Annotated in this window: 51 protein-coding genes, 1 tRNA gene and 3 pseudogenes (1 of these 55 only partly in view); 23 read left to right on the forward strand and 32 right to left on the reverse strand. The window is 56.8% G+C overall.

Annotated features, from left to right (window positions below):
- The 5 genes from tssC to RYB09_RS16485 form a co-directional block, all read right to left on the reverse strand.
- Nucleotides 1-1,217: the 5' portion of a type VI secretion system contractile sheath large subunit gene (tssC, locus tag RYB09_RS16465; RefSeq protein WP_122259186.1), read on the reverse strand. It extends 286 nt beyond the left edge of the window; 1,217 of the gene's 1,503 nt are visible here — the first part of the coding sequence; the start codon lies at nucleotides 1,215-1,217; its stop codon lies off the left edge, out of view.
- Nucleotides 1,218-1,231: 14 nt separating this feature from the next.
- A complete protein-coding gene (tssB, locus tag RYB09_RS16470) occupies nucleotides 1,232-1,765 on the reverse strand; it encodes a type VI secretion system contractile sheath small subunit (RefSeq protein WP_005734097.1) in 534 nt (177 codons plus the stop codon).
- A 68-nt stretch (nucleotides 1,766-1,833) separates the two neighbouring features.
- Entirely contained in the window at nucleotides 1,834-2,583 is a 750-nt protein-coding gene (locus RYB09_RS16475) for a hypothetical protein (protein WP_002551426.1), read from the reverse strand.
- Nucleotides 2,584-3,006: 423 nt separating this feature from the next.
- Entirely contained in the window at nucleotides 3,007-3,246 is a 240-nt protein-coding gene (locus RYB09_RS16480) for a hypothetical protein (protein ID WP_147468582.1), read from the reverse strand.
- 500 nt (nucleotides 3,247-3,746) lie between these two features.
- Complete coding sequence (locus tag RYB09_RS16485) at nucleotides 3,747-4,568, reverse strand: hypothetical protein (protein ID WP_122281609.1); 822 nt, start codon at nucleotides 4,566-4,568, stop codon at nucleotides 3,747-3,749.
- 175 nt (nucleotides 4,569-4,743) lie between these two features.
- Between RYB09_RS16485 and RYB09_RS16490 the strand changes: the two genes are divergently transcribed.
- A complete protein-coding gene (locus tag RYB09_RS16490; protein ID WP_316889372.1) occupies nucleotides 4,744-6,672 on the forward strand; it encodes a RecQ family ATP-dependent DNA helicase in 1,929 nt (642 codons plus the stop codon).
- Between the two features lie 66 nt (nucleotides 6,673-6,738).
- Here RYB09_RS16490 and RYB09_RS16495 read toward each other — a convergent pair whose 3' ends face one another.
- The 5 genes from RYB09_RS16495 to yrfG form a co-directional block, all read right to left on the reverse strand.
- Entirely contained in the window at nucleotides 6,739-7,200 is a 462-nt protein-coding gene (locus RYB09_RS16495) for a glycine zipper domain-containing protein (RefSeq protein WP_002551428.1), read from the reverse strand.
- A gap of 209 nt (nucleotides 7,201-7,409) precedes the next feature.
- Entirely contained in the window at nucleotides 7,410-9,746 is a 2,337-nt protein-coding gene (locus tag RYB09_RS16500) for an FdhF/YdeP family oxidoreductase (protein ID WP_005734100.1), read from the reverse strand.
- Nucleotides 9,743-10,579: a formate dehydrogenase accessory sulfurtransferase FdhD gene (gene fdhD, locus RYB09_RS16505; protein WP_316889374.1), complete on the reverse strand. Its 837-nt coding sequence runs from the start codon at nucleotides 10,577-10,579 to the stop codon at nucleotides 9,743-9,745. Before fdhD ends, RYB09_RS16500 begins: the two co-directional genes overlap by 4 nt.
- 103 nt (nucleotides 10,580-10,682) lie before the next feature.
- The gene (locus tag RYB09_RS16510) at nucleotides 10,683-11,564 is read right to left on the reverse strand and encodes a LysR family transcriptional regulator (RefSeq protein ID WP_002551430.1); all 882 of its coding nucleotides are present in this window, start codon (nucleotides 11,562-11,564) and stop codon (nucleotides 10,683-10,685) included.
- Between the two features lie 41 nt (nucleotides 11,565-11,605).
- Nucleotides 11,606-12,283: a GMP/IMP nucleotidase gene (yrfG, locus tag RYB09_RS16515; RefSeq protein WP_316889377.1), complete on the reverse strand. Its 678-nt coding sequence runs from the start codon at nucleotides 12,281-12,283 to the stop codon at nucleotides 11,606-11,608.
- Nucleotides 12,284-12,379: 96 nt separating this feature from the next.
- Here yrfG and nudE point away from each other — a divergent pair, with 96 nt between their 5' ends.
- Both nudE and cysQ read left to right on the forward strand, forming a co-directional pair.
- Nucleotides 12,380-12,946 (forward strand): ADP compounds hydrolase NudE, encoded by a 567-nt coding sequence (gene nudE / locus RYB09_RS16520; RefSeq protein WP_005734101.1) that lies wholly within the window; start codon nucleotides 12,380-12,382, stop codon nucleotides 12,944-12,946.
- Nucleotides 12,943-13,785 (forward strand): 3'(2'),5'-bisphosphate nucleotidase CysQ, encoded by an 843-nt coding sequence (gene cysQ / locus RYB09_RS16525; protein ID WP_057404879.1) that lies wholly within the window; start codon nucleotides 12,943-12,945, stop codon nucleotides 13,783-13,785. The genes nudE and cysQ overlap by 4 nt, the downstream gene beginning before the upstream one ends.
- Nucleotides 13,786-14,526: 741 nt before the next feature.
- Here the strand turns inward: cysQ and RYB09_RS16530 are convergent.
- From RYB09_RS16530 to rfbB, 5 genes are all read right to left on the reverse strand, one after another.
- On the reverse strand, nucleotides 14,527-15,000 hold the full coding sequence (locus RYB09_RS16530) for a YiiD C-terminal domain-containing protein (RefSeq protein WP_316889379.1): 474 nt from the start codon (nucleotides 14,998-15,000) through the stop codon (nucleotides 14,527-14,529).
- Nucleotides 14,987-16,372, reverse strand: a complete 1,386-nt coding sequence (locus RYB09_RS16535) for a sigma-54 dependent transcriptional regulator (RefSeq protein ID WP_316889381.1) — start codon at nucleotides 16,370-16,372, stop codon at nucleotides 14,987-14,989. Before RYB09_RS16535 ends, RYB09_RS16530 begins: the two co-directional genes overlap by 14 nt.
- Entirely contained in the window at nucleotides 16,369-18,186 is a 1,818-nt protein-coding gene (locus tag RYB09_RS16540; protein ID WP_044299850.1) for an ATP-binding protein, read from the reverse strand. The genes RYB09_RS16535 and RYB09_RS16540 overlap by 4 nt, the downstream gene beginning before the upstream one ends.
- Before the next feature lie 164 nt (nucleotides 18,187-18,350).
- Complete coding sequence (gene rfbC / locus RYB09_RS16545) at nucleotides 18,351-18,896, reverse strand: dTDP-4-dehydrorhamnose 3,5-epimerase (protein ID WP_316889383.1); 546 nt, start codon at nucleotides 18,894-18,896, stop codon at nucleotides 18,351-18,353.
- A gap of 80 nt (nucleotides 18,897-18,976) precedes the next feature.
- A complete protein-coding gene (gene rfbB / locus RYB09_RS16550; RefSeq protein WP_316889385.1) occupies nucleotides 18,977-20,059 on the reverse strand; it encodes a dTDP-glucose 4,6-dehydratase in 1,083 nt (360 codons plus the stop codon).
- A gap of 241 nt (nucleotides 20,060-20,300) precedes the next feature.
- On the opposite strand from rfbB, the gene RYB09_RS16555 reads away from it, so the two are divergent.
- From RYB09_RS16555 to RYB09_RS16575, 5 genes are all read left to right on the forward strand, one after another.
- Nucleotides 20,301-23,213 (forward strand): aminotransferase, encoded by a 2,913-nt coding sequence (locus RYB09_RS16555; protein WP_316889386.1) that lies wholly within the window; start codon nucleotides 20,301-20,303, stop codon nucleotides 23,211-23,213.
- A gap of 536 nt (nucleotides 23,214-23,749) precedes the next feature.
- Nucleotides 23,750-24,628 carry an N-carbamoylputrescine amidase gene (gene aguB, locus RYB09_RS16560; protein ID WP_004654103.1) on the forward strand — a complete coding sequence of 293 codons (879 nt, stop codon included), beginning with the start codon at nucleotides 23,750-23,752 and terminating at the stop codon, nucleotides 24,626-24,628.
- 5 nt (nucleotides 24,629-24,633) lie between these two features.
- Complete coding sequence (gene aguA / locus RYB09_RS16565) at nucleotides 24,634-25,740, forward strand: agmatine deiminase (RefSeq protein WP_058400035.1); 1,107 nt, start codon at nucleotides 24,634-24,636, stop codon at nucleotides 25,738-25,740.
- Between the two features lie 222 nt (nucleotides 25,741-25,962).
- Complete coding sequence (locus tag RYB09_RS16570) at nucleotides 25,963-26,196, forward strand: hypothetical protein (RefSeq protein WP_080394820.1); 234 nt, start codon at nucleotides 25,963-25,965, stop codon at nucleotides 26,194-26,196.
- A gap of 215 nt (nucleotides 26,197-26,411) precedes the next feature.
- Nucleotides 26,412-27,686, forward strand: a complete 1,275-nt coding sequence (locus RYB09_RS16575; protein ID WP_316889390.1) for an OprD family porin — start codon at nucleotides 26,412-26,414, stop codon at nucleotides 27,684-27,686.
- A 37-nt stretch (nucleotides 27,687-27,723) separates the two neighbouring features.
- Here the strand turns inward: RYB09_RS16575 and RYB09_RS16580 are convergent, their stop codons facing one another.
- A complete protein-coding gene (locus tag RYB09_RS16580) occupies nucleotides 27,724-28,218 on the reverse strand; it encodes a hypothetical protein (RefSeq protein WP_058400036.1) in 495 nt (164 codons plus the stop codon).
- 159 nt (nucleotides 28,219-28,377) lie between these two features.
- On the opposite strand from RYB09_RS16580, the gene RYB09_RS16585 reads away from it, so the two are divergent.
- From RYB09_RS16585 to RYB09_RS16615, 7 genes and pseudogenes are all read left to right on the forward strand, one after another.
- On the forward strand, nucleotides 28,378-28,926 hold the full coding sequence (locus tag RYB09_RS16585; protein ID WP_058407919.1) for a GNAT family N-acetyltransferase: 549 nt from the start codon (nucleotides 28,378-28,380) through the stop codon (nucleotides 28,924-28,926).
- A 157-nt stretch (nucleotides 28,927-29,083) separates the two neighbouring features.
- The gene (locus tag RYB09_RS16590) at nucleotides 29,084-29,713 is read left to right on the forward strand and encodes a DUF4062 domain-containing protein (protein ID WP_316889394.1); all 630 of its coding nucleotides are present in this window, start codon (nucleotides 29,084-29,086) and stop codon (nucleotides 29,711-29,713) included.
- Nucleotides 29,706-31,145, forward strand: coding sequence for an RNA-binding domain-containing protein (locus RYB09_RS16595; RefSeq protein WP_316889396.1), 1,440 nt, complete (start codon nucleotides 29,706-29,708; stop codon nucleotides 31,143-31,145). The genes RYB09_RS16590 and RYB09_RS16595 overlap by 8 nt, the downstream gene beginning before the upstream one ends.
- A 98-nt stretch (nucleotides 31,146-31,243) precedes the next feature.
- On the forward strand, nucleotides 31,244-31,717 hold the full coding sequence (locus RYB09_RS16600) for a GNAT family N-acetyltransferase (RefSeq protein WP_058400040.1): 474 nt from the start codon (nucleotides 31,244-31,246) through the stop codon (nucleotides 31,715-31,717).
- Between the two features lie 163 nt (nucleotides 31,718-31,880).
- On the forward strand, nucleotides 31,881-32,120 hold the full coding sequence (locus tag RYB09_RS16605; protein WP_058400041.1) for a type II toxin-antitoxin system RelB/DinJ family antitoxin: 240 nt from the start codon (nucleotides 31,881-31,883) through the stop codon (nucleotides 32,118-32,120).
- Nucleotides 32,110-32,400 carry a type II toxin-antitoxin system RelE family toxin gene (locus RYB09_RS16610; RefSeq protein WP_010434526.1) on the forward strand — a complete coding sequence of 97 codons (291 nt, stop codon included), beginning with the start codon at nucleotides 32,110-32,112 and terminating at the stop codon, nucleotides 32,398-32,400. Before RYB09_RS16605 ends, RYB09_RS16610 begins: the two co-directional genes overlap by 11 nt.
- Before the next feature lie 74 nt (nucleotides 32,401-32,474).
- Nucleotides 32,475-32,606 (forward strand): annotated as a pseudogene (locus RYB09_RS16615) (GNAT family N-acetyltransferase); the annotation flags it as partial.
- A 10-nt stretch (nucleotides 32,607-32,616) separates the two neighbouring features.
- Here RYB09_RS16615 and RYB09_RS16620 read toward each other — a convergent pair.
- The 3 genes and pseudogenes from RYB09_RS16620 to RYB09_RS16630 all read right to left on the reverse strand — a co-directional run bounded on the left by RYB09_RS16620 (nucleotide 32,617) and on the right by RYB09_RS16630 (nucleotide 35,032).
- Nucleotides 32,617-33,354: pseudogene (locus RYB09_RS16620) on the reverse strand (hypothetical protein).
- A gap of 305 nt (nucleotides 33,355-33,659) precedes the next feature.
- On the reverse strand, nucleotides 33,660-34,082 hold the full coding sequence (locus RYB09_RS16625; protein WP_219170608.1) for a DUF1493 family protein: 423 nt from the start codon (nucleotides 34,080-34,082) through the stop codon (nucleotides 33,660-33,662).
- Nucleotides 34,083-34,528: 446 nt separating this feature from the next.
- A complete protein-coding gene (locus tag RYB09_RS16630) occupies nucleotides 34,529-35,032 on the reverse strand; it encodes an Hcp family type VI secretion system effector (RefSeq protein ID WP_058400045.1) in 504 nt (167 codons plus the stop codon).
- Nucleotides 35,033-35,495: 463 nt separating this feature from the next.
- Here RYB09_RS16630 and RYB09_RS16635 point away from each other — a divergent pair, with 463 nt between their 5' ends.
- Together RYB09_RS16635 and RYB09_RS16640 are read left to right on the forward strand one after the other, a co-directional pair.
- A complete protein-coding gene (locus RYB09_RS16635) occupies nucleotides 35,496-35,837 on the forward strand; it encodes a DUF5713 family protein (protein WP_058400046.1) in 342 nt (113 codons plus the stop codon).
- Nucleotides 35,838-35,938: 101 nt separating this feature from the next.
- A complete protein-coding gene (locus RYB09_RS16640) occupies nucleotides 35,939-36,553 on the forward strand; it encodes a histidine phosphatase family protein (protein ID WP_316889401.1) in 615 nt (204 codons plus the stop codon).
- 232 nt (nucleotides 36,554-36,785) lie between these two features.
- Here the strand turns inward: RYB09_RS16640 and RYB09_RS16645 are convergent, their stop codons facing one another.
- A complete protein-coding gene (locus RYB09_RS16645; RefSeq protein ID WP_316889403.1) occupies nucleotides 36,786-37,352 on the reverse strand; it encodes a nucleotidyltransferase family protein in 567 nt (188 codons plus the stop codon).
- A gap of 220 nt (nucleotides 37,353-37,572) precedes the next feature.
- On the opposite strand from RYB09_RS16645, the gene RYB09_RS16650 reads away from it, so the two are divergent.
- Together RYB09_RS16650 and RYB09_RS16655 are read left to right on the forward strand one after the other, a co-directional pair.
- A complete protein-coding gene (locus RYB09_RS16650; protein ID WP_316889405.1) occupies nucleotides 37,573-37,842 on the forward strand; it encodes a hypothetical protein in 270 nt (89 codons plus the stop codon).
- 454 nt (nucleotides 37,843-38,296) lie between these two features.
- A complete protein-coding gene (locus tag RYB09_RS16655) occupies nucleotides 38,297-39,217 on the forward strand; it encodes a hypothetical protein (RefSeq protein ID WP_058400049.1) in 921 nt (306 codons plus the stop codon).
- A 48-nt stretch (nucleotides 39,218-39,265) separates the two neighbouring features.
- Here the strand turns inward: RYB09_RS16655 and RYB09_RS16660 are convergent, their stop codons facing one another.
- From RYB09_RS16660 to RYB09_RS16680, 5 genes and pseudogenes are all read right to left on the reverse strand, one after another.
- A complete protein-coding gene (locus RYB09_RS16660; RefSeq protein ID WP_316889408.1) occupies nucleotides 39,266-40,444 on the reverse strand; it encodes a DUF3800 domain-containing protein in 1,179 nt (392 codons plus the stop codon).
- A 29-nt stretch (nucleotides 40,445-40,473) separates the two neighbouring features.
- Nucleotides 40,474-41,607 (reverse strand): DUF3800 domain-containing protein, encoded by a 1,134-nt coding sequence (locus tag RYB09_RS16665; protein ID WP_058400050.1) that lies wholly within the window; start codon nucleotides 41,605-41,607, stop codon nucleotides 40,474-40,476.
- A gap of 662 nt (nucleotides 41,608-42,269) precedes the next feature.
- Nucleotides 42,270-42,706, reverse strand: a pseudogene (locus tag RYB09_RS16670) (integrase); the annotation flags it as partial.
- 942 nt (nucleotides 42,707-43,648) lie between these two features.
- Nucleotides 43,649-44,968, reverse strand: a complete 1,320-nt coding sequence (locus RYB09_RS16675; RefSeq protein ID WP_316889411.1) for a tyrosine-type recombinase/integrase — start codon at nucleotides 44,966-44,968, stop codon at nucleotides 43,649-43,651.
- A gap of 163 nt (nucleotides 44,969-45,131) precedes the next feature.
- Nucleotides 45,132-45,207, reverse strand: a tRNA-Thr gene (locus RYB09_RS16680).
- Nucleotides 45,208-45,311: 104 nt separating this feature from the next.
- Between RYB09_RS16680 and RYB09_RS16685 the strand changes: the two genes are divergently transcribed.
- The 3 genes from RYB09_RS16685 (at nucleotide 45,312) to RYB09_RS16695 (ending at nucleotide 47,723) form a co-directional block, all read left to right on the forward strand.
- Entirely contained in the window at nucleotides 45,312-45,554 is a 243-nt protein-coding gene (locus RYB09_RS16685) for a hypothetical protein (protein WP_233424565.1), read from the forward strand.
- Between the two features lie 411 nt (nucleotides 45,555-45,965).
- Nucleotides 45,966-46,979, forward strand: coding sequence for a DnaJ domain-containing protein (locus RYB09_RS16690; RefSeq protein ID WP_058400053.1), 1,014 nt, complete (start codon nucleotides 45,966-45,968; stop codon nucleotides 46,977-46,979).
- 420 nt (nucleotides 46,980-47,399) lie between these two features.
- Nucleotides 47,400-47,723 (forward strand): DUF6124 family protein, encoded by a 324-nt coding sequence (locus RYB09_RS16695; RefSeq protein WP_058400054.1) that lies wholly within the window; start codon nucleotides 47,400-47,402, stop codon nucleotides 47,721-47,723.
- Between the two features lie 295 nt (nucleotides 47,724-48,018).
- Here RYB09_RS16695 and RYB09_RS16700 read toward each other — a convergent pair whose 3' ends face one another.
- The 5 genes from RYB09_RS16700 to RYB09_RS16720 all read right to left on the reverse strand — a co-directional run bounded on the left by RYB09_RS16700 (nucleotide 48,019) and on the right by RYB09_RS16720 (nucleotide 52,291).
- The gene (locus tag RYB09_RS16700) at nucleotides 48,019-49,290 is read right to left on the reverse strand and encodes a methyltransferase (protein WP_058400055.1); all 1,272 of its coding nucleotides are present in this window, start codon (nucleotides 49,288-49,290) and stop codon (nucleotides 48,019-48,021) included.
- A 1-nt stretch (nucleotide 49,291) separates the two neighbouring features.
- Entirely contained in the window at nucleotides 49,292-49,981 is a 690-nt protein-coding gene (locus RYB09_RS16705) for an ABC transporter permease (protein ID WP_005730196.1), read from the reverse strand.
- Nucleotides 49,978-50,673, reverse strand: coding sequence for an ABC transporter permease (locus tag RYB09_RS16710; protein ID WP_003318319.1), 696 nt, complete (start codon nucleotides 50,671-50,673; stop codon nucleotides 49,978-49,980). Before RYB09_RS16710 ends, RYB09_RS16705 begins: the two co-directional genes overlap by 4 nt.
- 66 nt (nucleotides 50,674-50,739) lie before the next feature.
- Complete coding sequence (locus tag RYB09_RS16715; protein ID WP_230017090.1) at nucleotides 50,740-51,504, reverse strand: ABC transporter substrate-binding protein; 765 nt, start codon at nucleotides 51,502-51,504, stop codon at nucleotides 50,740-50,742.
- 13 nt (nucleotides 51,505-51,517) lie between these two features.
- Entirely contained in the window at nucleotides 51,518-52,291 is a 774-nt protein-coding gene (locus RYB09_RS16720; protein WP_016981246.1) for an ABC transporter ATP-binding protein, read from the reverse strand.
- Between the two features lie 524 nt (nucleotides 52,292-52,815).
- Here RYB09_RS16720 and gabP point away from each other — a divergent pair.
- On the forward strand, nucleotides 52,816-54,207 hold the full coding sequence (gabP, locus tag RYB09_RS16725; RefSeq protein WP_316889416.1) for a GABA permease: 1,392 nt from the start codon (nucleotides 52,816-52,818) through the stop codon (nucleotides 54,205-54,207).
- A 57-nt stretch (nucleotides 54,208-54,264) separates the two neighbouring features.
- On the opposite strand, the gene RYB09_RS16730 is transcribed toward gabP, so the two are convergent.
- Together RYB09_RS16730 and RYB09_RS16735 are read right to left on the reverse strand one after the other, a co-directional pair.
- Nucleotides 54,265-54,750 (reverse strand): hypothetical protein, encoded by a 486-nt coding sequence (locus tag RYB09_RS16730; RefSeq protein ID WP_005745037.1) that lies wholly within the window; start codon nucleotides 54,748-54,750, stop codon nucleotides 54,265-54,267.
- Between the two features lie 141 nt (nucleotides 54,751-54,891).
- On the reverse strand, nucleotides 54,892-56,238 hold the full coding sequence (locus RYB09_RS16735) for a methyl-accepting chemotaxis protein (RefSeq protein WP_054995674.1): 1,347 nt from the start codon (nucleotides 56,236-56,238) through the stop codon (nucleotides 54,892-54,894).
- Between the last annotated feature and the right edge of the window lie 224 nt (nucleotides 56,239-56,462).

The raw sequence follows: 56,462 nt of genomic DNA on the forward strand, positions 1-56,462 counted from the left end.
TAGTGAGCGATACGCGAGGTCGCGAAGATGTATTGCAGTTGCGCCGAAAGACGAGCGTTGGCGTTGGCAATGTCGGTGTTGTACTGCTTCTGCTTCTGGGTCGACTGAGTGCCGAAGAATGCGGCGTAGTCGGTGCCTTTGCAGTGCACCAGAGGAATGAACCCCAGGTCCGACAGCTCTTTTTCGCGACGGTCGGTGATGGCAATTTCAGTCGGGCATTTCAGCGCGATTTCGCCGTCATCAGTCTTGAAGGTGTGGGTCGGCAGGCCTTCGACCAGACCGCCGCCTTCCACGCCGCGGATCGCCACACACCAGCCGTAGCGGGAGAACGCATCGGTCACCCTGGTGCCCAGTGCGTAGGCAGCGTTCATCCACAAGTATTTGTTGTGGTCACGGCCGTCGACGCTTTCGACAAAGTTGAATTCTTCGACTGGCGTGGTATCCGGGCCATATGGCAGGCGACCCAGCACGTGCGGCAGAGTCAGGCCGACATAGCGGGAGTCTTCAGAGGCGCGGAACGACTTCCACTTGGCGTATTCGACCGTATCGAAGATCTTCGCCAGGTCGCGAGGGCCGGCCATGTCGGTGAACGAGTCCCAACCGAACAGCTCAGGCGATGCAGCCGAGATGAATGGTGCGTGGGCGGCGGCTGCCACGTGGGAGATCTCTTCCAGCAGGTACATGTCTTCCGGATTGCGGTTGAACTCGTAGTCACCCAGCAACATGCCGAACGGCGCACCACCGAAGGTGCCGTACTCTTCTTCGTAGATCTTCTTGAACAGTGCGCTCTGGTCGAATTCGGACGAGGCCTTGAGGTCTCGCACAAGGTCTTTTTTCGACGCGTTGAGCAGGTGAATTTTTAGCGTGGTGCTCGTCTCGGTCTGGTCAACCTGATACTTCAGACCGCGCCAGGACGCTTCCAGTTGCTGAAACTCACTGGCGTGCATGATTTCGTTCATTTGCTCTGAGAGCATCGAATCGATCTCGGCGATGCGCGCGTCGAGCACGGCAATCAGGTCCTTGCTTGGCGTCATTTCGCCTTCAAGTACCTGTGCCACCAGTTCGCCGATCAGATCGCGGGTACGGGTGCGCTCGGTTTCGGAGCGTGCAACGCGGCTTTCGGAAATGATGCTGTCGAGCAGGGAAGATTGCGGGGCGAAGTTTTCAACTTCAACCAGAGCGCTGTCCTGCTGAGTCACGGGTTGCTTATCGGTCATCGTCAGGCTCCTCCTTACTCTTTGCTGTCGGTGGCAGGAACGGCGGCTTCACGGCCGAACTCCTTGCCCAGGGTTTTCAGCTTTTCAGTGTTCTGCAACACGTCCATCAGCAGTTCTTCAAGCTTGTCGTTGCCACCCATCTTGTTACGCAGGTCAGCCAGCTTGTTGCGCACTTCCAGCAGCTTGCGCAGCGGTTCGACCTGACGCACGACGTTTTGCGGCTCGAAGTCTTCCAGCGCATTGAAGTTCAGCTCCACACCGAGTTGGGTGCCGTCTTTTGCCAGGGTGTTGTCGACGCGATACGCCAGGCGCGGCTTGATGCCTTTCAGGACGCCGTTGAAGTTGTCGCGGTCGATGAAGATGAACTTGCGATCCTTGAGTTTGGGCAGCGGCTCCAGCGGGTTGCCGGAGAAATCGCCCATAACGCCTACAACGAATGGCAGCTCTTTCTTTTCCTGAGCATCACCAATTTCCACGTCGTAAGTGATATGAACCCGAGGCGCGCGAACGCGGTCAAGTTTGTGCTGGGTACTTTCCTTCTTCGCCATCGTCATCTCCTGTGCGAGCAACTCGCTGCAAGTCGTTTGCGTACCGGGCCTGGACAGGCCGGGCGCGATTAGAGTCCTTCAATCGTCAGCAAAAGGCGCTGACGGATTTCATCGTTCATTTCCAGAATGTTTTCGTGCCCGACCAACTCTTCGAAGCTTGTATTGCCTGCGATCTGCGTGCTGTTGCGAATGACCGACTCATCCGGCAGCTCGGAGCGCACCGGTGAGCTGATCACGCAGAACGGCAGATCGCCGAAGTCTTTCAAGCGCTCGAAACTGACCGGGAAGCGCAACCCTTCGAAAAGGCGGCTCATGCCCGGTGACTTGCTCAGGCAATAGAACAGGACCAGATAATGCACAACGTAGCGATACAGCTCGGCGCTACTGCGATTCGGGTCCTTGATTACCTTGCGAAACTGCGCCAGATCGAACGAGTTGAAGCCCACCACCCAGCGCACCGGGCTGGTGATGCGTATGGTCTGCCCGCTTTGTGACAGCACCATGTCGTATTCGAGCGGGAACAGCTCGGGCGTCGTACTGATCAGGTTGAGCGGCACTTCCAGTTCATTGACCAGCTTGAACGGCTCTGCCGATGCAATGCGGTCATAGAGCTCCTTGAGCTCCTTGAAATGGTGCTGAGTTTCTCGACCGCTGCTGCGTTGCGCGCCCTGCAGGTATTCACCGAAGAATGTCTGCGGGCGTATCAGCAACGCGAGGGTCGACAGATAGTCGGACGCCTGCACCTTGAGCGCGTCGGAAATAGCGCGCGTCTGCTTGCGCAGCTTGATCAATGCTTCTATATCGAACGTCTGAGTCATCGGTACATCGTCCTTGAACCCTTCACGACCGCTTCCCGGATCAGACCGGGGACGGGGAAGAGTTGCGAATTTCTCGACTGCACACCTGCTCATGAAGTGGTTTTGCCATGTGCGTAAAGCAAAACGCACCGCCACTATGAGGAAGGATTTGGTGCTGGCATATAGATGTCGTCTAGCCAGCAGTGTGGTCTATGGCACTATTTTCAGTAGGAAAGTTCCTACAGACGGTGGATATTTTCTCGGTTTTGTTACAGTAAGCAATGATTGCTATGAGCCACTACTGGTTAATATTGCAGCAGTAATGTAGCCGTAAGCCTTGATTTATAAGGGCTTTGGAGCGTTATCTGGATCCGATTTCGAACGCAATTAAGCTTAAAAAGGTAAACTTATTTGCCCGCTGTTTGCGCCGTCGAGACGATAAAATCACGATGCCGTCTTGTGAGCTGATATTTCTAGGATGAGGGATGATGGCACCGCCAGTGGTGCAGGTGGCAGCAGGAGAGTGAGTGAGCGCACGCCGATTGTTGCCGAGCGCAAGGAGGAAGGTGCTTGCTGATAAACGTCCCCGGATTTTCTTGCAGCAAATAAAAAACCCGCCGAAGCGGGTTTTTCCAAGACCATCCCGACTTCCTGTCGGACGCCTCCCAGGCGATGGTCGATCATCCTTGATCCTGGTGAACTCCCTGTTCACCACTTGATGGATCCAATCTTATGCGCCGCGTGCAGGTTCGGAAATAGCCAAGTTCCCCCGCCGCGTGTAAGCCTTTCGCTATACCTCACGTGTTCATGCTCGAACAGCGGGGTGAGGGGCAGGGATGCTGGCGTCAGGAAAGATTTTGCATCTGCAGGTTTGCCGACAGCAAAAATCGCAGGCAATAAAAAACCCGCCGAAGCGGGTTTGTACCAAGACCATTCCAACTCCCTGTCGGCTGCCTTCCCGGCGATGGTCGATCGTCCCTGATCCTGGCGAACTCCTTGTTCGCCAGTTGTTGGATCCAATCTTACGGCGCTGATAGCAGGTGAAAAATAGCCAACCTTCCCTATTGCGTGTAAGTCTTTGGCTATACATGTGTAAGGTTTTGTATGTGGATGGCCGTGAACGTACGCATCAAAAAACCGGTTTTAGCGGCGAAACAGTTGCTCCAGAGGGGTTCAAGGTGTTGCTAAGGCGAGAAAGTCGCCGCCACTTCACAATAACGCTGCTCGGCATTTTTACTGTCCTCGTCGCGATTTCGGGCAGCACGTTTGGTCCACTCCCGGCATTCCTCCTTGAAGTTGACCTGCGCAGCCTTGCGACACTCGCGCCGTTCGAATGAGCGAATGGCGAAGTTTTCGCAGACGCTGTCGCCGTCGATGGTGTTGCCGTAAACCCGCCACTGCGCCCGATAGCGGTTTCTGCCGTCCCATTCACGGATGGAGGCCGTTGCGACGCTGTAGGGCCGAGCCGGGCGAGCGGGGTTGCGTGCAGCGTTGGCCTTGAAGTCGGCCATGTAGTCTGCGGACACCATGCCTTTCGCCGGTTCTGCCTGAGCGGGACGAGGGACCTGGCCAAAGCGACAGTTCAACACGCTCTCATCAATGACATTGCCGCTTTTCATGCAGTTATCCAGCGGCTGCACGGCGGCGGGCTGTTCCCGGGTTACGGCGACAGGTAAAAGGTCGGGTGCCTTGGTCGACGGCGCCGGCGCGGGGCTTGCCACCATTGTCGGTTCGCTGTCGATCATGGTGGTCTCTGGTTCAGGTGCAGGTCGCTCGACAGGTGGTGCCAGTGCCACCTTTGGGCTTCGTGCATGAGACACAAGCAACCCGGCCAGGCAACCCGCAACGATAAGGCCTGCCAGCCATAGCCAGTAGGACCGCGACTTGTCCGGTCGAGCGCTGAGTTTACGGCTTGGATGTGCGCCCAGAACGACATCGACCTGGCCCGGCACAAGGCGCTGAATGCGGATGATCCCGTCGTCTTCGGGTTGCTGTGTGGAATCCATTCCTGCTCCAGATCAAGCGGTATGAAGGTGAGCGCCGCGCCTGCTGACGCAGCAGGCATGAAATCTCAACGTTATCGGCCACGCGCCGTGTTTCTGTAACGCTTTGGTGGTGTATGCATTTGGCCTGTCGCGCTAAGGTTGGGACCGTTTTGTTTGACTGATGGATGAACCGCGAATGCACCAGCGTCTTGAGCAGGTTTTTGGTTACACGCAGTTCCGGCCAGGCCAGGAGGCAGCGATCAGCGCCGTGCTGGCCGGACGCTCGGCTGCGGCAATTTTCCCGACGGGCTCAGGCAAGTCGCTATGTTACCAATTGCCTGCGCTACTGCTGCCCAATCTGACGCTGGTGGTTTCGCCGTTGCTGGCGCTGATCCAGGATCAGCTTGCCTTTTTGCACCGCCACGGCATTGCCGCAGCAAGCATTGATTCGGCGCAAAGCCGCGATGATGTCGCCGACGTCATGGCTCGCGCGCGTTCCGGAGAGCTGAAGATCCTGATGATCTCGGTCGAGCGCCTCAAGAACGAACGTTTCCGCAACTTCATCGCCCAGGTGCCGATTTCCTTGCTGGTGGTCGACGAGGCGCACTGTATTTCGGAGTGGGGGCATAACTTTCGGCCTGATTATCTGAAGCTGCCGGACTACCAGCGCGAATTCAACATCCCTCAGGCACTGCTGCTGACGGCGACAGCGACACCGCAGGTCATTACTGACATGCAGGACAAATTCGCCATTACCCCGGAGGATGTCATCACCACCGGCTTCTACCGCGCCAACCTGCACCTGTGGGTCAAGCCGGTCAGCGGGCGTGACAAAAGGCGGCTGCTGGTCGAGTGGCTCAATGAGCGGCGCGGCCAACCGACAATCGTTTACGTGACGCTGCAAAAGACCGCCGAGCATGTCGCGGTGCACCTTGAGCAGAATGGTCTGCCTGCCAGTGCTTACCATGCCGGGCTGCCCAACGATCAGCGCGAGTCGATTCAGAAGCGTTTCATGGGCGGCAGCCTGAACTGCATCGTGGCGACCATTGCGTTCGGAATGGGCATCGACAAAAGCGACATCCGTAATGTGGTGCATTTCGACCTGCCCAAATCCATCGAGAACTACAGCCAGGAAATCGGCCGGGCAGGGCGCGATGGTGGTGCCTCGGATTGTCTGGTGCTGGCCAACCGCGACAGCCTCAATGTGCTGGAAAATTTTGTGTATGGCGACACGCCGGAGCGCGAGGGGATTGCTCGTGTGCTGGAGGATCTGCTTGGGGCGCGTCATGACGGGCAGTGGGAGTTTCTGCTCGGGCCGCTGGCTGATCTCAGCAATATCCGTCAATTGCCGTTGAAGACCCTGCTGGTGCAGCTGGAACTGCGCGGAATCATCGCACCGCGTTACGCTTACTTCGCCGAGTACCGCTTCAAGTTTCTGCTTCAGCCGCACGACCTGATGGCGCGTTTCGAGGGTGAGCGGCGCGAATTCGTTCAGGCGCTGATCGATACGTCCAGCCGGGCGCGGACCTGGGCCACGGTCAACTTCGACGCGATGTACCAGCAATACGGTGCCGAGCGTGGCCGGGTGGTCAAGGCGCTGGATTATTTTCAGGAAAAGGGCTGGATCGAGCTCGAAAGCAAGCAGATGACTGAGGTCTACAGCGTGTTGCGCAGCGACTTTGATCCGCAGGCCCTGAGCGTCGAGCTGCACGATTATTTCGCCCACCACGAGGCCACTGAAGTTGCGCGCATTCATTCAATGCTTGAGGTGTTCTCCAGTGATCAGTGCCTGACTCATCGATTGGCGCGGTACTTCGGTGATCACAATGCACCCGAGCAATGCGGCCATTGCTCGGTCTGCCACGGCCAGATCGCCCATCTTCCACAGCCACCTGCGCTGGAACCTCTGGATAACCGGGACTTTCAGCAGGTGTGCGGTGATTTTATCCACAAGCACCAGGACTTCACTGGTCAGCCGCCCAGCGCCGAATGCCTGACGCGCTTTTTGTGCGGCATCAGCGTGCCCTTGTTCACCAGGCTCAAGGCTCGCGCCACCAGCGGTTTTGCCTTGCTGGAGGATTATCCGTATGCGCAGGTGAGGGCATGGGTGCAGGCGATGCTCTAAAACAAAACCGGCCGCTCAAGAGCGGCCGGTTTTGATTCATCATTAAATCAGTAAATAGCGGCTGTATCAGTCGCGATGACGACGATGGCCGTGGTGCTTCGGACGACGGTCATGATCGCGATAGTAGCGGCGATCATCACGGCCACCGCGATAACGACGATCATCGCTGCGGCTTTCGTTGCCCATGTAGTTGCCGAGTGCGGCACCACCGCCGCCGCCTACCGCCGAGCCGATCAGGCTGCCGGTGCTGCCGCCAACGCTGCGGCCTACAACGTTACCGCCTGCTGCGCCCAGACCGCCGCCAATGGCTGCTTCTGTACGGTTGCGACGGTCTGCACCGACCGCACCGCCGGCTGCGCCACCCAGGCCAGCGCCAATCGCTGAACCGGTGCTGCCGCCGAGCTGTTGACCGACGACCGAGCCGAGTACCCCACCCAATGCTCCGCCTGCGCCTGATTCGAGGTTGCCTGCAGAGGCTGCACCGCTGATCAAGGCAAGAGACAACAACAGTATCGAGGAATACTTCATGTATGGAATCTCATAGGGATGACGGCGCGATCTTGGTGTCAAGTGAAGAATGTAGCAATGCAATTCCGACGAGTAACACGATTGCCACACAAACTGCTAAGTTATTGTTTTGGCTAAGGAACTTAAGTCGGAAAAGAGAGTCTGAGGTTACTTGTGAAAGGCCCGTTTCCAGCGAAACGGGCCTTTTTTGTGGGCGTCTTTTATGAACGTCAGATGATGCGGGCCGACTCTGCCGATCGCTCGAGACGAATGGCCACGAACTTCGACGTCGGCGTGCTGCTGCCATCGCCAACGCTTTCCAGCGGTACCAGCGGGTTGACCTCTGGATAGTAGGCCGCAGCCTGACCGGCCGGAATGTCGAACGCCAACAAGGTGAAGCCTTTGACGCGGCGCTCGCGGTTGTCGCTCCAGATTGAGATCACGTCAGCTTTCTGACCCGGCTGAAAGCCCAGACGAATGATGTCGGCTTCGTTGACGAACAGCACATCACGCTGGCCTTTGACACCGCGATAACGGTCGTCCAGGCCATAGATAGTGGTGTTGTACTGATCGTGCGAGCGCATCGATTGCATGATCAGGTCCGGAATCTGCCCGGTCGAGCTGATGTCTTCATGGATCAGGCTCAGCGGCAACGCGTTGGATTTGAAGTTGGCGCGCGTCGAGGCTGTGTTCCAGCGGCGGGCACCGGCGGCGTTGCCCAGGTAGAAGCCACCCGGATGTTTTACGCGCTCGTTGAAGTCCTTGAAGCCGGGGATGGTGTCGGCGATCAGGTCGCGAATGCGGTCGTAGTCTTCGACCAGCCACAACCAGTCCACAGGTGCCTTGCCCAGTGTTGCGTTGGCGATACCGGCGATGATCGCAGGCTCGGAACGCATCTGCTTCGACGACGGCTTCAACTGTCCGTTGGACGCGTGGACCATGCTGAACGAATCTTCCACGGTCACGGCTTGTGGGCCGTTGGCCTGGATGTCGATGTCGGTACGGCCGAAGCACGGCAGGATCAGCGCGTCCTTGCCGTGGAACAGGTGGCTGCGGTTCAGCTTGGTGCTGATCTGTACGGTCAGGTCGCAGTTGCTGAGGGCTTCTGCAGTGCGATGGCTGTCCGGTGTTGCCTGGGCGAAGTTGCCGCCCAGCGCGATGAACACCTTGGCGCGACCTTCGGCCATGGCGTGAATGGCTTCGACCACGTTGTGGCCATTTTCGCGGGGCACTTTGAACTGGAAGCGTTTTTCCAGAGCATCGAGCAGGAACACCGGTGGGCGCTCGTTGATGCCCATGGTGCGGTCACCCTGCACGTTACTGTGACCGCGCACCGGGCACAGGCCTGCGCCTGGACGGCCAATGTTGCCGCGCAGCAGCATCAGGTTGGCGATTTCCTGAATGGTCGCAACCGAATGGCGGTGCTGTGTGATACCCATTGCCCAGCACATGATGACGTTCTTGCCCTTGGCGTACATGCGTGCTGACTGTTCGATGTCAGTAAGCGGCAGGCCGGACTGCTCGACAATCTCGTCCCAGGACGTGTCATCGATGGCGGCCAGGTATTCAAGCACGCCTTCGGTGTGTTCGTTGAGGAACGCGTGATCAAAGACCGACGGCTCATTCGCCAGCTGTGCATCACGCTCCCATTGCAGCAGGAACTTGGCCATGCCGCGCAACAGCGCCATGTCGCCGCCCAGGGCAGGGCGGAAGTAGGCGGTGTTGGTCGGACGGTCACCGTTGGTGAGCATTTCGACCGGGTGCTGAGGGTGCTGGAAACGCTCCAGACCACGCTCTTTCAACGGGTTGACGCACACCACCTGCGCGCCGCGTTGTACCGCTTCACGCAGGGGTTCCAGCATGCGCGGGTGGTTGGTGCCGGGGTTCTGGCCGAGGACGAAGATGGCGTCGGCGTGTTCGAAGTCTTCGAACGTCACGGTGCCCTTGCCCACGCCGACGCTTTGCGACAGCGCTACACCACTGGCTTCGTGGCACATGTTCGAGCAGTCCGGGAAGTTGTTGGTGCCATAGGCGCGCACGAACAACTGATACAGGTACGCCGCTTCGTTGCTGGCGCGACCCGAGGTATAGAACTCGGCCATGTTCGGGCTGGGCAGGTTCTTCAGGTGCTTGGCGATCAGCGCGAATGCGTTGTCCCAGCTGATTGGCTTGTAACGGTCGGTTTCGGCATCGTAGGCCAGAGGCTCGGTCAGGCGGCCCTGATACTCAAGCCAGTAGTCGCTCTGCTCCAGCAATGCACTGACGCTGTAGCGGGCGAAGAAGGCCGGATCGACACGGCGTTTGGTGGCTTCCCAGTTGACCGCCTTGGCGCCGTTCTCGCAGAACTTGACCATGCCGCTTTCCGGCGAATCGCCCCACGCGCAGCCAGGGCAGTCGAAGCCGCCATTCTGGTTGGTCTTGAGCATCATGCGCAGGTTCTTCAGCGCGTTGTCACTGCCCAGCCAGTGTTGCGTCACGCTGATCAGTGCGCCCCAGCCGCCTGCCGCACCTTTGTATGGCTTGTAGCGGGGGATAGGTGTCTTGTCGGCTTGATGATGAGTGCTCACGCTTGAATCTCCATCGCAGGGCTATAGACCCGCGGCGCACTGTGCTGCGGCAGGTGAATTAAATTGAGGTTGTGGCGGCGGGCCCATTGCAGGGCCAGGCCGGTGGGCGACGACAGGCTGACCAGGGTCTGGATGCCGGCGCGCAATACTTTCTGAATCAGTTCCAGGCTGCAGCGGCTGGTCACGATGGCGACGCCGCCTGCCAAGGAGATGTCCTGACGGATCAATGCGCCGATCAGCTTGTCCAGCGCGTTGTGGCGGCCGATGTCTTCACGTCCCAGCAACAGCTGGCCGTTACTGTCCATGAACACCGCAGCATGCACAGCGCCACAATGGCGGCCAAGCGGCTGGAACTCACCGATGCGCTGACGCAGGCCTTCCAGCCACTCAATCGGCGGCAAGGGTGCGCCGGGCAACACGTTCAGCTCTGGCAGTGCCTGCTCTACCGCTTCAACGCCACAGAGCCCACAACCGCTGGTGCCGGCCAGTTGCCGACGCTGTTGCTTGAGTTCCCAGAAGGCACGGCTGGCGATTTCGACTTCGGCCTGCATCGCCGAGCCGCAACCGCTGATTTTGAAGTCGTAGATTTCGTCGTGCGAGGCAATGATGCCGCTGCCCAGGCTGAAGCCGACGATAAAGTCTTCCAGATCGGTGGGGCTGACCAGCATGACTGCCTGGCTGATGCCGTTGTAGGCAATCGCCAGTGCCACTTCTTCGGCAAGTTCGTTACGTGCAGAGTCCGTGCCCTCGAGGTTCGAGTAGCTGTAAGACTGGCTTGCTTCGGGGGCTGGCGTAGCAAAGGACGCCGAGCTGACCTTGCGCGTAACGGGCATGGGCTGAAATACCGGCAGAATGACATCTGCAAGACTAGGCCCGTTCTGGTAAATCGTCTAATCGCTAGTGCTGATGTGCCGATAGATGACGTCGATCAACGCTCTAGCGCGGCATTTCTGCTACCAGTGCAAAGCAGGCTTCAGCCAGTGCCGAGCGCGGTGCACTGCGGCGCATGATCAACCCCAGCCGGGCCAGCGTACGGGCGTCGGCGATCGGGTGCAGGCGCAAATGCTCGGTGAGCGTTTCCAGGCCGCCATCCAGCGGCATGATCGCGCAGCAAAAACCGCCATGGACGGCCTGCAGCAACTGATGAACGGCATCGGTCTGGATCAACGGATTGGGCTGAAGGCCACGGCTGTGGAAGTTGTGATCGATCGATTGGCGAAAATGCATGCCGCTGGTCAGAGTGCCCAGCGGCAATTCGACCAGATCGGCCCAGCTCAACGGTTCGTCACCAAAGGTAAAGTGCCGACGGTCATACAGCAGCCCCATGCGCGTGTCGTCCAGGGTCAGCGAGTCGAAGCGTTCGGTGTCCAGCCGTTCCAGGTAAGAAACGCCCAGATCGATACGATTGCTCGCCAGTTGTTCCAGCACCTGCTCGGAACTCAGTGACGACAGCTCGAAGCGCAGGTTGGGGTGCATCTGGTGCAGCCGGTGCAGCAATGGCAGCGGATCGAAGCTCGACAGCGGCACTACACCCAAGCGCAGTGTGCCGACCAAGTGCCCCCTGCAGGCAGCCGCTTCAGCCTGCAGGCCGTCGTAGGCTGCCAGTACCGTGCGTGCCCAGGCCAACACGCGTTCGCCTGGCGCAGTGAAGCCTTCAAAACGCTGGCCCCGATTGACCAGGGGCAAACCGAGCTCTTCTTCCAGATTGCGCAGACGCATCGACAAGGTGGGCTGGGTGATATTGCAACGCGCAGCCGCATGGCCGAAGTGCCTCGTTTCATCGAGGGCGATCAGAAACTTAAGTTGCTTGATGTCCATATTCACTCCGCTGGGCCGTCCAGACAGCCGATTCTACGCGTTCAGGCTGAAGGATGGAGCACGCCCTTGATCAGCTCCCGATAATCGTCCACCGCAGCGAACTCTTCAGTGTCTTTCGGGCCTTTCTGGCTGTTGGGCTGGCTGACAGCCAGCAAATGGGCTACACCAAAGTGGCGGGCGCTGCGCAGGATCGGCAAGGTGTCGTCGATAAACAGACTGCGTGCCGGGTCGAAGGCTGTTTCGGCCTTCAAGGCGTCCCAGAAATGCTGGCTTTCCTTGGGAAAGCCGTAATCGTGAGAGCTGATCAGGCGTTCGAAATAAGGCGCCAGCTCGATTCGCTCCATCTTCAGCGACAACGAATCGCGGTGCGCGTTGGTGATCATGATCACCCGTTTGCCCGCTTGCTTGATGGCGGCGAGAAAGGTCTCGGCGTCCGGGCGCAGTGCAATCATGTGCGCAATTTCGCGTTTTAGGTCGCGAACCGACAGTTTAAGCTCGGCGCTCCAGAAATCCAGGCAGTACCAATTGAGCGTGCCCGCGTTGTTTTCGAACAGCGGCTTTAACTCCAGCCAGGCCATGGCGAAACTGACGCCGTGTAGCTCGGCATAACGCTGCGGCAGGTGTTGCATCCAGAAGTGTTCGTCGTAATGCAGGTCGAGCAACGTGCCGTCCATATCCAGCAGGACGGTATCGATTTCGCTCCAGGGCATGGAAAGCATTCAGGCCTCGTCAGGGGTTGAGAGCGGGTAAGCATATCCGACACAGACATCGGGAAAAGCTCGGTATAGTACCTCGTTCATGTAAAGGAGCCTGTCATGCGTCAGAAACCTACCGTACTTGCCCGTGCAATTGTCGCCAGTAGTCGTCTGTTCCGCGTTGAAGAGCTGCAACTGCGCTTTGCCAATGGCGTCGAGCGGACCTATGAGCGTCTGGCCAGCCGGGGGACGGGGCCCGGCGCGGTGATGATCGTGGCCATGCTCGATGCCGACCACGCGGTGTTGATCGAAGAATATTGCGGTGGTACCGATGCCTACGAGCTGTCCCTGCCCAAGGGCCTGATCGAGCCCGGCGAAGACGTGCTGGCAGCCGCCAACCGCGAACTCAAGGAAGAAGCCGGTTTCGGTGCCCGGCAACTGGAATTGTTGACTGAACTGTCGCTGTCCCCCGGTTACATGAGCCAGAAAATTCAGGTGGTCCTCGCCACTGACCTGTATGAAGAGCGGCTGGAAGGCGACGAGCCCGAGCCAATCCGGGTCGACCGGATCAACCTGCGCGAGCTGTCGAGTCTTGCGCAGAATGCCCAGTTCAGTGAAGGCAGGGCGCTTGCTGCGCTGTACCTGACCCGTGACCTGCTAACCCAGCGTGGATTGTTCCAGCCATGACCGACTCGTTACAAAACCTGCCACATCCGCTGCTCGCCCCGGTGATTGAACTGGTCCGCCTGGCGGGCGAGGTGATCCTGCCGTTCTGGCGAGCCAATGTCACCGTCACCACCAAGACCGACGACTCGCCAGTGACCGCCGCCGACCTGGCAGCCCACCAGGTTTTGGTCGAGGGCTTGCAGGCGCTTGATCCGAGCATTCATGTGCTCTCTGAAGAAGACGCCGACATTCCGTTCAGCGAGCGAGCGAAATGGGAGCGCTGGTGGCTGGTCGATCCGCTGGATGGTACCAAGGAGTTTATCTCCGGCAGTGAGGAGTTCACCGTCAACGTCGCGCTGATTGAGCACGGTCGTGTGGTGTTTGGTGTGGTGTCGATGCCCACCAACAACCGTTGTTACTTCGGCGGTGCAGGGCTGGGTGCCTGGCGCAGCGATGACATCGACCACCTCCAGCCGATTGCCGTGCGCACTCAGCCGGGCGAAGGGCAGACCTTTACCGTAGTCGCCAGCCGCCGCCATTCCAGTCCGGAGCAGGAGCATTTGCTGGCTGGCCTGTCGAGCGGGCTTGGGCATTTGCAGCTGACCAATATCGGCAGCTCATTGAAATTCTGCCTGCTGGCCGAAGGTGCTGCCGATTGCTACCCGCGACTGGCCCCGACTTCGCAATGGGACACCGCTGCGGCGCAAGGCGTGCTTGAAGGCGCTGGTGGCGAAGTTCTGCAACTGGACGGCAAACCGTTCAGCTACCCGGCACGCGAATCGCTGCTCAACCCGTTCTTCCTGGCATTGCCTGCCAACGCCGAATGGCGTGACAAACTGCTGGTGCTTGCGCAGTCCTGAGGCCGGCTTCAAGGCCTCTGCCCGGCGAGCGTGGGAGCGAGCCGGGCGACGCTTCGCGTGCTCGCGAAGGTGATTGTTCAAACGATGAATTTTCGCAGATTGCACTGGCCTCTTCGCGAGCAAGCTCGCTCCCACAGGTCTGCGTACAGTGCATCCAATGCGTGCAGCTTCACTGGCGCAACACGAACTGCCCGACAAAGCGCACGGCCTTTTCTTCGCTTGAAACAGGTATGCAGGGGCGAGCGTGCTCTTGTGGGAGCGAGCCGGGCGACGCTTAGCTTGCTCGCGAAGGCGATGGTTCAGACGATGAATTTTTGCGGATTGCACCGGCCTCTTCGCGAGCAAGCTCGCTCCCACAGGTCTGCGTACAGTGCATCCAATGCGTGTAGCCTCACCGGTGCAACACAAACTGCTCGACAAAGCGCACGGCGTGTTCTTCGCTTGATACAGGTATGCAGGGGCGAGCGCGCTCTTGTGGGAGCGAGCTTGCTCGCGAAGGTGATGGTTCAGACGATGAATTTTCGCAGATTGCACTGGCCTCTTCGCGAGCAAGCTCGCTCCCACAGGTCTGCGTACAGTGCATCCAATGCGTGCAGCCTCACTGGCGCAACACGAACTGCTCGACAAAGCGCACGGCCTGTTCTTCGCTTGATACAAGTATGCAGGGGCGAGCGCGCTCCCACAGGTCTGCATATGGGGGTGAGACAGTTTCACCAGTGCATCAACTGCGCGCAGCCTCACTCACCGGTGCAACACAAACTGCCCGACAAAACGAACAGCCTGTTCTTCGCTGTCCTGCGCGGTAATGCTGGTGTGCAGGGTCATGCGGGCGCGGCCTCGGCGTTGGTAGGTGGTGATGAACTTGTCCCACAGCACCAGCTCTGGCGCATCACAGCGGGCGATGGCGTCACTGCGTACCGGCAGTGGATAACTGATCTGCCCGTCCTGAATCACAATATGCCCATCGCTGATCCCGGCCTCGCGTAGCCGCAGGTGCAGCCAGCCCCAGCCCGCCAGCACTGCGCCGCAATACAGACTGCCGCCGAACAGCGTGTTCTTGTGATTGACGTTAGGTGCCAGTGGCAGGTGCAGGCGCAGAGTCTGCTTGTGCCAGTCAATCACGCGCATGCCCATTTCGCGGGTCAGCGGAATGTCGTGGTGCAGCACCTGCTCAAGCTCGCGGGCTGCGTCATGCTCAGGCTCAATCGTTGTCATCGGAAGCTCCGCTGCTGTCGCCAAACGTCAGGCCGTGTTTACGCAGTTTGTCGTGCAGGGTTTTGCGCGGCACACCCAGCGCTTCCGCCAGGCTGCGAACCGAACTGTGCGGACGAGCCAGCTCGGCGGCGATCAAGGCCCGTTCGAAGCTTTCCACCTGATCACTCAAGCCGCCGCCCGGCGGTGGTGCCTGCTCTGCATCACTGCCTTCCAGCTCCAGCTCAAGACCCAGCGCAAAGCGTTCGGCGGCGTTTTGCAGTTCCCGGACGTTGCCCGGCCAGTTATGACGCAACAACAGCGCCCGCTGGCCGGGCTTGAGCTCGTGCTTGGGAATGCCGTGGCGCATGCTCGCAGCATCAGCGTAGTGTTCGAACAGCATCAGCGCGTCTTCGCCACGTTCGCGCAACGGCGGGATACGCAGCGAGGCCACGTTCAGCCGGTAATACAAGTCCGCCCGGAAGCGGCCCTGATCAGCCGCCTGCCGCAGGTCCTCCTTGGTCGCCGCAATGATGCGGATGTCCAGCGGGATCTGCTGATTGCTGCCCATCCGCTCGACAACGCGCTCCTGCAACAGGCGCAGCAGTTTGACCTGTACGTCCAGGCTCATGCTTTCGATTTCATCGAGGAACAGTGTGCCGCCGTTGGCAAACTCGAACTTGCCGATACGTCGCTTCTGCGCGCCGGTAAAGGCACCGGGCTCATGGCCGAACAGCTCGCTTTCCACCACCGATTCAGCCAGCGCCCCGGCGTTGATCGCCACGAACGGGCCGCTGCGGCGGTTGGACAGGTCGTGCAGTGCGCGCGCCACCACTTCTTTACCCGCGCCGGTTTCGCCGAGGATCAACACGTCAGCGCGAGTCCCCGCCAACGCCCCGATCTGCTCGCGCAGGCGCAGGATCGACGGTGACTGACCGATCAGCCGTGTGCTCAATTGCTGGCGATCGCTCAGGGCCAGGCGCAGGCTGCGGTTATCCAGTACCAGACGGCGCAGCGCCAGAGCCCGACGCACGCTGTCGAGCATGGCATCGCTGGCGAAGGGCTTTTCCAGAAAATCATAGGCTCCGGCGCGCATGGCTTTGACCGCCAGCGGCACATCGCCGTGACCGGTGATCAGCAGCACAGGAAGGTCGGGGTCCTGTGCGTGAAGCTGGTCGAGCAGCTCCAGGCCATCCATGCCCTGCATACGGATATCGCTGACCACCACGCCAGGCCAGTCGCGGCCGATGCGTTCGGCCAGCCCGGTTGCCTCGGACAGCGACAGAACGTTCAGTCCAGCCAGGTCCAGCGTCTGGCGAAGTGCCTGACGCAGGTGCGAGTCGTCGTCGATCAGCACCACCTGAATCTGGCTGTCGATGGCTGTGTCCGAACTCATGCGGAAAGGTCCTCTGGCGGTTGAAGATTGGCCCCGGAAGCGCCGGCACGCAGGCGCAGGGTAAGCACTGCGCCGCCGCTCGGATGGTTGGCGAACAGCAATTCGCCGCCCAGCGCGCGCATCAGCGTATCGCAGATGGCCAGACCCAGGCCAAGACCCTGGGTGCGGGTCTTGGTCGTGAAGAATGGCTCGCGTGCCCGCGCCAGTGCTTCCTGAGAAAATCCGGGGCCGTTGTCACGAATGTACAGATTGACGCCCTCGGCAGTTTGCTCGGCACTTATCCACAGCCTGCGCGGCGGGCCTTTTTCGGTGAGTGCGTCCAGCGCGTTGGCGATCAGATTGCCGAGCACCTGACGCAGACGGGTTTCACCGGCCTGTACCCACAGCGTTGCGTCCGGCAGGTCTCGGATTAGCTCGACTTCCATGGCGCGCCGCCGCTTGGCCAGCAACGCCAGCGCATCGTCCAGCGCCGGTTGCAGCGCTACGCTTTCAGGGGCGTGCCGGTCACGGCGGGCGAAGGCGCGCAAGTGAGCAATGATCGAGGCCATGCGCCCGGTCAGTTCGCTGATCAGCTTGAGGTTGCCGCGTGCGTCCTCGGTGCGTTGATGATCGAGCAGCACTTCGGCGTTTTCGGCGTAACTGCGGATGGCGGCCAACGGCTGATTCAGCTCATGGCTGATACTCGCCGACATGGTGCCCAGCGCCGTCAGTTTGCTGGTCTGCACCAGTTCGTCCTGAGCCTGCACCAGTTCCTGCTGCGCCTGTTCGCGTTCCAGCACTTCCTGACGCAGACGGCTGTTGAGCCCCTCCAGATCGCTGGTCCGCTCGATAACCCGCATCTCCAGCTCGCGGCGCGCCTTGGCCTCGAAAGCGATGCGGTCCAGATAATGACGACGACGCTGCATCATCAGGCCCAGCAACAACATCAGCACCAGCAGCGCTGCGCCTCCAATCGCCACCACTGTGCGTACCTGACGGTCAACAAGGGCGCGAGGCGCGAGAATGTTGACGTTCCAGCCGGTTTCTTCGATGGCCTGGGTCTGGGTCAGCCAGGCATGTTCATCAATCCTCAGCGGCCGTGGATCGCGGGTCGGGTAGGACTGAATCGCGACGATGGCCTTTTTCTCGTCATCGGTCAGGTCGCGGGTCGCCCGAAAGCGCCACTCAGGGTTGGAGGTCAGGATTACCACGCCGTTCTGATCGGTCAGCAGCAGTTGCTCGGGCGTCTTGCCCCACAGGGTTTCGGTGTGGTCCAGGTCGACCTTGATCACCAGCACGCCGATCACCCGATCACCATCGCGCACCGGGCCTGCGAAGAAGTAACCACGCTTGGCCGACGTGGTGCCAAGGCCGAAGAAGCGCCCGGTTCTGCCCGCCAGAGCATCGATGAAATAGGGCCTGAAGGAAAAGTTTCGGCCGATGAAGCTGTCTTTCTGTTCCGAGTTCGAGGCGGCCAGGGTCAAGCCGTTGGCGTCCATCAGGTACATGACGTCGGCACCGGTCTGGCGCGTTATCTCGCTGAGCAGACGATTGGCGTTTTTCAGCGTGGTGACATCGCTCGGTGCGGCCAGTGCGCCGCGCAAGGCGGGCAGGTCGCCAAGAATCTGCGGCAGGGTTTCGTAACGGTGCAGAGTGCCGAGCAGGTTGGCGACGTACAGGTCCAGGGTCTGGCGGTTCTGGTTGGCCAGCACGTTGCGGTAATAACGTTCGGCCAGATGCTCCAGCGGCCACAGCAGCGGCGCCAGGCACAGTGCCAGAAGGGCAAGGCTGCGCCAGCGAGGGCGAGGCGGCAGAGCAGCAGAAGTCATGGTCATGGATTGGCCGTCGCCGAAGGGTTGGCGATGCCTGCCGACGACAAGGCCGGTACAGGCAACAGAAACACCCGGTCGATCCTGACGTGGGCATCAGGCGCGTATTATGCCCGCCGCCGACTCGTCAGGCACCCGGACATTGCGCCGGGTGGCCTGTGATCATGTGTTCAGGGAAACAGATCGGCTTCTTTCAGGCGTTTGCCTTGCTGGTCCTTGGCCGACAGATTGGGCTGGCCGTCGAACTGCCAGTCGATGGCCAGGTCCGGGTCGTTCCAGGCGATGCAACGCTCGGCCGACGGCGTGTAGTAGTCGGTGGTCTTGTAGAGAAACTCGGCATGTTCGCTGAGTACTACGAAGCCATGCGCAAAACCTTCCGGCACCCACAGCTGCCGGGCGTTTTCAGCGGACAGCTCGACGCCGACCCACTGACCGAAGTTCGGCGAACTGCGGCGAATGTCCACTGCCACATCCAGCACCTTGCCGACGGTGACGCGCACCAGTTTGCCCTGGGCGTTTTCGATCTGGTAATGCAGGCCGCGCAGCACGCCTTTCTGCGAACGCGAGTGGTTGTCCTGCACGAACTCACGGGTCAGGCCAGTAGCAGCCTGAAAAGCCTTGGCGTTGAAGCTTTCATAAAAGAAGCCTCGTTCATCACCGAATACCTTGGGTTCCAGAATCAGGACTTCCGGCAATTTTGTCGCTACTACGTTCACGTGGCTTCCCCTGCAATCTTCAATAAATGGTGGTAGCTCGACAGTCTGCACTCACGCGCGTCTGCCGAAAAGTAGGGTGATCAGGCAATCAGGTCCTTTGGGTCGGTGAAACCCAGTCGTTCGCCCTGATAACTGCCGTCCTGAACCCTGCGGCACCAGTCCAGGTTGTCCAGATACCACTGCACCGTCTTGCGCAGCCCGGACTCGAAGGTCTCTTCGGGCGTCCAGCCCAGATTGTTGTCGATTTTTCTGGCATCGATGGCATAGCGCTGGTCGTGGCCCGGACGGTCAACCACGTAGGTGATCAGGTCGCTGTATTGCGCGACGCCCGTCGGATACTGCGGGGCCAGCTCATCGAGCAGCGCACAGATACCGCGGACGACGTCGATGTTTTTCTGCTCGTTATGGCCGCCGATGTTGTAGGTCTCGCCGACTTTGCCTTCGGTCACGACTTTGAGCAGTGCCCGTGCGTGATCCTCGACGTACAGCCAGTCGCGCACCTGCAGGCCATTGCCGTATACCGGCAGCGGCTTGCCCGCCAGGGCGTTGAGAATCACCAGCGGGATGAGCTTTTCGGGAAAGTGGAACGGCCCATAGTTGTTGGAACAGTTGGTCACCACCACAGGCAGACCATAGGTGCGATGCCAGGCACGCACCAGGTGATCGGACGCCGCCTTGCTCGCCGAGTAGGGCGAGCTGGGCGCATACGGCGTGGTTTCGGTAAACAGATCATCGACGCCGTGCAGGTCGCCATACACCTCATCGGTAGAGATATGGTGAAAACGGAACGCCTGACGTTCAGCTTCCGGCAGTTTCAGCCAGTAAGCGCGCGTGGCTTCCAGCAGGCTATAGGTGCCGACGATGTTGGTCTGGATGAACTCGGCCGGGCCATCGATGGAGCGGTCGACATGGGACTCGGCCGCCAGGTGCATGATCGCCTGTGGTGCAAACCGTTCCAGCACCGCGCTGACGCTGGCCTGATCGCAGATATCGGCCTGAACGAACTCATAGCGCGTGTCGGTCGCAATCGACTGCAACGATTCAAGGTTGCCCGCGTAGGTCAATTTGTCGAAGTTCAGCACTTCGTGTTCGGTGTTGTTTATCAGGTGGCGGATCAGTGCAGAGCCGATGAAACCTGCGCCCCCGGTAACGAGTATTCGCATGAACTGACCTTCTTGTGTGTTTTGACGTAATAGCAGCATAGCGCTTGAGCGCATATGGCGAGATAAGGTCATTAAACCCGAGCAGGCGGTTGAATAAAACTCTGGCGGGCTTCCAACACTGAAGTACTTGTGCTGATGGGGTGGTGCAGAGCAATCCCCCGGCAATGCCCTTATAGTTGCGCCACTGCCCATGACGCCTTGCTCGACGAGCCCGGGCCTTCCAACAAGATCGAGGTTCTCCATGCCGCTTGCCACGCTCATCCGCCGGTCCAGTCTGCCTTGCCCCGAGGTGAGCGTGGATCAGGCGCTGCAATTGCTCGCGCAGCATTACGGCTTGAGCGGCACGCTGAAAACGCTGGGCAGCCAGCAGGATCGCAACTTTCTGCTTGAAACCGGCACGCGGCGTTATGTGCTGAAAATCTGCCACGGGGCCTATTCGACCACTGAACTGAACGCCCAGCACGCGGCGCTGCAACACCTGAGCAGCCACAGCGCCGTTGGCGTGCCCGGCGTGGTAGGCGCCAATAACGGCGGGCAATTGTTATCCATCAGGATCGACGGGCAGGCGGTGCACGTGCGCTTGCTTGAATTCATTGATGGGCAGTCACTGGGGCACGCCGGGCATCTGGGCCATGAGGTGGTGGTCGGGTTGGGCGAACTGTGTGCCCGTGTAGACCTGGCACTGGCAGGCTTCGAGCATCCTGGCCTGGAGCGCATTCTGCAATGGGATCCGCGCCACGCTCATGCGCTGATCAAGCACCTGCTGCCGGTGATCAAGGACGCCGACGCTCGCGCCTGTGTCATCGAGGCTGGTGAACAGGCTCATCGTCGTTTGTTGCCATTGATAGCAGCGCTGCCGATACAGGCGGTGCATCTGGACATCACCGAGCACAACGTGGTCTGGCTGCGTGATGCACAGCGTCAATGGCAATTGCAGGGGTTGATCGACTTCGGCGATCTGGTCAGCACCTGGCGAGTGGCCGACCTGTCGGTGACCTGCGCGGCGCTGCTGCACCATGCCGACGGCGACCCGCTGTACATCCTGCCAGCCATTCGCGCCTACCACGCCCTCAATCCGCTGAAGATCGAAGAATTGCAGGCGCTCTGGCCGCTGATCGTCGCTCGATCCGCAGTGCTGGTACTCAGCAGCGAACAGCAGGTCAGCATCGAGCCGGACAACGCGTACATCCAGGCCAACCTTGTCGGGGAATGGAACATCTTCGACGTCGCCACTTCGGTGCCGATAGCGCTGATGGAAGCGGCGATTCTGCAGGCCGTGGGTGTGGAATTTCCGCCTGCCGGTCAGCCCGCTTACCAGCCAATGCTGCCCGCTCTACAAGGGCTCAAGCCGACAGTGGTGGATCTGGGTGTGCTCAGTGAGCACTTTGTGGCAGGCAACTGGGAGCAAAGTGGCATTGATGAATACCTGCTCTCCCAGGCTGCGGGTGACGATGGCCTGTCTGCCAGCCGCTTTGGGGAGTACCGGTTGTCGCGCACCTTGCCTGACAGCGCGAAGGAGCCCGAAACTTTCGCCCTGCACGTTGAATTGCATGTGCCCGCCGAAACGGCGCTGCATGCACCGTTCAACGGCACTCTGCGGCTGACCGCGGATGCGGCATTGCTGCTGGTCGGCGAGGGCATAAGTTTGAAGCTGTGGGGCGTGCTGCCGGATGCTTCACTGGCTGATCAAGTGTCAGCAGGCGCGCTGATCGGGCAGGGCGGTGGTTCGCTGTTGCTGCAACTGTGCACCAAGGCAGACCTCAGCCCGCCGCTGTTCACCACGCCTGCCTGGGCGGCAGCCTGGCGCACCGTGTGCCCGTCGCCGTCGACCTTGCTCGGTTTTGATTGTGACGCGCCAGCGCCCGCAGACGCGGCGCAATTGCTGGCGCGGCGTGATGCCAGCTTCGCCCGCTCGCAAAAACACTACTACCAGGCTCCGCCGCAGATCGAGCGTGGCTGGCGCAATCACCTGATCGACATGCAGGGCCGTTCCTATCTGGACATGCTCAATAACGTCGCGGTCCTCGGCCACGGCCACCCGCGCATGGCCCACGAGGCGGCTCGTCAATGGTCGCTGCTCAACACCAACTCGCGCTTTCATTACGCGGCAATTGCCGAGTTCTCCGAGCGTTTGCTCAAGCTGGCGCCCGAGGGCATGGACCGCGTGTTTCTGGTCAACAGCGGCACCGAGGCCAACGATCTGGCAATCAGGCTGGCCTGGGCCTACAGCGGCGGACGCGACATGCTGAGTGTGCTGGAGGCGTATCACGGCTGGTCGGTGGCGACCGACGCCATTTCCACCTCGATTGCCGACAACCCGCAGGCACTCAGCACCCGCCCGGACTGGGTGCATCCGGTCACCGCACCCAACACCTATCGCGGGCCGTTTCGTGGCGCCGACAGTGCGCCGGAGTATGTGCGCAGCGTCGATCAGGTACTCGCCACGCTGGCAGAGCAGCAACGGCAGGTGGCGGGCTTTATCTGCGAGCCGGTGTACGGCAATGCGGGCGGGATTTCCTTGCCTGCCGGTTATCTGCAACAGGTGTATCGGAAGATTCGCGCTGCGGGTGGTGTATGCATTGCCGATGAGGTGCAGGTGGGTTACGGCCGTCTGGGGCATTACTTCTGGGGCTTCGAAGAGCAGGGCGTGGTGCCGGACATCATCAGCATGGCCAAGGGTATGGGCAACGGCCATCCGTTGGGCGCGGTCATCACCCGTCGTGAGATCGCCGAGGCGCTGGAGGCCGAGGGCTATTTCTTCTCCTCATCCGGTGGCAGCCCGGTCAGTTGCCGTATCGGCATGGCGGTGCTGGACGTCATGGAGGAAGAAAAACTCTGGGACAACGCCCGGCTCGTGGGCGATCACTTCAAGGCGCGCCTGCAGGCACTGGCCGATAAACATCCGCTGGTAGGCGCGGTGCATGGCATGGGGTTTTATCTGGGCATGGAGCTGGTCCGCGACCGTCAGACCTTGGAACCCGCCACAGAAGAAACCGCGCAGCTTTGCGAACGCCTGCGTGAACTGGGCATCTTCATGCAGCCGACCGGCGACCACTTGAACATCCTCAAAATCAAACCCCCGATGTGCACCACCCGGCAAAGCGTGGATTTTTTCGTCGACAACGTATCGAAAGTGCTCCTCGAGCTGGAATAGAGGACGCAGAGCGTCCAGAACCGCATACCCACGCGGAGCATGGGCACGATAGGTGGTGCCCGGGCACCCACCGTTCCGCATGCACCGGCGAGGGAATGGGCACGATAGGTGGCGCTTGGACACCCATCGTTCCGCACGCCCCAGCGAGGGAATGGGTACGATAGGTGGCGCCCGGGGGCCCACCGTTCCGCATGCACCAGCGAGGGAATGGGTACGATAGGTGGCGCTCGGGCACCATCTTTCCGCACGCACCAGCGGGGGAATGGGCACGATAGGTGGCGCCCGGGGGCCCATCGTTCCGCACGCTCCAGCGTGGGAATGCCGTTCGTGACGCTCCGCGTCACACCCAGCTTGGGGAATGGGCAATGTCATGAATTTTAAGCCGATTAATATCGGTAAAACTAACAATATATCGTGAGAGGCACATAGTTTTAGCTTTTAATGCCGATTTATATCCGCTATAAAGGCATTCATAATCGTCATCGCTCGTCTGCTATGGTGATAAGTCCTTTGCATCCGCCCCTGGAGATATTTTCATGAGCCGTATCGTTTCTGTCGCTGCTACCCAGATGGCCTGTTCCTGGGATCTGGAAGCCAACATCGAGACCGCTGAAAAGCTGGTGCGTGAAGCTGCCGCCAAGGGTGCACAGATCATCCTGATTCAGGAACTGTTCGAAACCCCGTACTTCTGCCAGAAGCCGAACCCGGACTATCTGCAGTTGGCGACTACTATCGAATCCAACGTCGCAATCAAGCATTTCCAGAAGCTCGCCAAAGAGCTGCAGGTTGTTCTGCCGATCAGCTTCTTCGAGCTGGCCGGCCGTGCACGTTTCAACACCATTGCGATCATCGACGCAGACGGCACCAACCTGGGCATCTACCGCAAGAGCCACATCCCGGACGGCCCCGGCTACCACGAAAAGTACTACTTCAACCCGGGCGACACCGGCTTCAAGGTCTGGCAGACCCGCTACGCGAAAATCGGCGTCGGCATCTGCTGGGACCAGTGGTTCCCGGAGTGCGCACGCAGCATGGCGTTGCAGGGCGCAGAAATTCTGTTCTACCCGACCGCCATCGGCAGCGAACCACACGATAAAACCATCAGCTCCCGCGACCACTGGCAGCGCGTGCAGCAAGGCCATGCCGGCGCGAACCTGATGCCGCTGATCGCCAGCAACCGCATCGGTAACGAAGAGCAGGATGGCTACGACATCACCTTCTACGGCTCGTCGTTCATCGCCAACCAGTTCGGTGAAAAAGTCGCCGAGCTCAACGAAACCGAAGAAGGCGTGCTGGTCCACAGCTTCGACCTGGACGAGCTGGAGCACATCCGTAGCGCGTGGGGTACGTTCCGTGATCGCCGTCCGAACCTGTACGGCGCGGTGAAGACCCTCGACGGTTCGCTGGAGTCCTGATCGCCATGACCACGCTCAATAGCACGCCACGCGCCGACGGTTTCCACATGCCTGCCGAATGGGCACCGCAAACCCAGGTCTGGATGGTCTGGCCCGAGCGCCCGGACAACTGGCGCCTGGGCGGCAAGCCCGCCCAGGCCGCCCACGTTGCCATCGCCAAGGCCATCGCCCGCTTTGAGCCGGTTACCGTGGGTGTGTCTGCCGCGCAGTACGACAACGCCCGCGCACGGTTGGACATGCCGAACATCCGGGTCGTGGAAATGAGCAGCAACGACGCCTGGGTGCGCGACAGCGGCCCGACGTTCGTCATTAACGAGCGTGGCGAAGTACGCGGTGTGAACTGGGAATTCAATGCCTGGGGTGGCTTCGACGGCGGGTTGTATGCGCCGTGGAACCTGGACTCTCAACTGGGCAGCAAGGTACTGGAAATCGAGCGCTGCCCGCGTTACGTCACCGAAGGCTTCGTGCTGGAAGGCGGCTCGATTCACGTTGACGGCGAAGGCACACTGATTACCACCGAAGAGTGCCTGCTCAATCGCAACCGCAACCCGCACCTGACCCGCGAACAGATCGAAGCAATCCTCGGTGATTATCTGGCTGTGGATAAAGTCGTCTGGCTGCCGGATGGTCTGTTCAACGACGAAACCGACGGGCATGTGGATAACTTCTGTTGCTACATTCGTCCGGGCGAGGTGTTACTGGCCTGGACCGATGATCCCGAAGACCCCAACTATTCACGTTGCCATGCGGCGCTGGGTATTTTGGAAAACACACTGGATGCAAAGGGGCGCGCGTTTATCGTTCATAAAATGCCGATTCCTGGCCCATTGTTCGCCACAGAAGAAGAATGTGCAGGCGTCGATCAGGTGCACGGCAGCCAGGAACGCAACCCTTCGGTGCGTTTGGCCGGGTCCTATGTGAACTTCCTTATCGTCAATGGCGGCATCATTGCGCCGAGCTTCGACGATCCGATGGACGAAAAGGCCCGTGAAATACTGCAAACGCTGTTTCCAGAGCACGAAGTGGTGATGGCACCTGGCCGCGAATTACTGCTGGGTGGCGGCAATATCCACTGCCTGACGCAACAGCAACCGGCACCTCACAACGCCTAGTTAGAAATAACTAGTAACATCGGATGGGCGCAACTGGTCCCGTTCTTGCTGTATCAAGCCCATCACCCGATGGGCTTTTTGTTTTTACCTGTCGAGTAACATCCTGTAACAGATGCGTAGGGCGCTATTCCTGAAGCAGGTTGGTAAACCTTCGTTTTCTTAGCTTGACTGTCATATGGCGTGAGTAGATTTAGCCCCTCATGAAATCAAGAGGTTTTCGTTATGAACGCAGGTATGAACCAGCAGCGTGCTCGTGGTTTTTCTGCTTCTCTCAGTAACGAGGCCCGCCAGCTAGTGGCGGATTGGTTAAGGACGACCAAGCCCGCGAAATCCAGACCGGATGTTCGCGCAATGTTGTTACAGCGTTACCCGGCAGGCCTGTTCAACGATGCCGAGCTCGAAGCGTTGCTCCGCGTGTTGACCGAGCGTGTTGATTGCTCCGGCAACCTTGGCTGAGCCGCTCTAGGCCGGCCATCTGCGTGTTTGACACCCCCGTGCGTCGGGACTAGGATTCGCGTCCCACCGTCTGCGGCTCAATCCTGTACGTGCATCAGCAGTCCACTGCGATGAATTCGTGTCGCCTTCTATACTGCTTGTTCAGAGGCTGGAGGCCCCCGATAGCCATTGGCTGTCGCTGCAGCGCGTGTCAATTCGCAGAAAAGGAAGACAAGATGCTTAACAAACGTATGGGCGTGCTCGCTTTGGGCATCATCAGCGCCAGTCAGGCCATGGCCGAAGGGCAGGCAGACTCGAAGGGTTTCGTTGAAGACAGCAGGCTGATCGTCAACCTGCGTAACGCCTACATCAATCGCGACTACAAGAACGACCGTGAAGACAAGTCCGAATGGGGCCAGGCTTTCATGGGCAACTTCGCGTCCGGTTTCACTCAGGGCACTGTGGGCGTCGGCGTTGATGCCTTTGCCCTGTACGGCATCCGTCTGGATGGTGGCAAGGGTCGCAGCGGCAATGGCGGCATCGACTTTTTCAAACAGGGTGACAGCGGCGCTGCTGCCGATGACCTGTCCCGTGCAGGCGCGGCGGTAAAGGCCCGTATCTCCAATACCGTCATCAAGTACGGCGACCAGATGCCTCAGTTGCCGGTGCTCAGTTACGACAATTCCCGTCTGCTGCCGGAAAGCTACACCGGCACCATGATCACCTCCAAAGAGATCGACGGGCTTGAAGTGGTTGCCGGACGTTTCACCCAGGAGGCGCGTAAAAGTGCTGAGGGTCGCGATAGTGGTGATCTGAAAAGCATCAACGTCTACGGTGCCAGCTACAAGTTCACCGATGCATTCAGTGCCGCTTTCTACGCCTCCGACAACGAAGACGTGCTCAAGAAGCAGTACGTCAACCTGAACTACGTCTTTGCGCTGCCGCAAGATCAGTCGCTGACCTTCGACTTCAACGGCTACAAGACCAAGCTGGACAAGGACTTCACCACCAGCGATGCGCGTGACAACAAAATCTGGAGCCTGGCCGCGACCTGGGCTGTGGGCATCCACTCCTTCACCCTCGCACACCAGCGCAGCACCGGCGACATGGGCTACGCCTACGGCGGCTACCGCAACGATGGCGGCTTTGGTGATGGCGGCAACACCATCTACCTCGCCAACTCCTACTGGTCCGACTTCAACGGCAAGGACGAGCGCTCGTGGCAGGCTGCCTACGGCGTCGACCTGTCCGGTCTGGTCCTGCCCGGTCTGAGCTACAAAGCTGCTTATGTACGCGGCGACAACATTGACGACGGCACGCCTGGAAGCGGCGATGGCACCGAACGCGAGATCTTCAGCCAGCTGACCTACGTGGTTCAGAGCGGTCCGGCCAAGGACCTCTCGATCCGCCTGCGCAACTCGTTCCTGCGCGTCTCGGATGATGCGTTGGCGTACAACAGCGAAGGCAACGAGACGCGTATCTTCGTCGACTACCCGATCAACGTTTTCTGATCCGAGGGCGGCGGCCTGGTAAAGGCCGTCGCCTGACTCAGTCCGCGACCAACTGAACAAACACCGCGAAGCTGCCGAGGAATATCCAGAAAAAGCTGAACAGCCAAGGGCTGCGCTTGGAGAACAGCAAGGACTTTTTCGGCCCGGTTTCGCTGGATTCCCAATCGCTGAACAGCGGTGAGTCGTCATAGGTCAGCCCGATGACCGGCTCGCTGAGCAGCAACTGAGCCTGTTTGTGATGCCAGTGCTGAATGATGTCGCACGCTGCCCGAATGCCCGGCCAGGCGAACAGCGTACTGAGCAGCCCCAGCAAGGCCAGCATCGGCGGCACCACCAGCGTGAACATCGCGCCCCATTCAGTGTTCATGTTCGCCATGGACGACGCGTAAGCAATCACCAGAAACGACTGCGCCGATAAATAGGCGTTGGTGCGGTTGGACAGGTTGGTGGTTTCGTAATGAATTTCGCGTCGATAGAAATCCAGCCGTTCCTTGGGCGAGCCAAACAATTTGACTTGCTGCTCATCCACCACGCTTTGGGGTGTCTGATCCGTAATGATTCTGGGCACTGGCGTTACCGATTTGTAAAAGATGCTGGATAGACTCCCTTGTGCATCGAGCAGTTCGGCTTAAATCCCCGCATACTGGACCGTTCATCCTGTGAGCACGTTTCGACGAACAGGGACATAGTCATGACCATCACCCCCACGCTACACACAGACCGCCTGCTGCTGACGCCCTTGCAGCTAGAGGATGCGCCAGCCGTCCAGCAGCGTTTCCCGCTATGGGACATCGTGCAGTACCTGAACAACCGCGTCCCCTGGCCTTATCCTGAGGACGGTGCGCTGCGCTACATTCAGGATGTTGCGCTGCCAGCCATCGCAAGCGGTACCGAATGGCACTGGATGATCCGCCTGCAAAGCGCGCCCCAAGAGATCATCGGCAGCATTACCCTCATGACCCACCACGGCAACAACCGCGGCTTCTGGCTACACCCGGACTGGCAAGGCAATGGCTACATGAAAGAGGCCTGCCGTGTGGTCAATCGACAGTGGTTCGAAGCACTGGGCATGCCCGTGATGCAAGTACCCAAAGCCGCCCCGAATGAAGCCTCGCGGCGTATTTCGATCAACGAAGGCATGCGCATAGTGAGCACGCACGAGGGTGAGTTCGTCAGCGGGCGGTTCGAAGTGGAAGTCTGGGAGATGACGCGGGAGGAGTGGTTGCGCCTACACGAATAATAGTTACCTCTGTTTTCCTTCCTGGTGATGTGTCCCTCAACCCTCTAGGCAGTCATGGCGCATGCCTGTACCTTTCTTCGCTTAAGACAATACAGCGCTGTGAGCCTGCCGCATCTGCGAGAGCCGCGAGCTGAAAACCGGAGTGGCTCTGCAAAGCATGGAAGGCAAGAAGCTCAAAATCATGGTGTCCTCGACTGTCTACGGCGTGGAAGAGTTGCTGGACCGTGTCTACACGTTGCTGACCAGCTTTGATTATGAAGTGTTGATGTCTCACAAGGGCACCATTCCCGTGTCGTCAGGACAGACCGCATTTGAAAACTGCCTGGCAGCGGTGCAACAGTGTGATTTGTTTCTGGGTATCATCACGCCTCAATACGGTAGCGGTGTGGACACCACTGGCATTTCCATCACCCATCAGGAAATGAAACTCGCTATCGAACTGAAGAAGCCGCGGTGGTTTCTGGCTCATGATCGCGTTGTATTTGCGCGGACCTTGCTCCGGGAGCTTGGTTACAAAAATCAGGCGCTAAGGCAAACCCTCACTTTGAGGCCCAAGGCCACTTCCATCACTGATCTGAAAGTCATCGACATGTACGAAGACGCCACTATGGAGCAGTTGCCCTTGAGCGATCGCCAAGGCAACTGGGTTCAGAAATTTGATCGTGATGATGCCGGCCTGTTCGTTGTGGCTCAATTCTCGCGCTACCAGGATCTTGAGCAGCGCCTCATAGATCATTTGGGTGACAGTGAAATGGTCGCCCAGCGTTTGAAGGAAGACCATGAGTAGAAGCCCATCCCAACTCAAGAAACTGCTGCTGCTGGGCGAGAGCCAGAACCTTGAGCTCAAGCCGCGCGCGAGCGCTCAGATATGTGGGCCGCATGTTTGCGCCTTTCTCAACTCCCAAGGCGGCTACCTGCTATGCGGCGTCGACGATGATGGCCAGGTTCTCGGCGTGGATGACGCTCAGCGTGTTGCGCAGAGAATGGAGAGCCAGCTCAAAGCCCAGATCCAGCCCCCAGTATTATTTTCGGTTGAAGTGCAGGAGATCGATGATCGCCAAGTGCTGGTAATCGAAGTGCCCTCAGGCAAAGATGTCCCCTATGCCTTTCGAAATGATATCTACATCCGTCAGGGCGAAAGTACCGTAAAGGCCAGCGTCGATGTCATTCGCGATATGGTCCTGCGCAAGCAGATTGAGCCAGAGCGTTGGGAGCGACTGTTTTCCTCTGAACTGGACGAGCAACAGCTATCTCGCACAGCCTGTCAGAAACTACTTTCTGCACCTCGTATCCCATTGGAAGTCAGGCAGTCCGAGCAGGGGTTACTGCATCAGTTGCAGCTACTTTCACTCGCAAAATACGGTCGCCTTACCAACGCGGCCGATGTTTTACTCGCTCAGGATCCTGTGCGTCGTCATCCTCAGGCGCGAGTGCGAGCAGTTTGTTACAGCAGCAAAACCGCCAATGAGTATCAGGATCTGCAACATTTTGCAGGCCCGATGACAGAAGTGATCGAACAGTTATCCGCATTCATCATGCGTAACACCCCGGTCAAGGCGCGCTTTAGCCAAGGCCGCAATCAGCGTGAAGACTTACCGTTGTATCCGGAGATGGCTATACGTGAAGGTATCGTCAACGCTTTCGCTCATCGAGACTACAGCAGCTTTTCCGGCGGCATCAAAGTAGAAATCAGTCCGGTCCGACTGCAGATCTGGAATTCCGGCAGCCTTCCTGACGGCGTCGATGCGGACAAGCTCCAACAGGGCCATATTTCAGTGCTGCGCAATCCTGATATTGCCCACGCACTTTATTTACAGGGCTATATGGAAAAGCTGGGTCGCGGCAGCGTACTTATTCGTCAGGCCTGCGAAGAGAACGGCCTTGCGCCTCCTGTTTGGTATAGCGAAGGAAACTCTGGAGTCACCCTCACGTTCTTTACCCCGGAAGTCGCCCCGGAGGTCACCCCGGAAGTCACCCCGGAAGTCACCCCGGAAGTCGAAAAGCTGATTGTGCTCGTAAATGGAGATATCAAACGCATAGAGCTTCAGCACCAGTTGAAGCTGGCTGACGCGGAACACTTCCGTAAACATTACCTTTCGCCCGCGCTTGAGCAGGGCGTTCTTGCCATGACGATTCCGGAAAAACCGACCAGCAGCAATCAGCGATATCGTCTGACGAGCCTGGGGAAAATCGTTCGTAAGCGACTCGACGGGCAATGAGTGCCTTGACGATCAGGCCCGCCAACAAAAAAGCTAAAGTGGTCGCGGTTCCTGGATAGGGAACCTGACGGCGAGCTTTTGGTACGGGAGCAAACACACTGAAACAGATTCTAGAAAATGACCCCGACATCACCCTGGTAACGGTCCAGCCCGAAGACTTCGAAACCTTGGTGGCCATACGTATCGAAGCCATGCGCGAAAGCCTCGAGCGCGTTGGTCGGTTCGACCCGGTGCGCGCCCGAGAGCGTTTTCGTGAAGGGTTTTCTGCGTCATGCACACATTACATTCAGTTCGCCGGCAGTAAGGTCGGCTTCGTGGTCGTCAAACCGAGCAGCGACGGCCTGCTGCTGGATCACCTGTATATCAAGCCGGCTGTTCAAGGGCAGGGCATTGGTTCTGCCGTGCTTCGGCAGGTGTTCGCGCAAGCGGACGCAAGCGCATCCACAGTAAGAGTGGGCGCCCTGAAGGAAAGCGACTCCAACCGCTTCTACCTCCGCCACGGGTTTCAGCTCGTTGAGAGCGGCGAGTTCGACAACTACTACCTCCGCCCGCAACGTCTGCCGATGTGCTGACGGGTTGGGATATTAATCCGCAGTTGTCACGTTTTTGGCTGTACGCGCAGCTCGAGCTGACCAGCGAGAGCGTAGAGACCTAAATGATCTTTACAGCTGCTTGCAAAAATGGCCACTTTGCCTCACTGTAAATACAAATGTCATTACACTGGAGGATGCCCACATGGCGTCTATCAACGTTCGTATCGACGACGATCTCAAAGCGCGTGCTTACCTCGAGCTGGAAAAGCTTGGCGTCACCCCCTCGGAGTTGCTGCGCCAAACCCTGCAGTACGTAGCTGAGCGTGGTCAGCTGCCCTTCAAGACGGTTCTGCTGACAGAGGAAGACGAAGCGCTGTTGGCAACTGTGCGCGAGCGCCTTGCAGCTCCGCAGCGGGTCAAGGTTTCACTGGATGACCTATAACCTCGAATTCGATGCGCGGGCTCTAAAGGAATGGCACAAATTAGGGGATACCGTGCGTCAGCAGCTCAAGAAAAAGCTGGCTACGATTCTGGTTGCTCCGCGTGTTGAAGCCAATCGTCTGCATGCATTGCCTGACTGCTACAAAATCAAACTGCGCAGTAGCGGCTATCGGCTGGTTTATCAGGTTATTGACCAAGAGGTTGTGGTCTTCGTGGTTGCTGTGGACAAGCGTGAGCGAGAGGAGGTTTACCGTAAGGCTGCTGATCGGTTGGGCGGGTAAATGAGGAACGGGCCACTGCGTACTGAATGAAAACATAAGTTGCCTAGCCCGCCATCAGCTCTGGTACCAAACCATCGACAGTACGGTTGAGCGCCCTGAAAGAAAGCGACTCCAACCGCTTCTACCTCCGCCACGGTTTTCAGCTCGTTGAGAGCGGCGAGTTCGACAACTACTACCTCCGCCCGCAACGTCTGCCGATGTGCTGACGGGTTGGGATCAACCCGCCGAGGCAGCTTTCTCCGCCGCACGTGCAGCGAGCATGGCCGCCTCCGATTCTTGGGTGTGCAGCTCACCTTTGTACGCCAGTTGATTGAAGAACATGCCGTCGATCTGATCTTTCGATGGCGTCGACGTCTTGGGAATAAACAACGCGCCCAGATCCAGCGAGCTGGCGAAGTTCTCTTTGGTCAGGTTGTACCGTCCCAGATAACTACCGCTCCACGGCGAATCGGCATCGACCATATCGATAGCCGTCTCCCGGTAGGTGGCGGCTGCAGCTTTCAGCCCACTGGACGCATTCAGCAGCGTGTTCAATTGCTGTGTGTCCGCATCGCTCAACTCACCGGAACTGTTGGTCGCCTTCAGATTGCCGTTTGCCTCAATCGTGAAGCCAAACTTCTTGCTGGCCAGATCCGGATAGACAGACGCCAGCGTCTACTTGAACGCTTCATACGAAGTCTTCAACGCCTCCGTAGAGTTAGTATGTTGCGCCGCCTTCTGCGGGAAGTCAGGTGACTGCGAGCGGCCTATCCAGGTATCGACTGCTTCCATCGGCTCAGTGGTTGCAGGCACTTCGGTACTCGGGTGGTAAACAACGGCAGGCGTGTTGGCGGCAGCGTTCTTCAGCGCTTCTTTCTGCGCATCGGTGAGCGGCTGCGGCGTGAGCGTGATGCCGGAATTGGGCAGGGTGATGGTGGGAGAGGTGTTGTTGCCGGGGGTTAGTGAGATAACCATTTCATCGATCCATGATTGCGGGGTGTAAGGAGGGTATCGACGGGGTGGGGTGGAGCTTTAGGGGTATGGCCGGGCTAATGTGTTCAGGTTGTTACAGTGAGCTTTGGCTCGTTAGCTTTTCTTTCCCGATAGCCCTTGATGGATCGTGACCTGCCCAAGGCCATGTTTATAGGAAACCTCTGTCACGTTGGAAGGAGGTTTGAATTACGTGGATTGCTGCAACCTGACATCATCACCGGGAGTATCCACTTTTCGTAAGGCGCTTGGGATTTGGCATGCATGCCACGCGGATCACATAGGCAAGATCAACGGCTTTTTATTTTGTAGCCATCAATCGGAATATCTTCTGTACGCTCGTACAAAGGGGTATCGCTGAATTTGGTTTGTTCAAACTCCTGTGTATCCCAACGTCCCGCTTTTGAGGCTAAATACAACATGCCCACTCTTAGCGGTATATTTCCGCGTCTGTCCTTGGCACGTCTGAACGAAAAAAAGTTATAACCCTCTTCCAAGAAGTACCTATAAGGGTCGTAATCATTTAGATCGATAGCGAACCTTTCGAAAAATTCGACCATCAGATCATTTGCGTCGTCGCCATCGATTCCCAGATCTCTTGCAACATCGGTCGCCAAGCTGAGGCTTTCAAACGCCTTTCTTCCAAAGCCTACGGTATCTTGGATGCAGACGACAATGCTATCCATTATTTTGTAATCAAGGGGCTCGTTCATGGCTAAAAAACCTGATCTTCGGTGCTCACAATGGAATTATAAGTTACAACTGTTTTGTAGCCTATCATCCCTAGCTCCGCCGCAGTATAAGCCCAGCCTGCGACAGGGATCGCGCGTGCTATGAAAGCTCCAATGCTGGGTGTTCTGCGAATGTGCGGGGGACGCCAGCCTACTATTGACGGTGCTCTATATCCTCCAGGGAATCGCCGTTTCTTAAGTGCGCGTCTTAATAACAGAGACAGAATAGACGTGTTTTTGGTTGCCCCCCCCAGGCTTTGTGCGCGTGGGAATGATGTTAGCCCCGGTCACGATGCCGAAGGCAGCTGCAACATCATCGAGTCCCAGTTCATCCATAGCAGTTTCAGATGCAATTATCCACAGCAGCTGATTTGCAGTAAGTCCACAGTCTCCGTCATAACAATATATACTAGCCACTTATGCTATCCTTATGCGTAGGTGTTATTGCGTATCTGATCCCATCCAGCAGAAACTTGTCCGATCAACAGTCCGGATTCTCTGCTTTGCTGCGAATAGATCATTTTTACTTTGGCATAGTCAAAGCGAATAACCTCCTCAGGAAATGGTGAGGGTGTTTTATCGAAGAGGTTTCCTGACTCAACACCGCTGATGATGACTTCTTCAAATATGACTTCCATGTATTTTTGTTTTTCACCGCCTGCACGGTACAGGCTCAAAACTACCTTCTTCAGGTGTTGGCCAGCGCAGCAGGCTTGGAAGATCTTTGGTGTCGATGAGTCAACCAGCTTCACGATACTGAAATCACTGAGATAGACCCGGCCGACGGTAGCGCCGCCCGAAGAACTGGCAGTTCTAGAGACATCTTGCGTCGCCGCTAGATTGAAGGCAGTGGCCTCAATCCAGTCCTGGTGGGCCGAGTCGTTAGATTCTCCAGCGATGCCGTCAATCCAGATAAATGCGTCAAATGCCATTCCTGCTCCTTGGAAATGAATTTTATAGTTGAGGCCGAGGAGCCTCCTTCATCAAGGTTAACGTAACGAATTTATATTTGCACCCCCTTCAGGTGTGTCGTGTGTCACATCTTTGTCTGCGTCTATGGGGGGGCAGGCTTACGGTACTACATAGGCTGTATAAAACCCATGGCCGCAAATTGGAACTTTCCTACGTAGCTAGGAGGGGGTTATAAATACCTGGCTCGCATGGAGCGTGGTATTTGATGGATTTATTTGTCATGACTTGTCGTATGAGTCCTATAGCGTCAAGATTTATGGTGAGGAAGTCTTGGTCAGAAGTTTAGCCGGTGTCCGTAGACCCGCTTCAACTTTTTAGTTTGTCTCCGACAGCTAGAGTGGGCAATAATCTTTGTAACGCATATTCGGTTGTTATCTCAGTTGGCTTCACTGAGTGCCCACTGTACATCAACGAGGGATACCTATGCAGTTGACCAATGAAACCATGGCCAAACACACCTTCTTGAAAGGCATGTATCAGGACGAGTATTTCCCAGATTCTGTTGTGAAAATGTGCGAAGACGTGCTGGTCAACCTGTGTCACGAAATCGAGCAGCAAAAGCCTTCCGACCTGGATGCGCTGTATGCCCTGACTCACAAAGCGACAGAGCAAATCAACGAGCTGGAGGAGGTGTTCGAAGAGAACGGCAGTGAGATCGAAACCTTCGCCCGCGAAACCATTGCTGAGGATTTCGTACGGATAGCAGACGCTTATGGTTTCACCGACGCAGACATTGAGGAGCTGATTGCGCCGCGCGAGTGGTAATCCGCCCCATGTATGCGTTCCCTGATGTTGATGGTTTTTGCCAGAAGAGGGCGTACGCTGGAATGAGCTCAGTCTCTACCCCTCACACGAGTCTCTGATTAATGAAGCAGGTCAGGCTAATTCGTCACGGACAAAGCGCTGCCAACGCAGGCGAAGCCAGTGTGGACCACGCGACTATTCCCCTCACGTTGAGGGGCGTAGAACAAGCACAGTCAGTGGCCCGGTCATTCACGCATGCGCCGGATTTGATTATCGCTTCGCCGTTTTCCCGAGCGCAAGCAACCGCGATGGCGACCGTAGCTACCTATCCTGGCACCCCGTTTGAAACCTGGCCTATTCAGGAATTCACCTACCTCGAACCCGCGCGGTGTGCCAACACGACCGTTGCCCAGAGAAAGGATTGGGTCGACGCCTATTGGGCCAGGTCAGACCCGGCGTTTAAGGATGGCGCAGGCGCTGAGTCTTTTTCAGAATTTATAGCCAGAGCCAAGACTTTCCTGGCTCGACTCGCAGAGCACCCCGCCCAGAACATCGCAGTGTTTTCGCATGGGCAATTCATCAATGCCGTCGCCTGGTTGATCGAGTGCAGGCCGCAGGAAATTTGTGGGCGGGCTATGGCTGAGTGGCGTGAGTATGAAATCGCGAACCATGTGCTTAATGGTGGTGGATATGTGCTCTCCAGTCGCGCAGGCGATGCTGGATGGGGGGTAGGCTGATATCGCTGACGTAGTCGTCGAGGCTTTCCGGAAGCAAAGTGCTTTGACGTCAATGTTCGCATCGGATGAAGCGCTTCATGGGTAATCTTGCGATGAGCTCCTCAGAAATCATAGCAAGGGCGCGCGGATGTGCTTTCACAAACCCGGTGCCGTTTGCAGCCCGTAGGGATAGACAGCAATCGGCTCTCATCCCCAATAAATGCCTTCATCGGCATGCTCCGCGCGTTCCGATTCAACCTTGAGGGTCTACGATCCTGAGCCATGGCCAGCGAGCTTGATAACTTTTCGTCTTCTGATAGAACAGATCTGACTTGGGATTCTTTGGGTTGATACGAAGTAGCCCTTGCTCGGTGTCGGCCAAGCCATTGGGAGCATAGACTTCGCTAGTTTCAACATTCCAACCTATGCAGGTACCGGCAATCAGGTAGCGATCAATCCCTTCTTTGGCCGACTGAAGCTGGGGGTAACTCCCGCCAAACCGCTGGCTGTACCACAGATGAACGCGAGCCTGATTTTTGATCTCAATGTTAACTTCTAGATCCTGAAAGAGATGCTGAACAGAGCCGATGACCTCATTCTCTGCCTCCCAAGACAGATCATTGTCGAAGTAAAAAACGTCGTAATCCTTCACCCCCCAGGCTGACGGCAAGTGAGACTGATGATTCCAGACGGCTTGGAACAGGCAGCCAGCAGTGAGCATGCATTGACTCAAGCCTAGTGAAGGTAGGCGTGAGATGAGTTCAGCGTTTAATGGATTGGCCATTGCTATCCTGGCCAGCCTTTCGACATTCAACGTCATTTTCGTCCCTTTGGAATCGATCTAACCCTAGCGACCGAGAATACACCATAGCCTTGTAAAGCTCCGCCAGTCGGGCCTAGCGGTCAGGGTGTCAAAGGTGACTTCAGAGGATCTACTGACTTAGAGATCTACCCTGTTTTCTAACCGCCAGTATGAAGGATAGGGCTGTCGGGGTTGCTGCCCATACCCGATACTCTTCCCAGCTCATGCCGAGGTACTCGTGCAGTTCCATGCCCCCAACGTCGCGGCCTTCGTGCCAGTCTTCCACGAACCGGTGGATATCTTCTTCCAGCACATCGCCCTTCAGGTAGAGCTCAATAAATCCCACTTCAGCCTCCTGGCTCGACGTCGCAGATGGTGTCTCGAACAAGAGTTTTCAGTCAAAAACGAAAAAACCCGCCAAAAGGCGGGTTTTTCGGAGATTTCAAAGGCTGTGAAAGCCACCTTTGAAACCCTGTATGGTGCGGCACCAGGAGTCGAAAAAAAATAATAAATATCTGTTTTATATATAGAATATATGTTGATGCATCAAAATTGCTATCTCTAAAACTATCCTTTTGGACTTGCGCATTTCTCCCAAATGTAAACAGCCTCACTAAGGCAATCTGTCCTGGTGATATGATGCCTCCTAGTGATTATAAGATAGAAGTGCGGCGCTTCAGATAGTGCAGGTGAATTTTAAATCATAAAGTAATGGTATTGCGGCCACGACCTGCTTAGGATTTAGATGGATTGTTAATTAAAAGTATAACAATTGCTGAGCTTGATATGGAGAGCAAAAGTGTTTTGATTTTTATGCGAAAAGCAAGTCAGGATGTGGTCTTCGTGATAGTTTTTGAACCTGCATAAGCAATTTTGCGTTTGAGTTTAACTCCTATCTGTTGCGTTTTAGATGAGCTCTTGTTAAGTTGTCTGAAGTATTAGTGCGAGCAGCAGAGTGCATCATGGTAAAAGCTATACGTAGAAGTGAGGCTAAATTTGATCGTTGGCACAGTCGGGAAGCTACTACTTGGCCGTTCCAGGTTTTCAAAAAGTATACGAAAGAATATGAGAGGATGTTTTGGGCGCAAATAACATCAAAAAAATATGTTTTCAGTAAGCTTGGGAGTAGTGGCGCTGACTGGAAAGATGATGTCGAATTGCACCTAAATTGCGATGGCGTTGATAGAGATAACTTATACAAAGATTTGCGTGATTGGTCGTCCGCATATAATCAACTTGAGAAGTGGACGGTATTGAATGGCGTTATGGCGGTCTCCGCAAATCTAGAGACATATATGGCTTCAGTAATTAAGCTTGCGCTAGAGTCTGATCCTGGACTGCTGTTTGCTTCATCCAGGAAAGTCGATGGTATGCATGGTGTAAAATTTGGAAGAAAAATAGGATTTGATTCAGATAAGGAAGTAGTCTCTTGCACTAAAGGTGATTGGAGTGCAAGGGTTAAGGCATATGAGCGAGTATTCGGGAAAACTCCTGAGGTGTTGCAGAAGAACATAGGGTTGTTAGATGAAATGAGGCGTGTGAGAAATAATATAGGGCATGCGTTTGGTAGAGATATAGAAAGCTCTAGGGAGCATAGTGTAAAGAACATATTGCCAATGGAGTCGGTCTCCATTGAGCGGTCTATCAAGTACAAGAAAACTGTCTGGATGGTAGCTAAAGCCATCGATAAGCATCTCCTAATGACGCACATTGGAGAATATCAACTGCTTCGATTTTATCACAATACAATGCCTAGACTGGACGGAGATATACACAAAAAGGCTCACTTAATTAAATTCAGAAAAGAGATTGGGAAAACTGGAGCTGTGCTAAGGGGACTTGAGGAGTGTAGTGGTCTACTTGACTATTATCGCGCACTCTAGATGTAGAAGGCCAAATCTTACAAGATTTGGCCAGGTTTTCATCGCGCACTAAGTTAAATTGTCGCTAATAAGAAAGTTTGCTGTTGAATTGGCAGGATTTAATCCACCAGAATAAACTGTCTTTAACTCGGCCGGCGATATGTTGGTGGATGGCCATATACTGTTCTTAGAAACAAGTTTTGGGATGTTTGAATTATCTAGAATATCGTAAAGTTCATCATTAACTTGACCTTTTGCTTTACATCCGGCCCAGTAAGATGTAGCGCTAGATATTATGTCGGCCACCTGTATTTGGGCGTGCTCATGAGAGCCTGCGAAATTAAAACTTAGGCCTTTAATGGGTAATTTGAATTTGCGTCGATCGTAACCGACCTCAATGGTTTTTTTCCTAAGATCCATAAATAAATTTAGGCTTTCACGCTGCCTCTCTATAGACTTAGAGTCGTCGTGTATTATGTGAAACCCTTTTTTATAAATATTCCCCCATAATACGCATTGGCTGAAAAATGCAGGGATTGAAGGGTCAAGCGCTGATTTATCTATTCCCGTAAGTATGTCAGCTATTTCATCCCTTGTGTCTAATATAAGATCGAGAGATTTATGAAATTCAGTATACGAGCAGCGCAGTTTCATACGTTCAAGCATGTCATAAAATTGTGTGATCTGTGCCTCCGTCTGATCGCGGATCATCAAAACAAAAGCTTGCTGCATTTGCACCACATTTTCTTGGCCACAGAATTGAGGCATGCAGTAGTGCAGCATGTTGGCCAAAGCAATATTTTGACCATTGATGTATAGATCAACACCTCTAGCATGCAGCATGGTTTCAACAAGTAAGTCGACAATTTTCCCAGTGATAAAATAATCTTTATTTACTAAATCAACTTTCACACAGTCGAAGTTTATGAGCGGGCTATTTACAAATTTCGCAATGCCCTCTCTGCCAGACTTTGTTTTCTTTAGCTTTTTGAAATGAGCTTCAATCGGAGATTTGCAGTTTAATAGCTTAAGAAGCTTTTCTGCTTCAGCAGCAGAGTGTACTGTTCCTGCTAACGTGAATATAGGCTGATCTAGATCTGTAAGATTATGGCCAGTGTGTCCGGATTCATCCAAAAATAACTGTGGTGTTATGGTGGATAGATGATTGAGTCTGGCTTGATTTCTTTTCTTTGCATTGTTTGCTTTGTTTATTTTGGCTTGGCGCCGTGCCTGGCTATTCTGACCCATAAGTGTCACCTTAAGATTTTCAGCAAAAGTTAAGATCTAACAACATATTTCGGTAGTTTTTTGTCAAACAAGAAATAGTCACTCTTGAGATTGCTATCTATCGTTGTAATCCTATGTATGAAATGATTGCTAATTTTGTCTGATCGTGCGATCAGTGTCCGTAAAAGCTTAATATTTTGCCTTTGAGCGATGCTAAGCCGCCCTTTTAAATCAATCAATTTTTGGGGTGAAGTGTCTTCGATAAACGTGAAATACTTACCAAGAAAGCCTACGATGACATCAGATAACTGAACCCCTGGTGTCTGTACAGATTCTACAAAATGGTAATGTACTAAACTGTCATTGTTAATTACTTTGAAATTGGAGATGGCCTCTTGGATGGTTTTTTCTTCATCAAAAAAGTGAGTTGCGTTGGGGAATGATGCTATTCGGTTAAGGAAAAATCCTTGAAATCCATCGATTAACTCATGTGCTTTGTCGCTATGCAGAAAAGCAAGCTTTGTGATTTCTTTACTTGCACTTAATAAAATTTTCTCAAGTTCTACAGTTGCGGGGTTTTTGGTTGCTGGGCCATATTGAACTACGAAGTTGTAAGTGTCTTCAAGAAATTTTCTTGTGTTATCTTCTCTTAAATCAGGATACTGGTGTGATCTAAGCATACTCAAAAACTTGGATAGATTTGCGCTGGCTACTCTATAAAGCTCATTTTTCAACTCCAAATGATACTCTTGAATGTGCAAATAATTCTCTTCGGCGCTGATGGACTCGACTATATCAAGAATCGACCAATTTAAAATATTTAGGTTGGTATAGTGTATGTGGATTTTGTGTTCTATAAGCCAAGTGAAGAACTTTGTGATTTTTGGTGATGCTAAAATTTTCTCAAAATCTCCTTTGGCAATAAGTTCAAGTTTTATTTCTGGCGCATTGCTTGGTATTTTGAGAGTGGATCTCAATCCGGATATACATGGAAGTTCGTCGTGCTCAGGGGTTAGAGCTATACCACCAAGTACAAAGCTGTCACATTTTTTTATATTTAAGCCGTTCTCGCGTAATCGCAATTTTCTGACATTGTTTGTTTCGTCGTAAAATAGTATGTAACTATTGTCGGTTCCGTAGAGGCGTGGATCAGGGTGCGCTAAGCGGGAAGCTTCGACTTGCATGTTATGTTCCTTTGAGTGGTGTGGAAGTCAATAGTGGCACATTGACTCGGGTGATGTCTATGAGGCTTAAAAATTTACTGATGTTTGTTTCAGGATTGTATGTCTTACGCGCTAGGCGTGAGATAACATGAGCAGCCATCAAAAAATTGTAATAAGTCCATGTGAGTTCGTGGGTGCAGGTTTAACGCTGAGGTTATTATGTGGTTGCTTGGGGTCTATATATTATTTAAGTGTTAGTGGATGCTGTTGCTTCTGTATGGTCGAGTGGTTCATGTTTAAATGGTGCCACACTAATTTAAAGTTGCAAAAATACCCAGTCATTAAGTCGTACATGGCTGGCGTTGATAAGGTGCAGTGTTTTTTCGTTTATTAAGCAGTGTCCACCCTCTCGTTATCAAATAAATACCATGGCTTTTCTAATCGACGGGCAAGCAATCGTACAGTCAGCAAGTAATAATACCTGGTCGCCTCGCAGCGCAGGTCTAAGCCATGTTGGGGAAACCACGCCATATGCTTCCTCTACCAAGCCCAAGGGGTTTCTCGTTCCCACCGCTTTTCGATTTCAGTCTGAATGATTTTCGCCTGTCGTACATGACGTTACAGGGTTGCGTACGAGCTGGTCAGCACCCCGGACAAGAGTATTTCCATGTGCAGTTGCTTATTCATGCCAGCCCACCAATATAGGCCGTGACTACACCGATCCGACCGTGCCTCAGTTCACAACTGACCTGCCTTCGGGCCGTACGATCAAGCTTCATATCTACCTGGCAACATTGGCCGCCGTTGATATGTGCGCGGTGCAGGGTGATTCGCTCATAGTGCTTACATGCGTACGCCGCTCGTAGCTCATGGAAGCCTTGAGGTTATGTATATGCAGGATGTCCCATGCAGGGCAGATGATCTCTTGCAGAAGATTTGTCTAGCTTTTGTGTGGAGCAATCAGGTTGCGGCGGCCCGCAGGCGACACCGGACTCGCCAGCTCGAGCGCACCTTTAACATGGTCGTTCACTGCGATCCAACGTGGCGCTGACGCTCCGGTGCGACCACCTTTGGTGCCGTCCTGAATGTTAATCCTGCCTAAGTCGTTAGCCTCACGGCTTTACCCACAAGTCCCATGTCGCTCACCTCATCTTTCGATCTCCGATCCTCGCCCCACGTCATCCCGCCAATAATGTTGAGTGTTATCAGGGATCAAGGCCCCTGCGACCTGTGGGGAATGTCCACTACGCAGGACTAGCGGCTCCTTACGTCCGGGAGCAAGGGCATCTCATGATCTGGCCTCCTGAGCACCGATACCGGTGGGCGGGTGGAGGCCGCAGTGGCTGACGAGACCAGCGCCTGAAGATCCTGAGCCATGTGGAAGCAGCAATGCGATGACCGGAGCATACCTGACTGTCAGTCAGGTGCAGTCCATTCCTTGGTCTGCGGCACCATCATCTACAGCGCTGTTGCTGGTGACATCGGCGTTTGTCACGCCGATTGTCACGAGGGGGAATGCCGCAAAGCCTTGTGCGATCTGGGCTGCAGCAGTGGTAGAAGTGCCCGTCTCTTTCCAGAAGAAAGAGACGGGCAGAGGTTGAATATTCGGCCAAGCGGATAGGTTGCTGCAGGGCAGCGAGGTACGGTGTATCTGGCGCACGAGCGCTATGTTGTGTAAGAGCATCCATCACATGGGTAGTGACCGGGCGAGCTGCCGGATGCGAATCGCCCTTGGGGAGAACCACCGCCAGAGCGGCGTGACCTTTAAGATTCGGGTCACCTGGGGTGCTGTCATCGACAGCGTTTGCAACTCCGGTCTACGCCTGTGGACAATGTTCGTCAAGCAAAGCGATTTCAGGGATTTAGCGCCTGTGGATAAAACTATCCCCCAGTGGACATCAGTGGTTTTCCACAGACGTAAGCTGTGCCAGCAGTTTTTTTCTTAGGTATGTCCTTTCAAACGGGGCGGCTTTGCAGCCCCGTTTGAAAGGACCCGCGCGGAGGAGCTTCATGCGGTGCTGTGGGTAACGTCACAGCGAGTTTGAGGCGGTGGTGCGGCGGGTTACTCGGTCCTCTTGGCACTGCGTAGGCGCGTGACGTTCTCGCCCGTCTGCCTGGCAAACTCATGCGGCGTCACATGGTCCTCGCGGTTCGCCTCTAGAAACCGGCTCCACCAGGTCATGATCATCCGGCGCTTTTCGAGGAACTCGGCCTTGTGGGTATAAGCGGCCCGCGCGTTGTTGCGTTCCTTGTGGCTCATCTGCCGCTCGATAGCCGTCTCCGACCAAAGCCCGGACTCGACCAGCGCACTGCATGCCATGGCTCGGAACCCATGACCGCAGATATCCACCTTGGTGTCGTAGCCCATCGTCCTGAGCGCTGCATTCACTGTGTTCTCGGACATCGGTTTCCATGGCTTGGCATCCCCCGCGAACACCAGCTCGAACTTGCCGGTGATCGCGTGGATCTGCTCAAGCAAGTCCACTGCCTGCGGCGATAAGGGTACAACGTGAATGTCCCCGGCCATCTTCGTACCCCTTGTGGAAAACGGCACGCCGTCCAGCGCCGGCCGGGTGTCGGGGATTTCCCAGATTCCGCGCTTGAGGTCGAACTCATTCCAACGCGCGAAGCGCAGTTCACTGGAGCGTACGAATACATGCAACGACAGCATCACCGTGAGGCGCGTGAGCGGGCGGCCTCTGTAGTCCTCGATGCATGCCAGTAGCTCTGGCAGCCGCGATAAGGGTAGTGCGGGTCTGTGAGTTACCCGTGGTGTCTTGATCGAGCCATCGAGGTCGTGAGCTGGGTTCGCTGTGATCAGCCGCAGCCGTCTGGCTTCGCGCATGATGCTTTGCAGGTAGTTCTTGATCCTGAGCGCCACGTCGATGGTGCCGCGCTTCGTCACGGCTTCCAGTGGCTGCATGAGGTCGTGGGTTTCCAACTCAACGATTGCTCTGGCACCGATCAAAGGGAATACGTGAGTTTTCAATCGGCTGAGCACTGTCTTGGCGTGGCCGGGCGCCCACTTGGGCACTATGCTCGCATGCCAGTCGAGCGCAACGCTTTCGAAGGTGCGGCCGTTGATCACGGCTTGGGTCTTGGTTTGCTGCTTGTACTGGATGGGGTCTATGCCGTTTGCGAGCTGCTGCTTGATCTCGAAGCGCTTGCGGCGTGCGTCGCCCAGCCCGACCACCGGGTAGCTGCCGAGGGCGGTCAGGCCTTCGCGGCCATCGGGTTTCACGTACCTGAGCCGCCAGCCTTTGCGGCCGTTGGGTTGTACAAGCAGGTAAAGACCGTCGCCGTCGAAGAGCTTGTACTCGCGCTCTCTGGGCTTTGCCGTGCGACAGGCGGTGTCTGTAAGCGGGGCAGTGGTGCGGGCCATAAGGGTAGTCTCCGATATCGAAACGGACCTCTATCCTTAAAACTACCCTTATTAGCGCTGGCTACCCTCAGAATCCGACGGAACGCCAAAACGAAAAAACCCGCCAAAAGGCGGGTTTTTCGGAGATTTCAAAGGCTGTGAAAGCCACCTTTGGAACCTTATATGGTGCCGGCACCAGGAGTCGAACCCGGGACCTACTGATTACAAGTCAGTTGCTCTACCAACTGAGCTATACCGGCGTAATGGGCTGCGAGTATATAGCTTCTGATGCGCTTGTAAAGCCTAGCTGTCTGATTCAGTTGAAAAAAATCGACCATTGGCGCTTTGGGTGGGATGCGGGCGGGTGGTGGTGCAGGACGTTTCTGTTGGTTTTGGCGGAATGGTCTGCTTGATGTGTGTGAGCGCTGCGTATTTGAACGCTGATTTCGCCTCTGGCACGCACAGCTTGTGCCTGACAGAACGCTGGATTTTTAACCTGGTCGTGCAAACCGATGCGTCCAGCGTTGATGGCTATCTGGTGCGTGAACAGGCACCCATCCGACCCCGCCATTTTTGGGCAGTTGCGGGGCGGGAGTGCTTTGCATAGGCTTGTTCTCAACGGCCCAGGCTACTGAGTCAGCAGCATGGGACGTTAGCTTTTCAGCCAGCAGATAAAGGACTATCTGATGAGTAATGCGATGGATCGTAACCGGGTTTGGGGTGTTGTTTGCCGCAGGCTGGTCATTCGCTGAGGAGTTGTTGAAGGATATTTGTAGTTGCGTATGGCCTGTCGGGTCTTGCGCAAGGTGGGGCTGAGGATTGCTGTCTGAATCGCATGAATGTGCGTCTGGACGCTCACGAAGGCTTCATCGATGTTTCAAGAAATGCCCGGATCCTCTGGATTCGGGCATTTTCTTGTGGGCTGGTTCTTGTTGCGTTGCATTTGCACTGGAGATATGGGCTTTTTGGCCGATACATCTGTATCAAAAATGGCAGTCAGCCATGGACAGCAAGTGCAATGCAGAGAACGCCCACGCATTACGAGCTGCTGAGTGTTGCTCGCGATGCCTCTCCTGAGCAGATCAAGAAGGCTTATCGCAAGCTGGCGCAGAAGCTGCACCCGGACAGGAATCCCGACCCTTACGCCTCGGACATGATGGGCGTGGTCAACGCGTCTCATGATGTGCTGGCGGACCCTTCGCGGCGTGCGGCTTATGATGCGCAGCTTGCTGCCGATGAGCACAAGGCTCGTATGGACGCGTTGCGGCGCAAGCAGGCGCGTGCGGGGGGCGGGCAGGCGGTGCATGTGTATGCCGCAAACTCTGCTACTGCCACTGCAGCGCCCTCTCGGGCGGCTCGGACGGGCCCGGCGCCCAAGGCTTCTCCTTCCTTTTCATCGCCTCCCAGTGACAAGCGGCGCCGCAGTGCGTTGCGTTGGGCGCTGGTGTTTGTGGTGTTTTGCGCAGCCGGGGCGTGGATGGGTTACGACCCTGATGCTGGCAAGGCGTTTGTGCCAGCCGAGCCGGTGCCGGTTGTGCAGACGTGGGTCAAGCCAGCGCCCGCCGCGCCGGTTGAAGAGCCTGTGGCCAGCCCGGCCAAGCCGGTTGATGCGGTAACGTCGGAGTGTGAGGTGCCGGCGCTGGATCCGATGGGCGCGCCCTGGCCGGAAAAGGCGGGTTACGTGAAAGATATGCCGTTGCTCAAGGACAACGGCTGGTCGCAGATCACTGTGGATAACTCGGCCGGCGAGTCGGCGGTGTATGCCAAGGTCACGGATGCGGTGGGGCGCAGGGCGTTTCGGCATGCGTTTGTGCCGGCCGGTGCGGTGTTTACGTTCGCCAAGATGGACCCGGGGCTGTATCTGCTCAAGTACAAGATGATGAGCACGGGTTGTGCCTTTGCGTCGGGTCGGATCTTGCTGGAGGAGACGCCGATGGGCAGTCAGATCAAGTCCAGTGCGTACAAGCTGACGTTGCGCAAGTTGCAGAACCGCAGTGTGCCGTTTGCGCGGTTGAAGGATGATCAGTTTTAGTAGTGAGTCATGACAGGAATGTGGCGTTGCGTATTCCGCCTTCGCGAGCAAGCTCGCTCCCACTTCGTGCCATCGCACGCAGCCATCATGTTTTGCAACGCTTTCAGGCCGGTTTTTGCAGGCTTGGTCTCTTTCTTTTGAAGGACATTTCCGAGAGAATCCCCGACCGCTTGCGCCTCTCGATGTGTGCTTCTAATCTCCGCCTGTCGCTGCACATCAGCGATCGGGTTTAGTAGCCCGCAGTGAGTTAAGGCGTAACACAGCCGCGTTTCATCAGGCTTCGTCCCGATGCTATGGCGACTGTGCGCTTGGCACCTTCGGGTGCGCCGGTTCTTAGCTCACCGGTCTACTAACTCGCGTACAGTTGCCGCCTTTCGTTTAGTAGCGAACAGGTAGCGACTTCATAGAAGGAGCTAAAGCATGGTCAAAATAACCCCCGACCCACCCAAACAGTCCAGCACCGCGCCAATCTTCGACAAGGCGGTCGTCAAACGCGCCATGGCGTGTTACCTGCCAATCCCCCGCACTGACAAAGAACCCCACGACAGCAAGTTCGACTTCATCAGCCTGGAAGCAACCTTGGTGCATGCGCTGGACTTCATGCGTTGTGCATCGGCCACCGCCCACGAACTGGGCGATGAATTGACCGGTGCGCAACGCGACCTGGCGTTTGCCTCCATGCATATGCTGGAAATGGCCAAAGTCATGGTCGAGCGCTCGCTGGAGTGTGTCGAAGAGGTCTGAAACCTCGCACTAAACAGGTCGTGCACAGGCACTTGCATGTGCGCGATTTAGCCAGGCAAAAAGCTTGTTCCAGAGCCTTTACCAAATCTTTATGCACAATCGCTTGATAAAAAAATACGCGCGTTACCAGATGTGCGAATGTTGGCCTAGTGGTCCGCAAGGCATTGTTTTTGCGGGTTACGGAAAGGATTGCGGGAAAAAATAAGGGGCTTCAGTAACTGGCGCGCCAAGCTTTAACGCACTCATCCACATTTTCATCAACAGACTTATCCACAGGTTGCTCAATCGATTTAGGTCACGATTTTCGAGCCAGAATCAGCAGGTTGCGTGGTGTAATCCGGCTGTCACAGAAAGTGCCAACGCTGACGCTGTAGCCCTGCTCGTGGACATACATTGCCCTGTCGAGCACCAGCCACATCTCCAGCGGACGCCGAAACAAATCGCGGACCAGTTCCAGGTTGCGCACTTCGGCCAGCCTTTTCCAGCCAGCGGCTTCCAGAGAAGCCCAGTCCTGCTGGCCCGGTGCTGGCAGATTCTTCAGTCGCGCCAGATGATTGCAGTAGTCCGCGTAGGACGCATCCAGCCAGGACGTCGGCAGCGAAGGCGTGGGCAAGTAATCGTCAATGCCGCGCAAGCTACGCTGCAGCAGGTCGAAGCCCAGACGGCGGGCCATCGAGGTGTCGCGTTGACGACGCACGCGAGCGCCAGCCGTCACGGTTTCGCTGAGCGGCAGGCCGAGTTCGTCTCGTGACAGCTTCAAGCCCGATGCCTTGCCGTCGCTGGATAGCGGCCGATACAGGTCGTGCCGGGTGCGGTTGTAGCAGCACGGCGCGATTGCCATGTACCGGCAGCCGGTCTGGCTGGCCAGCTCCATGAGCTGAATGTGCAGGTCGCCGCAGGCATGCAGCGCCACAGGCGTGTGCTCGGGTTGCAGGCAGCGCCAGGCGTCGTCGGCCATTACATCCTGCTGTACATGCCGCGCGTCGATGCCTTGCCGGGCACTTAGCGTCAGCCCCGCTTCGATCAGCGCCGGGTCGTGCTCCAGACAGGTCAGACGCTGGCCGGGCCCGGTCAGGCGGCGCCCCAGATGGCCTTTGCCTGCGCACCAGTCCAGCCAGTGCGTGTTGGTATCACGCCTGTTCAGATGGCCGGCGAAGGCTTCGATCTGCTGCCATTTGCGCCCCGGCACGTCGACACTCATGCGCGCATCGACTGGCTCCAGAGGATATGAAGGCAGTTCAGCGACATCGCTCAGGGCGAAGGCTTCGGCGGCCAGTTGCGGGAGCGGAAACGGCGCGTCGAGTTGTTCCGGGTGGTTATGCGCGGCCTCGGCCTGTTCCAGCGTGCGTTGCCGCAGCCAGTTTGCGAGGTCCAGGTATTTGTCTTCCCACGGCAGGCGCAGGTGTGTGAACGGCTTGGGCCGCCACAGGGCCTGATGCGCGAACAGGAAGCTGTCCAGCGCACGAAAGTGGCTGCCGAGGTGTTCATCCTGCAAGCAAGGTTCAGAGGGCATGGTGGCGGCCTCGTGTGGCAAGGTGCTGACTGGATCGACGCCAGCACCTTTCATATCAGCGACCCTGGCTTGCGTCTACACGCAATAGTTTTTCCAGCAGGCGGAATCCCTGCACCAGCACGAAGGTCATGACCAGATAGAACATGCCGGCGGCGAAGAAGATTTCTACCGGCAGGTAGGTGCGGGCGATGATTGTGCGGGCCATGCCGGTCAGTTCCAGCAGGGTGACGGTGCTGGCCAGGGCACTGGCCTTGAGCATCAGGATGACTTCGTTGCTGTACGCAGGCAGACCGATACGTGCCGCGCGGGGCAGGACGATGTAGAACAGTGCTTTCCATTTCGACATGCCCAGCGCCCGCGCCGCCTCGACTTCGCCGACCGGCACGGCCTGAATGGCGCCGCGCAGGATTTCTGCGATGTAGGCGGCGGTGTGCAGGGTCATGGTGACAACCGCACACCAGAAAGGGTCGCGCAGGTACGGCCACAACGCACTCTGGCGCACCGACTCGAACTGCGCCAGGCCGTAATAGACCAGAAACAGTTGCACCAGCAGCGGTGTGCCGCGGAAGAAAAAGATGTAGGCGTAGGGCAGGGCGCGCACCGGCCAGTGACGCGATGCACGGGCGATGCCCATCGGGATGGCGAGGATCAGCCCGGCGATGACGGCAATCGCCACCAGCTCAAGGGTCAGGGTCGCGCCCTGTGCCAGGCGTGGCAGCCACTTGATGATGACTTCCCAATTCATGACGCGCTCCTCAGAAAGCCGCGACTGGCGCGTTTCTCAAGGAAGTACATGCCGGCCATGGCCAGCACGGTCAGGCCCAGGTACATGAAGGCCGCGACCATGTAGAAGGTGAATGCTTGCTTGGTGAAGCCCACGGCGATCTGCGCGTGGCGCATGATTTCTTCCAGGCCGATCACCGAGACCAGCGCGGTGTCTTTCATCAGAATCATGAACAGATTGCCCAGGCCGGGCAGGGCGATGCGCCACATCTGCGGCAGGACCAGTTTGAAGAGGATGCGCGAGCGTGACATGCCCAGCGCCAGTCCGGCTTCACGATGACCTTTGGGGATGGCCAGAATCGCGCCGCGAAACACTTCGGTCGCGTAGGCACCAAAGCAAATGCCCAGGGCGATGACCCCGGCAGCGAAGGCGCTCAGGGCCAAGTCAGGAATGTCGAACAGTTTGCCCAGAGCGCGCATGCCGTTGACGGTGCCGAAGTAAATCAGCAACACCCAAAGCAGTTCGGGAATGCCGCGTACCAGGGTCGAGTAGGTACTGCCCAGCCATTGCAGCGGCTTGTAGGGCGAGGTCTTGGCCAAGGCGCCGAGCAGTCCGAGTATCAGCCCCAGGCACAGGGCCGAGAGTGCAAGCTGGACCGTCATCAGCGCGCCAGCCGCAAGGGCCGGGCCGAATCCGTGGAGATCAATGTTCATGGGCAGGCTTTGTCAGGGCCGGTCGCCGCGCTTCTACAGGAAGCGGCGGCGACGCGGTCAGGTGAATCAGAGGATGCTGAAAGGGAAATACTTGTCGTTGATCTTCTTGTAGGTGCCATCAGCGATGATTTCTTTCAGGGCCGCGTTCAAGCGCTCGCGCAGGGCATCATCACCCTTGCGCACGGCGATGCCGATCTTGTCGTCTTCAACGACAGGCTCGCCCTTGAACTCGAAGTTTTGCCCGGCCTCGCTTTTCAGCCACTCGAAGCTGACGTATTTGTCGGCCAGCATGGCGTCGACGCGACCGGAGGACAGGTCGAGGAAGGCGTTTTCCTGAGTGTCATAGAGCTTGGCGTCCGGGATCTCCAGTGTGTCTTCCAGCCAGGTGGCGGCCCGCGTCGAGCGTTGGGCACCCACTGACTTGCCGGCAAGGCTTTCTTTGGCTTTTTCAGTGCTCGATACGTCGATCGAGGAAGTTTTCGGCGCGATGAATTGCAGCTTGTTCGAGTAATAGGGGTTGGTGAAATCGACCACCTGCTTGCGCTCTTCGGTGATCGACAGCGATGAGATCAGGAAGTCGAACTTGTTGGCCATCAACGCCGGGATGATGCCGTCCCAGTCTGACGTCACCGCTTCGCACTCGACCTTCATCCTGGCGCACAGGGCCTGGCCGATTTCATAGTCAAAGCCCACCACCTGGCCACTCGCGTCCTTGTTGTTGAACGGCGGGTAGGCACCTTCGATGCCCATTTTCATTGTTTCAGCAAAGGCACTGCCGCTGAAGGCAAGGGTGGCCGCTGCGATCAGCAAGATCTTTTTGTACGACTGCATGGGTGTTGCTCCGTTAGCGGTGACTCGACATGAATTGTTTGCACCTTGCCGACAGCGGGTTTTCGAATACTTGCTGCGGTGTGCCCTGTTCTTCGACCATTCCCTGATGCAAAAACACCACTTCAGTTGATACCTGACGTGCAAAATTCATTTCGTGGGTCACCAGCAGCATGGTCCGGCCTTCTTCAGCCAGTGCGCGGATGACGCCGAGTACTTCCTGAACCATCTCCGGGTCGAGGGCCGAGGTCGGCTCGTCGAACAGGATAACCTTTGGTTGCATGGCCAGCGTACGCGCAATGGCGGCGCGTTGCTGCTGTCCGCCGGAAAGTTGCGCGGGGTAGGCATGGCGCTTGTCGGCGATACCGACCTTGGCCAGCAACTCTTCAGCCACTGCAATGGCCTCGGCCTTGCTCTGACCGAGCACGCGACGCGGCGCTTCGATGATGTTATCGAGCACGCTCATGTGCGGCCACAGGTTGAAATTCTGGAACACGAAGCCGATCTGGCTGCGCAAGCGATTGATCTGCCGGTTATCGGCGGCAATCAGGTCGCCGTTGCGCGCGGCCTTGAGCTTCAATTCTTCGCCGGCCACCAGGATCTGCCCCTGATGCGGGTTTTCCAGCAGGTTGATGCAGCGCAGCAGCGTGGACTTGCCGGAACCGGAGGAGCCGAGGATCGATATGACATCGCCGTCGCGAGCGGTCAGCGAGATGCCTTTGAGCACCTCAAGCTGGTCGTAGCGCTTGTGCAGGTTGCGGATTTCCAGGGCGGGCGTGGCCTCGGCCATGTGGGGTCCTCATTGAAGTGTGCGCGCTGGCTGCCAGCGAACGTCAAGCTAGCACAGCGTTTAAAGGACAACCATCAGCGTCTTTGGTCCAGCGTGGAAGGGCTCGACGGGTTGTCTCATCTGGGCAGCGGACGGTCGCATGAAGGCAAGCATGATGCCCTGCAAAACAGGGGCGTGCGCGAAAAAGGCGCGATGTTGCCAGCTTTAGCCTGGTGTTGGAAGTAGCATTTGCTGAGCGGCGGTCTGATTTGCGCACCATGTTTGCGCTTGTAAGAGGGTTTTGGGCATTTTTGGTGCGTGCATGTAGACGAATCTGAGGCGTTTGGTAACAAATCCTACAGACTGCGTATAAAACCATCGTCTTGCATGCTTCAAGCGCCACGCTACAAGCCTCGTATTCTCTAAGCGACGTCGTTTTCGAAATATTTTGGCGCAATTCTTGCGTCAATAATAAAGAACGGCACCGTAGCTTTCTTTTTACGCAATGCTTCGGTGTGCCTCGCTCGTCTTGCATAGGTGGTTTTATGAGCAGTACCGCTAACTCTTCCGAGCTCGAACAAGGGCTGAAACCGCGACACATTACGATGCTGTCGATTGCCGGCGTTATTGGTGCCGGTCTGTTCGTCGGCTCCGGCCATGCGATTGCCGAGGCTGGTCCTGCCGTGCTGCTGGCCTACGCCGCTGCGGGTACGCTGGTGGTGCTGGTGATGCGCATGCTGGCCGAAATGGCCGTTGCCTCGCCGGACACAGGTTCGTTCTCAACCTACGCCGACCGCGCTATCGGGCATTGGGCCGGTTTCACTATCGGTTGGTTGTACTGGTGGTTCTGGGTGCTGGTGATTCCACTGGAGGCCAACGCTGCTGCAACCATCCTGCACGCCTGGTTCCCCAACATCGCGATCTGGATGTTCACGCTGGTCATCACATTGCTGCTGACCGCGACCAACCTGTTCAGTGTGAAGAACTACGGTGAATTCGAGTTCTGGTTCGCGCTGATCAAGGTCGTGGCGATCATCGCGTTCGTGGTGCTGGGTGTTGCGGCGATCTTCGGTCTGCTGCCCACCAGCAACGTCAGCGGTGTCAGCCATCTGTTCGACACCGGCGGCTTCCTGCCAAACGGCATGGGCGCGGTGCTGGCGGCGATGCTGACCACCATGTTCTCGTTCATGGGCACTGAAATTGTGACCATTGCAGCGGCGGAGTCCAAGAACCCTGGCAAGCAGATCACCAAGGCCACCAACTCGGTGATCTGGCGGATCTTCCTGTTCTATCTGGTTTCGATCTTCATCGTTGTGTCGCTGGTGCCGTGGAACGACCCGCGCCTGGCCGAGGTGGGTTCTTATCAGACCGTGCTCGATGCAATGGGCATTCCGAACGCCAAGTTGATTGTTGACCTGGTGGTATTGGTTGCTGTGACCAGCTGCCTGAACTCGGCCCTGTACACCGCTTCGCGCATGCTGTTCTCGCTGGGCAAGCGCGGCGATGCACCTGCCGTGTCGAAGCGCACCAGCAAGGGCGGTACGCCTCACTGGGCGGTGCTCATGTCGACTGCGGCGGCTTTCCTGACCGTGTTCGCCAACTACATCGCGCCTGCGGCCGTATTCGATTTCCTGCTCGCCAGCTCCGGTGCCATCGCACTGCTGGTGTATCTGGTGATCGCGGTGTCGCAGCTGCGTATGCGCCAGAAGCGCATTGCTGCAGGCGAGGCCATCGACTTCAAGATGTGGCTGTTCCCATGGCTGACCTGGGCTGTGATCGCGTTCATTGTCGCGGTGCTGACCATCATGCTGCTGCAGGAAGAGCATCGCCTCGAAATCATCGCCACCGGCGTACTCAGCCTGTTGGTGATCGGCGCTGGCCTGATCGTATCGCGTCGCCGCAAGGCCGGTCGCGTGGGCGCTGCTGCGCTGGGTTGATCGCGGCCCTTAGCGGATGATGCTCGTGCCAATGCCGCGCATTGGCACGATCTTGCATCAGCGTGCAGCCTTGGTGTCTCGTTTCATCAGCAGATCGGATGCCAGGGTGTAATCCTTCTGGAAGGCAGGGCTTTCGATCCATTCGATCGCCGTGTCCTCGTCTTCATCGTGGTACATGGCGCGGTACACGATCAGCAGGCCCATCATGAAGTCCGTGGCAGGGTCTTCGTCCTCTTCGGAAACGACCAGTGCCAGTACCGGGTACTGCAGGAAGACGACGCACAGCGCCAGTTGGCTGATGGCCTCGGCGGCTTTCATGGCCACGAAGAGATCGTCATAGTCGGCCGGGTCGAAGCCGTTCTCCACGATGTCTTTGAAGTCGAACGTGTTTAGATCAAGTTCGACGTCATCAAACGGCAGATTGACCAGCGCAGAGGCGAACACCGGGTGGACGAGGCTGGTTGTGCCCTTGCCCGAGCGGTTCTGCTTGGCCTTGATCTTTGCGCGCTTGGCACGTTTTTGCTGCTTGTCTGGCGAGGCCATGAGCGGTCCTTTGGCTGGCGTGAAATGCGATGGCCGCTATTGAAGCGCAGACGGGCTGGATAACCAAGGCTTGGCCGTAATCTCTGGACAATAAAAAACCCGCAGGGCGCGGGTTTTGATGTGCGGGGCGTTACACGATCGTCATCGCTTGCCCGGTTTTGCAAACGCTTCGGCTTCATCCATGCGCGTGGCGAACATGTTCACGGCCTCGACCGCATCGCTTGCGCCGTCGCGGATCTGCACGATGACCTGTCCGGCCTGATCTGCCAGTGTCACACCTCTAATGGCACCTTCCTGCGTGGCATCCATGCTCGCCACGGCCTCACGTGTTTCGGCGAGGATCTTGCCGATCATTTCGGCAATCTCGGTGGTCGAGCCGCTGGTACGTCCGGCCAGTTGCCGGACTTCGTCTGCCACCACGGCAAACCCGCGACCCTGATCACCCGCCCGTGCCGCTTCGATGGCAGCGTTGAGCGCGAGCAGGTTGGTCTGGTCGGCGATGCCGCGGATGGTGTTGACGATGGCGGTGATCTGCTCGGAGCGATCGCCCAGCTGGCTCACCAGCTTCGCCGACGCGCCGATGTTTTCGGCAATCTGGCGCATTTCCCGAGCGGTTTCCTGAATGACCAGGGTTCCTTGTTCGGCCACTTTCTCGGTTTCTGCCGAGATATGGTAAGCACGCGACGCACCATGCGCATCGGCTTCCTGCTTTTCGACACGCTGGGTAATGTCACTGGCGAACTTGACGATCTTGTAGAGCTTGCCGTCGACATCAAAAACCGGGTTATACGTTGCTTCCAGCCAGACAACCCGGCCATGTTTGCCGAGGCGTTTGAACTGATCGCCAATGAACTCGCCCTGATTCAACTTGCGCCAGAATTCGGCATATTCCGGGCTGTTGACCAGTGCTGGTTCGCAGAACGATCTGTGGTGTTTACCTTTGATCTCGTTCAGTGCGTAACCCATGACGTTCAGGAAATTACTGTTGGCGGTTATCACATTGCCATTGGGCTCGAATTCGCAAACAGCCATGGCCCGGTCTACTGCTGCCAGCTTGCCGTTGGTCTCGTTTTCGAGCATTACGCGTTTGGTAACGTCCAGAGCATATTTGACCACCTTGAACACTTTGCCCTGCGTATCGGTCACCGGGTTGTAGCTTGCCTCCAGCCAGACGCTACGGCCATTCTTGTCGATGCGCTTGAAGGTGCCGGAGATGAACTTGCCAGCCTTCAGAGACGCCCACAGGTCCGCGTATTCACGGCTGCGGAGCATCTCCGGCTCGCAAAAGTCGCGGTGCGTCTTGCTGGCCAGCTCATCGGCCCGGTAGCCCATCGTTGCAAGGAAGTTATCGTTGGCACGAAGGATCTTGCCGTCGAGACCCAGCTCGACCACCGCCATTGATTTTTCCAGTGCGTTTGTCAGTCCTTTGAGTCCATCTACCTCGGCCTTCATGGCTGTCAGTTCAGCTTTGTTCTTGTTTCCGAACATAACCTGCCCCTTGGTGTGTTTGTGGACTTGCTGTGATTAGAGTATCGGCTCGAAAAGCTGAGACATGAACGGGTCATCGCAACAATCGACTGGATAAATGAAGAGATTTATTGGCGTCAAAAAAGTGCAGTTTTTGGTCAAAGAAAAATATATTGACCATAAGTGCACAGATATCTGGAAAAGCGGTCCGCCCGTCAAATTCCGGACAAAGAAAAGCCCGCGAT

It is taken from the genome of Pseudomonas syringae group sp. J254-4 (assembly GCF_032586855.1).
Lineage (GTDB): Bacteria > Pseudomonadota > Gammaproteobacteria > Pseudomonadales > Pseudomonadaceae > Aquipseudomonas > Aquipseudomonas amygdali.

Bases quoted from the DNA above. Each gene is read 5' to 3' on its own strand.
- RYB09_RS16605 (WP_058400041.1), top strand. From the start codon at position 31,881: ATGGCGTCTATCAACGTTCGTATCGACGACGATCTCAAAGCGCGTGCT.
- RYB09_RS16695 (WP_058400054.1), top strand. From the start codon at position 47,400: ATGGTCAAAATAACCCCCGACCCACCCAAACAGTCCAGCACCGCGCCA.
- rfbB (WP_316889385.1), bottom strand. From the start codon at position 20,059: ATGCGAATACTCGTTACCGGGGGCGCAGGTTTCATCGGCTCTGCACTG.
- gabP (WP_316889416.1), top strand. From the start codon at position 52,816: ATGAGCAGTACCGCTAACTCTTCCGAGCTCGAACAAGGGCTGAAACCG.
- RYB09_RS16495 (WP_002551428.1), bottom strand. From the start codon at position 7,200: ATGAAGTATTCCTCGATACTGTTGTTGTCTCTTGCCTTGATCAGCGGT.
- RYB09_RS16480 (WP_147468582.1), bottom strand. From the start codon at position 3,246: ATGATCGACCATCGCCTGGGAGGCGTCCGACAGGAAGTCGGGATGGTC.
- RYB09_RS16540 (WP_044299850.1), bottom strand. From the start codon at position 18,186: ATGACCATGACTTCTGCTGCTCTGCCGCCTCGCCCTCGCTGGCGCAGC.
- RYB09_RS16660 (WP_316889408.1), bottom strand. From the start codon at position 40,444: ATGGGTCAGAATAGCCAGGCACGGCGCCAAGCCAAAATAAACAAAGCA.
- RYB09_RS16690 (WP_058400053.1), top strand. From the start codon at position 45,966: ATGCAGAGAACGCCCACGCATTACGAGCTGCTGAGTGTTGCTCGCGAT.
- RYB09_RS16535 (WP_316889381.1), bottom strand. From the start codon at position 16,372: ATGAGTTCGGACACAGCCATCGACAGCCAGATTCAGGTGGTGCTGATC.
- RYB09_RS16475 (WP_002551426.1), bottom strand. From the start codon at position 2,583: ATGACTCAGACGTTCGATATAGAAGCATTGATCAAGCTGCGCAAGCAG.
- RYB09_RS16595 (WP_316889396.1), top strand. From the start codon at position 29,706: ATGAGTAGAAGCCCATCCCAACTCAAGAAACTGCTGCTGCTGGGCGAG.
- RYB09_RS16485 (WP_122281609.1), bottom strand. From the start codon at position 4,568: ATGGATTCCACACAGCAACCCGAAGACGACGGGATCATCCGCATTCAG.
- RYB09_RS16710 (WP_003318319.1), bottom strand. From the start codon at position 50,673: ATGAACATTGATCTCCACGGATTCGGCCCGGCCCTTGCGGCTGGCGCG.
- RYB09_RS16635 (WP_058400046.1), top strand. From the start codon at position 35,496: ATGCAGTTGACCAATGAAACCATGGCCAAACACACCTTCTTGAAAGGC.
- RYB09_RS16735 (WP_054995674.1), bottom strand. From the start codon at position 56,238: ATGTTCGGAAACAAGAACAAAGCTGAACTGACAGCCATGAAGGCCGAG.
- fdhD (WP_316889374.1), bottom strand. From the start codon at position 10,579: ATGCCCGTTACGCGCAAGGTCAGCTCGGCGTCCTTTGCTACGCCAGCC.
- RYB09_RS16585 (WP_058407919.1), top strand. From the start codon at position 28,378: ATGACCATCACCCCCACGCTACACACAGACCGCCTGCTGCTGACGCCC.
- RYB09_RS16575 (WP_316889390.1), top strand. From the start codon at position 26,412: ATGCTTAACAAACGTATGGGCGTGCTCGCTTTGGGCATCATCAGCGCC.
- tssB (WP_005734097.1), bottom strand. From the start codon at position 1,765: ATGGCGAAGAAGGAAAGTACCCAGCACAAACTTGACCGCGTTCGCGCG.
- yrfG (WP_316889377.1), bottom strand. From the start codon at position 12,283: ATGCTTTCCATGCCCTGGAGCGAAATCGATACCGTCCTGCTGGATATG.
- aguA (WP_058400035.1), top strand. From the start codon at position 24,634: ATGACCACGCTCAATAGCACGCCACGCGCCGACGGTTTCCACATGCCT.
- RYB09_RS16555 (WP_316889386.1), top strand. From the start codon at position 20,301: ATGCCGCTTGCCACGCTCATCCGCCGGTCCAGTCTGCCTTGCCCCGAG.
- RYB09_RS16640 (WP_316889401.1), top strand. From the start codon at position 35,939: ATGAAGCAGGTCAGGCTAATTCGTCACGGACAAAGCGCTGCCAACGCA.
- RYB09_RS16730 (WP_005745037.1), bottom strand. From the start codon at position 54,750: ATGGCCTCGCCAGACAAGCAGCAAAAACGTGCCAAGCGCGCAAAGATC.
- RYB09_RS16700 (WP_058400055.1), bottom strand. From the start codon at position 49,290: ATGAAAGGTGCTGGCGTCGATCCAGTCAGCACCTTGCCACACGAGGCC.
- RYB09_RS16530 (WP_316889379.1), bottom strand. From the start codon at position 15,000: ATGACAACGATTGAGCCTGAGCATGACGCAGCCCGCGAGCTTGAGCAG.
- cysQ (WP_057404879.1), top strand. From the start codon at position 12,943: ATGACCGACTCGTTACAAAACCTGCCACATCCGCTGCTCGCCCCGGTG.
- RYB09_RS16715 (WP_230017090.1), bottom strand. From the start codon at position 51,504: ATGCAGTCGTACAAAAAGATCTTGCTGATCGCAGCGGCCACCCTTGCC.
- RYB09_RS16705 (WP_005730196.1), bottom strand. From the start codon at position 49,981: ATGAATTGGGAAGTCATCATCAAGTGGCTGCCACGCCTGGCACAGGGC.
- RYB09_RS16655 (WP_058400049.1), top strand. From the start codon at position 38,297: ATGGTAAAAGCTATACGTAGAAGTGAGGCTAAATTTGATCGTTGGCAC.
- RYB09_RS16590 (WP_316889394.1), top strand. From the start codon at position 29,084: ATGGAAGGCAAGAAGCTCAAAATCATGGTGTCCTCGACTGTCTACGGC.
- RYB09_RS16625 (WP_219170608.1), bottom strand. From the start codon at position 34,082: ATGAACGAGCCCCTTGATTACAAAATAATGGATAGCATTGTCGTCTGC.
- RYB09_RS16675 (WP_316889411.1), bottom strand. From the start codon at position 44,968: ATGGCCCGCACCACTGCCCCGCTTACAGACACCGCCTGTCGCACGGCA.
- RYB09_RS16570 (WP_080394820.1), top strand. From the start codon at position 25,963: ATGAACGCAGGTATGAACCAGCAGCGTGCTCGTGGTTTTTCTGCTTCT.
- aguB (WP_004654103.1), top strand. From the start codon at position 23,750: ATGAGCCGTATCGTTTCTGTCGCTGCTACCCAGATGGCCTGTTCCTGG.
- RYB09_RS16510 (WP_002551430.1), bottom strand. From the start codon at position 11,564: ATGGACATCAAGCAACTTAAGTTTCTGATCGCCCTCGATGAAACGAGG.
- RYB09_RS16490 (WP_316889372.1), top strand. From the start codon at position 4,744: ATGCACCAGCGTCTTGAGCAGGTTTTTGGTTACACGCAGTTCCGGCCA.
- nudE (WP_005734101.1), top strand. From the start codon at position 12,380: ATGCGTCAGAAACCTACCGTACTTGCCCGTGCAATTGTCGCCAGTAGT.
- RYB09_RS16665 (WP_058400050.1), bottom strand. From the start codon at position 41,607: ATGCAAGTCGAAGCTTCCCGCTTAGCGCACCCTGATCCACGCCTCTAC.
- RYB09_RS16645 (WP_316889403.1), bottom strand. From the start codon at position 37,352: ATGACGTTGAATGTCGAAAGGCTGGCCAGGATAGCAATGGCCAATCCA.
- RYB09_RS16630 (WP_058400045.1), bottom strand. From the start codon at position 35,032: ATGGCATTTGACGCATTTATCTGGATTGACGGCATCGCTGGAGAATCT.
- RYB09_RS16720 (WP_016981246.1), bottom strand. From the start codon at position 52,291: ATGGCCGAGGCCACGCCCGCCCTGGAAATCCGCAACCTGCACAAGCGC.
- RYB09_RS16610 (WP_010434526.1), top strand. From the start codon at position 32,110: ATGACCTATAACCTCGAATTCGATGCGCGGGCTCTAAAGGAATGGCAC.